53 protein-coding genes and 1 pseudogene are annotated in these 47,243 nt (G+C 41.1%); 21 read left to right on the top strand and 33 right to left on the bottom strand.

What is annotated here, in order from left to right; all coding sequences use genetic code 11:
• Nucleotides 1–103: 103 nt before the first annotated feature.
• From HX743_RS12740 to hemW, 3 genes are all read right to left on the bottom strand, one after another.
• Nucleotides 104–1,111: an HpaII family restriction endonuclease gene (locus HX743_RS12740; RefSeq protein WP_178319403.1), complete on the bottom strand. Its 1,008-nt coding sequence runs from the start codon at nucleotides 1,109–1,111 to the stop codon at nucleotides 104–106.
• Entirely contained in the window at nucleotides 1,095–2,204 is a 1,110-nt protein-coding gene (locus tag HX743_RS12735) for a DNA cytosine methyltransferase (protein WP_004974609.1), read from the bottom strand. Before HX743_RS12735 ends, HX743_RS12740 begins: the two co-directional genes overlap by 17 nt.
• A gap of 141 nt (nucleotides 2,205–2,345) precedes the next feature.
• A complete protein-coding gene (hemW, locus tag HX743_RS12730; RefSeq protein WP_131260602.1) occupies nucleotides 2,346–3,500 on the bottom strand; it encodes a radical SAM family heme chaperone HemW in 1,155 nt (384 codons plus the stop codon).
• 122 nt (nucleotides 3,501–3,622) lie between these two features.
• Here hemW and HX743_RS12725 point away from each other — a divergent pair, with 122 nt between their 5' ends.
• From HX743_RS12725 to HX743_RS12715, 3 genes are all read left to right on the top strand, one after another.
• Nucleotides 3,623–4,084 (top strand): DMT family transporter, encoded by a 462-nt coding sequence (locus HX743_RS12725; protein ID WP_070153402.1) that lies wholly within the window; start codon nucleotides 3,623–3,625, stop codon nucleotides 4,082–4,084.
• 38 nt (nucleotides 4,085–4,122) lie between these two features.
• Complete coding sequence (locus HX743_RS12720) at nucleotides 4,123–5,487, top strand: MATE family efflux transporter (RefSeq protein ID WP_004974603.1); 1,365 nt, start codon at nucleotides 4,123–4,125, stop codon at nucleotides 5,485–5,487.
• 145 nt (nucleotides 5,488–5,632) lie between these two features.
• Complete coding sequence (locus HX743_RS12715; protein WP_004974602.1) at nucleotides 5,633–6,931, top strand: AarF/ABC1/UbiB kinase family protein; 1,299 nt, start codon at nucleotides 5,633–5,635, stop codon at nucleotides 6,929–6,931.
• Nucleotides 6,932–7,089: 158 nt separating this feature from the next.
• Here the strand turns inward: HX743_RS12715 and HX743_RS12710 are convergent, their stop codons facing one another.
• Both HX743_RS12710 and HX743_RS12705 read right to left on the bottom strand, forming a co-directional pair.
• Nucleotides 7,090–7,410, bottom strand: coding sequence for a type II toxin-antitoxin system PemK/MazF family toxin (locus HX743_RS12710; RefSeq protein ID WP_131260605.1), 321 nt, complete (start codon nucleotides 7,408–7,410; stop codon nucleotides 7,090–7,092).
• Nucleotides 7,410–7,691 (bottom strand): type II toxin-antitoxin system RelB/DinJ family antitoxin, encoded by a 282-nt coding sequence (locus tag HX743_RS12705; protein ID WP_004974600.1) that lies wholly within the window; start codon nucleotides 7,689–7,691, stop codon nucleotides 7,410–7,412. Before HX743_RS12705 ends, HX743_RS12710 begins: the two co-directional genes overlap by 1 nt.
• Before the next feature lie 278 nt (nucleotides 7,692–7,969).
• Between HX743_RS12705 and HX743_RS12700 the strand changes: the two genes are divergently transcribed.
• Complete coding sequence (locus HX743_RS12700) at nucleotides 7,970–8,224, top strand: type B 50S ribosomal protein L31 (RefSeq protein WP_136144462.1); 255 nt, start codon at nucleotides 7,970–7,972, stop codon at nucleotides 8,222–8,224.
• A 144-nt stretch (nucleotides 8,225–8,368) separates the two neighbouring features.
• Here HX743_RS12700 and crcB read toward each other — a convergent pair whose 3' ends face one another.
• Entirely contained in the window at nucleotides 8,369–8,746 is a 378-nt protein-coding gene (crcB, locus tag HX743_RS12695) for a fluoride efflux transporter CrcB (protein WP_104852609.1), read from the bottom strand.
• Nucleotides 8,747–8,979: 233 nt separating this feature from the next.
• Between crcB and HX743_RS12690 the strand changes: the two genes are divergently transcribed.
• Nucleotides 8,980–9,312 (top strand): HopJ type III effector protein, encoded by a 333-nt coding sequence (locus HX743_RS12690; protein WP_136144461.1) that lies wholly within the window; start codon nucleotides 8,980–8,982, stop codon nucleotides 9,310–9,312.
• Between the two features lie 166 nt (nucleotides 9,313–9,478).
• On the opposite strand, the gene HX743_RS12685 is transcribed toward HX743_RS12690, so the two are convergent.
• The gene (locus HX743_RS12685) at nucleotides 9,479–10,045 is read right to left on the bottom strand and encodes a hypothetical protein (protein ID WP_171287417.1); all 567 of its coding nucleotides are present in this window, start codon (nucleotides 10,043–10,045) and stop codon (nucleotides 9,479–9,481) included.
• 175 nt (nucleotides 10,046–10,220) lie between these two features.
• Between HX743_RS12685 and HX743_RS12680 the strand changes: the two genes are divergently transcribed.
• Complete coding sequence (locus HX743_RS12680) at nucleotides 10,221–10,847, top strand: class I SAM-dependent methyltransferase (protein WP_168418499.1); 627 nt, start codon at nucleotides 10,221–10,223, stop codon at nucleotides 10,845–10,847.
• Nucleotides 10,848–10,980: 133 nt separating this feature from the next.
• Here HX743_RS12680 and HX743_RS12675 read toward each other — a convergent pair whose 3' ends face one another.
• Nucleotides 10,981–11,454: a Holliday junction resolvase-like protein gene (locus tag HX743_RS12675; RefSeq protein WP_178319402.1), complete on the bottom strand. Its 474-nt coding sequence runs from the start codon at nucleotides 11,452–11,454 to the stop codon at nucleotides 10,981–10,983.
• A 115-nt stretch (nucleotides 11,455–11,569) separates the two neighbouring features.
• Here HX743_RS12675 and HX743_RS12670 point away from each other — a divergent pair, with 115 nt between their 5' ends.
• The 4 genes from HX743_RS12670 to HX743_RS12655 all read left to right on the top strand — a co-directional run bounded on the left by HX743_RS12670 (nucleotide 11,570) and on the right by HX743_RS12655 (nucleotide 14,802).
• A complete protein-coding gene (locus HX743_RS12670) occupies nucleotides 11,570–12,214 on the top strand; it encodes a ParA family protein (RefSeq protein ID WP_004974554.1) in 645 nt (214 codons plus the stop codon).
• 117 nt (nucleotides 12,215–12,331) lie between these two features.
• Nucleotides 12,332–13,462, top strand: a complete 1,131-nt coding sequence (locus tag HX743_RS12665; protein WP_372238850.1) for an AI-2E family transporter — start codon at nucleotides 12,332–12,334, stop codon at nucleotides 13,460–13,462.
• Nucleotides 13,463–13,679: 217 nt separating this feature from the next.
• Nucleotides 13,680–14,168, top strand: a complete 489-nt coding sequence (gene sodC, locus HX743_RS12660; RefSeq protein WP_250316244.1) for a superoxide dismutase [Cu-Zn] SodC — start codon at nucleotides 13,680–13,682, stop codon at nucleotides 14,166–14,168.
• Nucleotides 14,169–14,505: 337 nt separating this feature from the next.
• Nucleotides 14,506–14,802, top strand: a complete 297-nt coding sequence (locus HX743_RS12655; RefSeq protein ID WP_178319400.1) for a DUF3817 domain-containing protein — start codon at nucleotides 14,506–14,508, stop codon at nucleotides 14,800–14,802.
• Nucleotides 14,803–14,925: 123 nt separating this feature from the next.
• Here the strand turns inward: HX743_RS12655 and HX743_RS12650 are convergent, their stop codons facing one another.
• The 4 genes and pseudogenes from HX743_RS12650 to HX743_RS12635 form a co-directional block, all read right to left on the bottom strand.
• Nucleotides 14,926–16,155 carry an MFS transporter gene (locus tag HX743_RS12650; RefSeq protein WP_178319399.1) on the bottom strand — a complete coding sequence of 410 codons (1,230 nt, stop codon included), beginning with the start codon at nucleotides 16,153–16,155 and terminating at the stop codon, nucleotides 14,926–14,928.
• Nucleotides 16,156–16,336: 181 nt separating this feature from the next.
• Nucleotides 16,337–16,446, bottom strand: a pseudogene (locus HX743_RS12645) (pirin family protein); the annotation flags it as partial.
• Between the two features lie 138 nt (nucleotides 16,447–16,584).
• The gene (locus HX743_RS12640; protein WP_004974545.1) at nucleotides 16,585–16,956 is read right to left on the bottom strand and encodes a hypothetical protein; all 372 of its coding nucleotides are present in this window, start codon (nucleotides 16,954–16,956) and stop codon (nucleotides 16,585–16,587) included.
• Between the two features lie 198 nt (nucleotides 16,957–17,154).
• Nucleotides 17,155–18,564 (bottom strand): FAD-binding oxidoreductase, encoded by a 1,410-nt coding sequence (locus HX743_RS12635; protein WP_178319398.1) that lies wholly within the window; start codon nucleotides 18,562–18,564, stop codon nucleotides 17,155–17,157.
• A gap of 341 nt (nucleotides 18,565–18,905) precedes the next feature.
• Here HX743_RS12635 and serA point away from each other — a divergent pair, with 341 nt between their 5' ends.
• Both serA and HX743_RS12625 read left to right on the top strand, forming a co-directional pair.
• Nucleotides 18,906–20,138: a phosphoglycerate dehydrogenase gene (gene serA, locus HX743_RS12630; protein ID WP_178319397.1), complete on the top strand. Its 1,233-nt coding sequence runs from the start codon at nucleotides 18,906–18,908 to the stop codon at nucleotides 20,136–20,138.
• A 160-nt stretch (nucleotides 20,139–20,298) separates the two neighbouring features.
• Nucleotides 20,299–21,177: a DMT family transporter gene (locus HX743_RS12625; RefSeq protein ID WP_178319396.1), complete on the top strand. Its 879-nt coding sequence runs from the start codon at nucleotides 20,299–20,301 to the stop codon at nucleotides 21,175–21,177.
• Here the strand turns inward: HX743_RS12625 and HX743_RS12620 are convergent.
• Nucleotides 21,174–21,632 (bottom strand): hemerythrin domain-containing protein, encoded by a 459-nt coding sequence (locus tag HX743_RS12620; RefSeq protein ID WP_178319395.1) that lies wholly within the window; start codon nucleotides 21,630–21,632, stop codon nucleotides 21,174–21,176. The two genes, HX743_RS12625 and HX743_RS12620, sit on opposite strands and share 4 nt — an antisense overlap.
• Nucleotides 21,633–21,840: 208 nt before the next feature.
• Nucleotides 21,841–22,746: a tRNA pseudouridine(55) synthase TruB gene (gene truB, locus HX743_RS12615; RefSeq protein ID WP_178319394.1), complete on the bottom strand. Its 906-nt coding sequence runs from the start codon at nucleotides 22,744–22,746 to the stop codon at nucleotides 21,841–21,843.
• Between the two features lie 143 nt (nucleotides 22,747–22,889).
• On the opposite strand from truB, the gene HX743_RS12610 reads away from it, so the two are divergent.
• From HX743_RS12610 to HX743_RS12600, 3 genes are all read left to right on the top strand, one after another.
• The gene (locus tag HX743_RS12610; protein ID WP_178319393.1) at nucleotides 22,890–23,918 is read left to right on the top strand and encodes a lipase secretion chaperone; all 1,029 of its coding nucleotides are present in this window, start codon (nucleotides 22,890–22,892) and stop codon (nucleotides 23,916–23,918) included.
• A gap of 413 nt (nucleotides 23,919–24,331) precedes the next feature.
• Entirely contained in the window at nucleotides 24,332–25,249 is a 918-nt protein-coding gene (locus HX743_RS12605) for a triacylglycerol lipase (RefSeq protein WP_250316243.1), read from the top strand.
• A gap of 176 nt (nucleotides 25,250–25,425) precedes the next feature.
• On the top strand, nucleotides 25,426–26,394 hold the full coding sequence (locus tag HX743_RS12600; RefSeq protein WP_178319391.1) for a triacylglycerol lipase: 969 nt from the start codon (nucleotides 25,426–25,428) through the stop codon (nucleotides 26,392–26,394).
• Nucleotides 26,395–26,461: 67 nt separating this feature from the next.
• Here the strand turns inward: HX743_RS12600 and rplS are convergent, their stop codons facing one another.
• The 12 genes from rplS to ispH form a co-directional block, all read right to left on the bottom strand.
• Entirely contained in the window at nucleotides 26,462–26,833 is a 372-nt protein-coding gene (gene rplS, locus HX743_RS12595) for a 50S ribosomal protein L19 (protein ID WP_004974529.1), read from the bottom strand.
• 176 nt (nucleotides 26,834–27,009) lie between these two features.
• The gene (gene trmD, locus HX743_RS12590; protein WP_178319390.1) at nucleotides 27,010–27,756 is read right to left on the bottom strand and encodes a tRNA (guanosine(37)-N1)-methyltransferase TrmD; all 747 of its coding nucleotides are present in this window, start codon (nucleotides 27,754–27,756) and stop codon (nucleotides 27,010–27,012) included.
• Between the two features lie 42 nt (nucleotides 27,757–27,798).
• A complete protein-coding gene (gene rimM / locus HX743_RS12585; protein WP_178319389.1) occupies nucleotides 27,799–28,347 on the bottom strand; it encodes a ribosome maturation factor RimM in 549 nt (182 codons plus the stop codon).
• A gap of 30 nt (nucleotides 28,348–28,377) precedes the next feature.
• Nucleotides 28,378–28,635 (bottom strand): 30S ribosomal protein S16, encoded by a 258-nt coding sequence (gene rpsP, locus HX743_RS12580; RefSeq protein ID WP_178319388.1) that lies wholly within the window; start codon nucleotides 28,633–28,635, stop codon nucleotides 28,378–28,380.
• Between the two features lie 174 nt (nucleotides 28,636–28,809).
• On the bottom strand, nucleotides 28,810–29,253 hold the full coding sequence (locus HX743_RS12575) for a type IV pilin protein (RefSeq protein WP_178319387.1): 444 nt from the start codon (nucleotides 29,251–29,253) through the stop codon (nucleotides 28,810–28,812).
• Complete coding sequence (locus HX743_RS12570) at nucleotides 29,247–29,708, bottom strand: type IV pilin protein (protein WP_178319386.1); 462 nt, start codon at nucleotides 29,706–29,708, stop codon at nucleotides 29,247–29,249. Before HX743_RS12570 ends, HX743_RS12575 begins: the two co-directional genes overlap by 7 nt.
• A gap of 9 nt (nucleotides 29,709–29,717) precedes the next feature.
• Nucleotides 29,718–33,341: a PilC/PilY family type IV pilus protein gene (locus HX743_RS12565; protein ID WP_178319385.1), complete on the bottom strand. Its 3,624-nt coding sequence runs from the start codon at nucleotides 33,339–33,341 to the stop codon at nucleotides 29,718–29,720.
• 15 nt (nucleotides 33,342–33,356) lie between these two features.
• Nucleotides 33,357–34,151: a PilX N-terminal domain-containing pilus assembly protein gene (locus HX743_RS12560; RefSeq protein WP_250316241.1), complete on the bottom strand. Its 795-nt coding sequence runs from the start codon at nucleotides 34,149–34,151 to the stop codon at nucleotides 33,357–33,359.
• Complete coding sequence (locus HX743_RS12555; RefSeq protein ID WP_256732318.1) at nucleotides 34,151–35,350, bottom strand: PilW family protein; 1,200 nt, start codon at nucleotides 35,348–35,350, stop codon at nucleotides 34,151–34,153. The genes HX743_RS12560 and HX743_RS12555 overlap by 1 nt, the downstream gene beginning before the upstream one ends.
• Before the next feature lies 1 nt (nucleotide 35,351).
• Nucleotides 35,352–35,867 carry a type IV pilus modification protein PilV gene (pilV, locus tag HX743_RS12550; RefSeq protein WP_178319384.1) on the bottom strand — a complete coding sequence of 172 codons (516 nt, stop codon included), beginning with the start codon at nucleotides 35,865–35,867 and terminating at the stop codon, nucleotides 35,352–35,354.
• Complete coding sequence (locus HX743_RS12545) at nucleotides 35,861–36,316, bottom strand: GspH/FimT family pseudopilin (protein WP_178319383.1); 456 nt, start codon at nucleotides 36,314–36,316, stop codon at nucleotides 35,861–35,863. The genes pilV and HX743_RS12545 overlap by 7 nt, the downstream gene beginning before the upstream one ends.
• Before the next feature lie 103 nt (nucleotides 36,317–36,419).
• Entirely contained in the window at nucleotides 36,420–37,373 is a 954-nt protein-coding gene (gene ispH / locus HX743_RS12540) for a 4-hydroxy-3-methylbut-2-enyl diphosphate reductase (RefSeq protein WP_178319382.1), read from the bottom strand.
• Between the two features lie 133 nt (nucleotides 37,374–37,506).
• Here ispH and gmk point away from each other — a divergent pair, with 133 nt between their 5' ends.
• The 6 genes from gmk (at nucleotide 37,507) to bfr (ending at nucleotide 42,693) form a co-directional block, all read left to right on the top strand.
• Nucleotides 37,507–38,130 (top strand): guanylate kinase, encoded by a 624-nt coding sequence (gene gmk / locus HX743_RS12535; RefSeq protein ID WP_178319381.1) that lies wholly within the window; start codon nucleotides 37,507–37,509, stop codon nucleotides 38,128–38,130.
• Between the two features lie 76 nt (nucleotides 38,131–38,206).
• Nucleotides 38,207–38,488 (top strand): DNA-directed RNA polymerase subunit omega, encoded by a 282-nt coding sequence (rpoZ, locus tag HX743_RS12530; protein ID WP_004896248.1) that lies wholly within the window; start codon nucleotides 38,207–38,209, stop codon nucleotides 38,486–38,488.
• Between the two features lie 222 nt (nucleotides 38,489–38,710).
• Nucleotides 38,711–40,813 carry a bifunctional (p)ppGpp synthetase/guanosine-3',5'-bis(diphosphate) 3'-pyrophosphohydrolase gene (locus tag HX743_RS12525; protein ID WP_178319380.1) on the top strand — a complete coding sequence of 701 codons (2,103 nt, stop codon included), beginning with the start codon at nucleotides 38,711–38,713 and terminating at the stop codon, nucleotides 40,811–40,813.
• Nucleotides 40,814–40,935: 122 nt separating this feature from the next.
• A complete protein-coding gene (locus HX743_RS12520; protein WP_004809961.1) occupies nucleotides 40,936–41,319 on the top strand; it encodes a RidA family protein in 384 nt (127 codons plus the stop codon).
• 171 nt (nucleotides 41,320–41,490) lie between these two features.
• Nucleotides 41,491–41,685, top strand: a complete 195-nt coding sequence (locus HX743_RS12515; RefSeq protein ID WP_004974511.1) for a bacterioferritin-associated ferredoxin — start codon at nucleotides 41,491–41,493, stop codon at nucleotides 41,683–41,685.
• Nucleotides 41,686–42,228: 543 nt separating this feature from the next.
• Nucleotides 42,229–42,693 carry a bacterioferritin gene (bfr, locus tag HX743_RS12510; protein WP_004974510.1) on the top strand — a complete coding sequence of 155 codons (465 nt, stop codon included), beginning with the start codon at nucleotides 42,229–42,231 and terminating at the stop codon, nucleotides 42,691–42,693.
• Nucleotides 42,694–42,858: 165 nt separating this feature from the next.
• Here bfr and HX743_RS12505 read toward each other — a convergent pair whose 3' ends face one another.
• The 7 genes from HX743_RS12505 to HX743_RS12480 all read right to left on the bottom strand — a co-directional run bounded on the left by HX743_RS12505 (nucleotide 42,859) and on the right by HX743_RS12480 (nucleotide 47,125).
• Entirely contained in the window at nucleotides 42,859–43,152 is a 294-nt protein-coding gene (locus HX743_RS12505; protein ID WP_178319379.1) for a type II toxin-antitoxin system RelE/ParE family toxin, read from the bottom strand.
• Nucleotides 43,145–43,387 carry a type II toxin-antitoxin system ParD family antitoxin gene (locus HX743_RS12500; RefSeq protein WP_004974509.1) on the bottom strand — a complete coding sequence of 81 codons (243 nt, stop codon included), beginning with the start codon at nucleotides 43,385–43,387 and terminating at the stop codon, nucleotides 43,145–43,147. The genes HX743_RS12505 and HX743_RS12500 overlap by 8 nt, the downstream gene beginning before the upstream one ends.
• A 218-nt stretch (nucleotides 43,388–43,605) precedes the next feature.
• Nucleotides 43,606–45,237 (bottom strand): PglL family O-oligosaccharyltransferase, encoded by a 1,632-nt coding sequence (locus HX743_RS12495; protein WP_178319378.1) that lies wholly within the window; start codon nucleotides 45,235–45,237, stop codon nucleotides 43,606–43,608.
• A 152-nt stretch (nucleotides 45,238–45,389) separates the two neighbouring features.
• Entirely contained in the window at nucleotides 45,390–46,130 is a 741-nt protein-coding gene (gene tfpZ / locus HX743_RS12490) for a TfpX/TfpZ family type IV pilin accessory protein (protein WP_178319377.1), read from the bottom strand.
• A 44-nt stretch (nucleotides 46,131–46,174) separates the two neighbouring features.
• Nucleotides 46,175–46,315 (bottom strand): hypothetical protein, encoded by a 141-nt coding sequence (locus HX743_RS16590; RefSeq protein ID WP_372238849.1) that lies wholly within the window; start codon nucleotides 46,313–46,315, stop codon nucleotides 46,175–46,177.
• A gap of 28 nt (nucleotides 46,316–46,343) precedes the next feature.
• Nucleotides 46,344–46,481 carry a hypothetical protein gene (locus HX743_RS12485; RefSeq protein ID WP_178319376.1) on the bottom strand — a complete coding sequence of 46 codons (138 nt, stop codon included), beginning with the start codon at nucleotides 46,479–46,481 and terminating at the stop codon, nucleotides 46,344–46,346.
• A 182-nt stretch (nucleotides 46,482–46,663) separates the two neighbouring features.
• Nucleotides 46,664–47,125 carry a pilin gene (locus HX743_RS12480; RefSeq protein WP_178319375.1) on the bottom strand — a complete coding sequence of 154 codons (462 nt, stop codon included), beginning with the start codon at nucleotides 47,123–47,125 and terminating at the stop codon, nucleotides 46,664–46,666.
• Between the last annotated feature and the right edge of the window lie 118 nt (nucleotides 47,126–47,243).

Below are 47,243 nucleotides of genomic sequence, written 5' to 3'. Positions count from 1 at the left end.
TGTTCAAATGGCTATTCTACGTTTGATTGGTTTTGGAAAAAAAGAAGAATTTAAGAAAGTGCTAGCAATTTTAAGAAAGAAAAAGCCTGATAGGACAAGGATCCTATGAAATTTGTCGTGTACAGAGATTATTGTATAAATACTCTTCAAATTCATGGCGATGATACAGATGATAGCAAATGATCTCGCCATCTTCTTTAATTACTAAATATCCACCTGTAGAATCAATTTCGTTACCTGTCCAAACTGTACCAGGCATCATTCCAATTGCTATTTCACACAATAATTTTTTAATTTTAAACTGATAAAAAGGATGCTGATGTTCAAAAGAATATTTCATTGGATTTTCATAAGAAATTTCATTAAAAATATCTTTAACTGAATTAAGAGTTGATGTGTAATATTTAAATATAGCTTCTGCCATAATTTTTGGTAGTAAACTATCCAACAAAATTAAATTATTCTCAAATACAGCATTATTTAAATGGGAAAATTTAATATCGGCTCCCAACATTTTTAAATGTGCTATACGAGATTTAATAATTGGTTGTGGCAATGCAAGCTGATTAAAATCTTCAATCTCTTTTTCGGTTAGGCAAATATTTTTTATTTCAAAAATAAAATTTGTTGTCTTTCCTGCATTTAACAATGTGGATGGTTTACCTAATTTTGACTTTATGCTAAATCCCAATTCAGGCATTGTTCCAATTTTTGCATCATAAATTACGATTCTAATATCACTTTTCGCACTAGATTTTGCTTTAATCTTATTTGATTGGTATCTGGATATAAAGTTTTCCACATCTAGAATAGTAAATGATGCCGTTTGCTTTTTCTGTAATTCTGCCAGCAAAAACTGAGTAATATCTCTGAGTTCCTGTAATGGTATCTGAAAAACATCTTCACCCCGCAAAATCTCTACTATACCCTCTGATTTATGCGGTACATAAGTGAATAAATGATAATGTTCTTGACGTAAAATTCTAATTACAGGATAAATTAAATTATTTATTTTATTTAAGTTTTCATCACCCGCACTTAACTCCCCATCACATAGTAATTTAAAAAGGGCATAGAGTTCACTCCATTCCCCCTTATTTGCTGTAATCATACTCACCAATCTTCAATGCTTTTAATATTTCTTTTGCAGTTGCCTGTATCGCTGGAATAGCAACAGAATTTCCAAATTGTTTATAGGCTGAGGCATCTGAAACCACGATTTTGAAATGATCTGGAAACCCCTGCAACCGTGCCCATTCTCTTGGCGTCATTTTCCGAATACCTTTCCGATTTACCTCTCCTTTAATTCTAGTAGTTGGAGTAAAGTCTGTAATTCTATGATCTATAACTAAATTACGCTCTCTCCCCATTCCACCTACAACTATGGCATTGGCAATTGCGTGATCTGGAATAATAGCGTAACCAAAACCATTTCCTTTATTTTCATGTCGAGCTTTATGCTTTTCCAAGGTATCTAAATACTGTGTAGATAAGTAATATTTAGTAGGTACAACCTGAGTTTCCTTTATATCGGCAAAACAGGTTTTTTTATTTAATGGTTGTGGATAAGAGAAATTTTGAATTCCAGTATCTTTATGGAAGCCTACAATAAAAATTCGCTCTCTATTTTGGGGAACACCAAAATCTTTAGCATTTATAATTTGAGGCTCAGCAACGTAGTAACCTAAATCATCTCTTAATGTTTTTAAAATAGTTTTAAGTGTATTTCCCTTATCATGACTAATTAAGCCTTTAACATTTTCTAAAAAGAAAGCTTTAGGTTGTTTCCGTTTTATAATATCCGCAACGTCAAAAAATAGCGTACCGCGTGTATCTTCAAATCCAGATCTTTTACCTGCAATTGAAAAAGCCTGACAAGGGAAGCCTCCACATAAAATATCGAAATGATCAGGTATCGCATTTTTAGTAGACTCTAAAGTGATATCACCATAAGGCGTTTCACCAAAATTGACGGAATATGTTTTTTGGGCATATAGGTCTATTTCTGATGAAAATACGCACTCGCCACCAAGATTTTGTAACGCTAGCCGAAATCCACCAATTCCTGCGAATAGGTCAATAAATTTAAATTTACTTGGGTATTCTGGATAAAAAGGGATTGATTCAAAGAGGGAAAGGTTTTCCTCTTTGTTTACCACTAATTCACCATGAGCCTTTAAAACTTTTGGACTAGTAGAGTTCATCTCAAACCTTCAAGGCGATACAATAACAAAGCCATTACAATAACAAAATTTACCTTAAATAGCATGCAGTGCAAGACACAAGCTGTCGCTCTAGCACAATATTCGATAAGCGTTAGGACAGATGCCTGAGCTGAACTCAAATCACAAAAACGCTTCCAACACCGAATTTAAAAACACATGCCCTTGCGCAGTACATGCCAATCGCTTCGGATCATCCTGCAACAATTGCCGCTGACGCAATGTATTTAAAATATCCTGCAAATCATCCAAGTTTAAACCTGTGCGGGCAGTATACAAGTTTGCCTCAACCCCATCATTCAGGCGCAGTGCATTCATCATAAATTCAAATGGCAACTCATCGGCTGCAATTGCTTTAAACTGCAAGTTTTCCGCAGGTACTTTGGCTAAGTAATCTTTCGGCAAACGGGTTTTTTGGAAGCGATACACACCATCATGCAAAGTCACTTTGCCATGCGCCCCCGCACCTATCGCCAAATAATCGCCAAACTGCCAATAATTTAAATTATGTGCAGACGGCAACTCTTTACGCCATGCAGACACTTCATAATTCACAAAACCTTGCGCAGTTAAATAGGCTTCACCCTGCGCTTGAATTTCTTCCAAGACATCATCTACAGGTAAAATTGGCTGAGTGCGGAAAAAAACAGTATTAGGCTCAATAGTCAATTGATACCATGAAATATGCGTTGCACCATGTTCCACTGCCAGTTTTAAATCCTGCAGTGCTTGCTGCAAAGTCTGTTCAGGCAAGCCATGCATTAAATCGACATTAATTCGCTGAAAGCCCGCTTCACGCGCCAAGCCAATTGCGGCAATCGCATCATCATTAGAATGAATACGCCCTAATTTTTTTAAATGCTCAGTATTAAAACTCTGCACGCCAATCGACAAACGGTTAATGCCTGCAGCCAAATAATCTGCAAAGGGATCATGCTCCACTGTTCCCGGATTAGCTTCCAACGTAATTTCGCAGTCATCTTCAAAAGCTAGCACGGCTTTCAGCTGTGTAAATAACCATTGATACCCCTGTGCTGAAATTAGCGAAGGTGTGCCACCGCCAATAAAAACACTGTGAATTTTCCGCCCCTGCGCAAACTGAGTCTGGGTTTTAAAATCTTCCAGCAAAGCCTGTAGATATTCCTGTTCTAAATCTAAACTCAACTTACCGTCAGGCACAGCATGTGAATTAAAATCACAATACGGACACTTACGCACGCACCACGGCATGTGAATATATAAAGATAAAGGAATATCAATGGGTTGAAGTGGATTCAAAGACAGACTCAATGCAAAATCAAAACAGTGATACAGATTTTAACATGACTACAGCAAGACACCGATGTATTGCCTAGAATTTGCTTTAGACTAGGGTGGATTGAATAAGAAAAAATGTGAAAATGATGAAGATATCCAGCCAATTACTCTTAATTTTGCCACTGGCGATGGGCATCGGGATTGCAATGGCATTTCAAACTGCAATCAACAGCCAATTGCGTGAATATTTATATTCTCCGCTACAAGCTGCCCTTTTCTCTTTTTTGGTTGGTACAATAGTTTTAGCCATACTGGTATTTTTTCAACAAGTCGAGAAACCCAACCTCAGCACCTTGCTCAACATTCCTTGGTATTTATGGATTGGCGGATGTTTAGGGGTTTATGCCATCAGCATGAGTATTTATAGTGCTCCCAAACTAAGTTTGCTTACTTTGTCTGGGGTGATTATTTTTGGACAAATGGTCACCTCAATGCTGATTGATCATTTTGGGTTCCTGGGCACTGAAAAAGTTGCTATCAACTGGCAACGTCTTTTAGGTAGCGTGGTGATTTTTATTGGTGTGCTTCTCACTTTACAACGCTAATACCCAAACGCTAAGCACCTCAGGCATTGAGATTTTTTGTGTCAAATATACATTCTGTGACCACGACCCGTTTTGAATTAAAACAGCTTTTTCAACTGATGATTCCAATTTTGGTCACACAATTTGCGCAAGCAGGTTTAGGTCTGATTGATACCATTATGGCAGGTCACATGTCTGCCACCGACTTAGCTGCTATTGCCGTTGGGGTTGGTTTATGGATGCCCATTATGCTGCTGTTCAGTGGCATTATGATTGCCACCACACCCTTAGTCGCCGAAGCCAAAGGCGCACGTACCCCAGAAAAAATTGCCACCATCGCCCGTCAATCTTTATGGATTGCATTTATTTTAGGCGTGATTGCAGGACTGATTTTACAGCTCATGCCTGCACTATTGCCATTATTTGGTGTGCCTGAAAATTTACAGCCCAAAGCAGGCTTATTTTTACATGCCATCGGTTTTGGGATGCCTGCCGTGACCATGTATGCCGCTTTGCGCGGTTATTCAGAAGCACTGGGCTATCCACGCCCTGTGACCGTAATTAGTCTGTTGGCATTGGCTTTATTGGTTCCACTGAACTTTATGTTTATGTATGGTTGGGGGCCTCTGCCTGAACTGGGCAGTGCGGGTTGTGGTTTTGCCACTGCTATTTTGCAATGGTTAATGTTTATAACTTTGGCATTTTATATTTTTAAAAGTCGCGCCTATCAAAGCACACAGGTATTTAGCCAATGGGAAGCGATTGATGCGGTCTGGATTAAACGCATTTTGCTATTAGGACTACCAATTGGTTTAGCCATTTTCTTTGAAGTGAGTATTTTTAGTACTGCCGCCATTGTAATCAGTCCTTTGGGAGAAACCAAACTGGCAGCCCATCAAATTGCCATGTCAGTCACATCTCAGTTATTTATGATTCCCATGTCTTTGGCAATTGCCCTGACCATTCGTATTGGCACATATTATGGCGAACAAAATATTCACGCCATGCGTAAAGTACAAGGCTTAGGCTTTGCAACTGCAACTGTATTTGCCTTTTCTACAATGACGCTGATGTGGTTTTTCCGTCCTGAAATCATTTCAATTTACACCCGCGACCCGCAAGTGGCGCAAGTGACGATGTCTCTATTATTATTTGCGATTGCCTATCAACTCATGGATGCATGGCAAATTAGCGCAGCAGGTTGTTTGCGTGGCATGCAAGACACTCAGGGCCCAATGTGGATTACCATGCTTGCTTATTGGGTTGTGGCTTTCCCCATTGGCGTGTATTTAACTCGTTACAGCAGTATGGGCGCTGCAGGGGTTTGGGTCGGGCTGATTGTCGGTTTAAGCATTGCCTGTGTGTTACTTCTGACCCGTTTATATTTCAACAATCAACGACTGGAACGCCAATTTACAGCATAAACCTCAGCCTACTCACCTACATGCCAAAATACGTTTTGGCACGTGGGTCTTGTGATCAAAAAATACTTTAACAATTAAAAGTAGGCATTTTGCTCACGAACACTTATGATCAAAAGATAGTAAAGATGATCTTGAGGAACATCGCATGGCAAAAACGGCGCGTACACCTGGTCGTCGCTTTATGAAACTTGCGAGCATGACAGCAAGTATTGCAACCAAAACGGTATCGAACTCGATTAAAAACCTCACCGCAGATGAAGAACAAAAAAATGCGGCACGCAGCCAATTGTTTCAGGATATTGGTATCCAAATTGCTGATACCTTAGGCGAAATGAAAGGTGCGGTGATGAAAGTCGGGCAAATTGCCTCGCAATATAAAGATATTTTTCCGCCTGAAGTTGCCAAAGCCATCAGTAAATTACAGCGCCAAGCACCTGCCATGCCTTTTGCTGAAATTAAGGCACAAGTTGAAAAAGAACTCGGTAAACCGCTCGACAAAATTTTTAAACACTTTGATGAAACTCCGTTTGCAGCCGCATCTATTGGGCAAGTGCATAAAGCCATTTTACCCAATGGCGAGCAAGTGGTGGTCAAAGTGCAATATCCTGGGGTCGATGAAGCCTGCGAAAGTGACCTGAAACAAGTCCGTTTGGCACTGCGTTTAATGGGTGTACTTAAAATAGACCGTAAATTACAAGACCGTCTATTTCAGGAAATTCAGGAAAGTTTAGACAATGAGCTGAACTACCAGATTGAGGCACAAAACCTAGAAGTAGCGCGTACCTTTCACGCGGCTTTGGATGATAAAATTATTATCCCACAAGTGTTTAAAGACTATTCTTCGCGGCATATTCTCACCTTAAGTTTGGAACAAGGTGAAAATATAGAAACGGCAAGCACATGGTCACAGCGTACCCGCAACACTTTGGGACGACGTTTATTGCGTGCCATGGGTCAAGAAATCTTTTATTTAAAACGCTTTCATTGCGACCCGCATCCGGGCAACTTTGCGTTCCGCCAAGATGGTTCTGTGGTGATTTATGATTACGGCGGCGTCAAAACTCTATCGAATGATGTAGTGCATCATTTTCGACAACTGATTCATGCTGCGCGTGCGCAAGATATTGCCGAAATTGAACAGCATCTAGATGCACTGCAGGCAATTTCTGCATTGGGTAAATTCCCTGAAGATTTATATTTGCAATGGTTAGAAGTGCTGATGCGTCCGCTAACCACACATTATGATTTTGCTGAAAATTCTGCCCATCATGATGGCGTTGAGTTGGTCAAAAGTTCATTGAAATATTGGGATGTGTTTAAGCCTTCTCCCGATACCTTAATGGTGAATCGAACTGTTTCAGGGCATTATTGGAATTTAATTCATTTAAAAGTGCATGATAATTTAAATGATATTTTTGAGGAGTTGGTTCCACCGCGAGCTTAGACTCAACTTTGGACTCAGCAAAGGATGCTGAAAATAAAGCCCAATCTGTTTTATGCTCCGTAACTAAAATTATAATCCAGACAAAAAATCCTCCCAAATGTAGGAGGATTTTTTGTTATCTAAACCGATTCATTCAAGTTGAAACGATGAAATTCAAATTATTGAATTTCAAGGTGTTTGATTAAGCATTCCAGATCATCGGCAGACAGTTGTCCAATATAAGTGAGTTGTGTTTTTTGGATAGGCAGCTGATATGTTTGTACTGTATCAATCCACGATGGCTTTTTTAAACCAGCCTGTTGCCAGTTTTTAATTTCCACATATTTGCTTTTAATAAAAGCAGACTTATTTTCGTACTGACTACTTAAACGAAATACAACATAGTCGGTGTCCGTTTGGCGAATATACAACACAGGTCTGGTCTTACCCTCGGCAATATCTGTAAAGCCAACATAAGCCCAATAGAGTTGTTGGGTCATTAGTAGCCGCCATCATCTTCTAAAAAAGCAGCAGCATCAGCAGCGCTAGACACTTTTACACTAGGAACATTATGGCTCATCGCGATTAATCTTGCTGTATTCAAATCCTCGTCACTCACTTGAGTCGTGACAGGTATTTTTCCAGTTCGTGCAATTTCAGCGTAAACCATGCTCATTACAGTGGCAGGCGTCAGACCAACTTTTGTCATAATGTATTCTGCCGATTCCATAATTGCCTGATCAACCGTGTATTGAACCCGTTTTTTTACCAATGTTGTCATCATCTACTCCATACATACCACTGAATACCATTTTATGCCTTAAAATGGCATGGGTCAAACTTGTTCTTACGATGCCTTTTCACTTCCAATAGAAAAAATTATTTAATCTGTGCAGACACTATTCCCTCAATGACAGCCCTTATACAACAGGTTTAAAAAGGGATTGGATAATTTTTGATGTAAAACTCACTAGAAAGAATGCATGTGGGTTTTATTTGCCAAATTAATTGTTATGTTATAACATTTCACAAATTACACACTTAGTTTGGAGAAATCTCATGCGTCCGAATATCCACCCAGAATATCGTGAAGTTTTATTCCACGACACCAACGCCAATGCCTATTTTGTGATTGGCAGCACCTTGCAAAGCAGCCAAAGTAAAGAATATGAAGGCAAGGTATATCCTTATGTGACTTTGGATATTTCTAGTGCTTCACATCCGTTCTATACAGGTGAGCAACGTCAAACCAGTAACGAAGGTCGTGTGGCGAGTTTCAATAAACGTTTTGCACGTTTCAAACGCTCACAATAACTTCATATTCAGTTAAGTTTTCTATTTTATAGTTTAATCATAGCCCAATTGCTTAGCGCCAAGCTGAGCAGTTCTCTATCTTCAAAGCCCAGGCACTCTCCTCCAGCTTGGGCTTCTTTTTATCTGAAAAGCAAATATAGGCAGTTAATGTTTTAACACTTGTTGAATACTATAAAAACCTACAGCCAGAAAAATTACGCCCAAAACCACGCTCGACATGGCATAGCCAAAAGCCAAACCGTGCTGTCCCTGTCGCAACAATTGCCAAGTTTCCAACCCAAAACTAGAAAATGTGGTAAAACCACCTAAAATTCCAACCATCAGCAATAAGCGGGCTTCCTGCTGCAACACAGGATATTTCTGACTCAATGCAAAAAATACACCCGCCAAAAAGCAGCCAAACAGATTGACCGACCACGTTGCCCATGGAAAATGCTGTGCCGATTTAAATAAATACAGGCTTGCGGCATAACGTAAACTTGCCCCCAATGCACCGCCAATTGCCACCAATAGCCAATTCATCTGTTCTGCTGTCCTTTTTGCGGCTATGTCGTGTATTTCTCACAGCCATAATTTTTAGTCACACGTGATCTCACTCTGTATTTCAAGATATCTTGCCCGAAGCATCCATATCTTTGCTCAGATTTTACATCTTCCTAAATCACATAAGTTAAATACACGAAAAAGTTTTCCACTCAAAACCAAATTGCGCTAGTCTGCATATTATTTCAATTTAGGCACATGTGGAGGATGTCATGGCAAAAGAATTATTGGCTCAACTTGAGGCAGGCAGTGCAACATTTGCCGATGTGATTGCATTCATTGAAGCACACTATAACCACACCCCAACCGCATTTAAAAATGGACAACAAAACAATGCTGCCACTGAAAATCAGGGCAGCGCTAAAGTATTTTCTTTTGCTCAGTTAAAAGGTTTAGATCAGGCACAAACCCTCAGTTTGTTTGCAGAACACTATGCCTCGGTACGTGCAAACCTGACAGGCAGTGACCACCAAAACATTCGCCAGTTTATGCAACATGGTTGGGATGGTATTCAGTTTGAAACGCTAGCCCTTAGCGCCAAATAAAAACAACTTTAACCAAGCAAAAACCGCATGAAAGTTAAACCTAATCATGCGGTTTTTTATTAGGGATGTGTACGTTTCACGTGGAGCAATACTGAAGCTATTTACCGTGTATAAGATGCGGTTTCGGCAACTATCTACAATTCAAACTCTAAACTAAACATCACACTCAGCTTTTGACTTTTTCAATCCACTGAATTGAACTAACGCGAAATACCTCACAAGCACCATCCCCCGTATCGGTAGGAGTAAGCGATGATGTCCAGACCAAATCCTGATCTTTGACTTCCACCAACTCCCCTTTTAAACGTACCAAATCGCCACGTTTGACCTTCTTAATTTCTTTGGCAATTTGTGGGTTGGCAGGAATGATGTGCATATTGGAGACCATTTGCATGGCTTGTTCCGCAGGTACGGGCAAACGATCTATTTTCCAGTTTAAATAGCGGTCATATTGATTGACCGTGATATGACGGGCAATTTCAGGCTCAGCAAATAAGCCCCAACTTACCGCATAATCAATGGGGGAAAATTTGGCTTGGGCATCATGTTGATAGGTTTTAGAACCCAAAATCCGAAAATCACCTTTAAAGGGTTGCAAGACTTCAATCGACTGACCTTTCACGACAGGTGGTAAGCCTTTGGCAATATTACGCTCAACCGAAGCATAGCCAGAACATGGCAAAGCCAAAGTCAACAATAATGCGGTCAGTTTGAGTGAAATATGCTTTTTCATCATGGTCATCAGCCCATCAAATTCATGTATTCAGCTTTTTATCTTAGCGCTAGATCATGAATACAATAGTTGAAATTAGTAACAAAATGCAGTCTTTGGCATGTACTGACATAGCAAAAGCACAGACTTTTCAGCTAAGCTCAAAGGCAATAAAAAGGAATGATCAGATTAAAATATGCTGTACCGACTTTATCAAAAACATATTTTTCCGCACCTGCTCAATCAAGTCATGCAAACCCCATCGCTCATGGATTTGCGCCGTGAACTTTTATTGGGCGTGTCAGGTGAAGTGTTGGAAATAGGCTTTGGTACAGGGATCAATTTAGCTTTTTATCAAAATATCGATACGGTTTATGCCTTAGAGCCCAATGCAGCCGTCTTTCAACTGGCACAGGAACGAATTGACGCAGCACCCTTTTTAGTTGAGCACATTGCTGCAAGTGCAGAACAACTCCCTTTTGCCGATGAACAACTACAGCATGTGGTGTCTACTTGGACGCTGTGCAGCATTGCAGATTTGGCACAAAGTTTGCGGGAAATTTATCGTGTACTACAACCCGGCGGTACTTTGCATGTGGTGGAGCATGTGCTGAACCGACAAAGCCTAAATATTCAGCGTTTACAGCACCTGCTTACCCCTATTCAAAAGAAAGTTGCAGATGGCTGCCATCTAAATCGTGATATTGAAGTCGCCCTACTCGAGACGGGTTTTGAATTGGGCGAAGTTCGCTATATCGATGTTGCAGGCATTCCAAGCCTTGCGCAGCGTATGTTATTGGCGCGGGTGCATAAACCCAAATGATAAGTTAAAGTCATCACTTTAAAATCTAAATGCAAAGACTTTGCTTCAATAGCTAAAACCAACTATGCCTCTTACATTGCCATGCAACCCACAAAGATGACGTCATGTCGCGTTGTTACAGCGTGAGATATGTTTAATCATCATCTTGAAAATCAATACGGATAGTTTCAAAACGAATTTTACCCTGCTGAATTGCCTGCGCAATTGCTTGCTGACCTTTGGTCAAACGTGCGCCACCACTCTTAATATCAATCAGGACAATTGTAATATCTTCGGCACGCCCATTGCCATCCCGATAATCGGTATAACCATCAAACACGATATAATCAACAGGATCACCTAAAAATTTGGCATCGCTCGGTAAATACTGAAATTCGGGCATAATCGGTGCTAATTGCTCTGCCATTTTGCCTTTCAACACCGCACGACTGGTATTTACACTGCGCTTTTGTGCCTGCAATAACGCCTGCTGATGTGCCAATTCAATTTCTGCAATATATTGTTCATACTCGGCTTTAATCCGTCCATTGCGGCTATTGCTTAAAATTAAGGTGGTCAGCACCACGCCTATACAGGCACCTATCAGCATCGCCATCCAGATTGACATAAAACCTTCCTAAACCTTTTTTGCAGAACTCGATACGACTTTTGTCAACTGTCATATTCCGAGCACAAAACAATGATAAGCTAGAGATGAGCAGATTAAAATCGATTCGAGGGTCATGAAAACTATATTAATTGCCAACCAAAAAGGTGGCTGTGGAAAAACCATTACGGCTATTAGTTTAGCATCTGCGCTTGCACAAAAAGGCTATAAAGTTGCTTTGGCGGATGCCGACAATCAAAAATCTGCGCTGCAATGGTTAAAACAACGACCAGAAACAGCCGCTCCAATTCAAAGTTTAGATTGGCGTCATGAAAAGTCGATTGGCGATGCACCCAAAAACATTGAATATTTAATTATTGATGCACCTGGCGCATTATCGGGCGAACATGCCGAGCAATTGATTAGTGAAGCGCATGCGATTATTACTCCGCTGCAACCTTCTTTTTTCGATATTGACTCAACCCGCCGCTTCTTAAAACACTTACAAGACATTAAGCGGATTCGTAAAGGTAAAGTCCAAATTTTGCTGCTGGCCAATCGGGTCAAACCCAACTCTGCCAGCTCTAAAGATATTCAGGATTTTTTCCAGAAAATCGAGCAACAGCCTGTGGCATGGATTTCAGAACGTGCAGCCTATGGACAATTGGCAATGCAAGGTTTAAGTATTTTTGATAAAACCCAAAAAACTTATCTGCAAATGCAAGATCAATGGCAGCCTGTACTGAATGCCATTGTAGATGACCCTGCTCAATGGTTTTAAAGCCTAGAATCGCCACCGTTTAGAACTTATTCACCAGAACTTACCAAGCTCTCGTTTTCGGGAGCTTTTTTTTCAGTTAATATGGCACATGACCTTAGGAATGTTTCAGTGAATTCAGTGCAACAGTACGCGCCAACATTACAAAAAATTTTATTGTTTGGACTGTTTTTTGTCCTGATATTTTTGGGTTTTCACATACTCAAATATTTTATTGTTCCTGTTGTTTGGGCAGCAATCATTGCCTATATGAGCTGGCCACTATATCAGTCGGTGCTACGTTTATGCGGTCATCGTCCTACGCTTAGCGCAGCCTTAATGATGCTGATGGTCACGTTGGTGGTCGGCATTCCACTCACTTTTGCCATTTTTATCCTGCAACATGAAGGTCGCAACTTATATTACGAATTACAAAAACAGGTGTTTTCTGGACACTTAAATGTCCCTGATTTCATTCGCAATTTACCTATTATTGGTAAAGAAGTCACCCGCACCCTTAAAGAAATTAATCACGATCCGAACAGCATTGTGCAATCCATTTCCTTATGGATTCAAGGGCATTTAAATTACGGCAAAGTGGTGATTAATGAAGTCAGCAAAAACCTAATCAAACTTGGTTTTGCCCTGCTATCGTTATTCTTTTTCTACCGCGATGGTCACACCATTTTGCATCAAGTCAGCAAAGCTTTGGAAATGGTGATTGGGCCACGTATTCATCACTATTTAGATACTATTTCTGAAACCACACGTGCTGTGGTCTATGGCGTTGGACTCACCGCAATTGCGCAAGCCTTACTCGCAGGCGTGAGCTATTTTGTCGCTGGGGTACCTAATCCGATGGTACTGACCATTGTGACTTTCTTATTTGCCTTAATTCCGTTTGGCCCACCGTTAGCTTATGGTTCGGTGTCGCTGTGGTTATTTAGCCAAGGGCATACCATGGAAGCCATTGGCGTTATGGCTTGGGGCGTGTGTGTAGTCAGCACGGCAGATAACGTCATCCGACCTTTGGTGATTTCAGGTGCGACCCAAATTCCATTCTTATTGATTATGTTTGGTGTACTGGGTGGTATTGCTAGCTTTGGCTTAATTGGTCTGTTTATTGGCCCTGTTATTTTGGCCGTGTTACTGGCTATTTGGCGTGAATGGTTGCATGAAAATAATCAACCCGAAGCTTTAATGATGCCGAAAGCCACACTTGCACACGACCTACCCGAAGACGATTCATCTTCCAATTCAAAGCTTGATTAAGCTTTCTTTCTGATCATATTGCTCACATGGCTGTGTTGATCTGAACAAATCAGCTCAACACAGTACATACATTCCACTACGCAAATGTTGTATTGTAACGTGGCTAACTTTGTTTCAATCAAGACATCCCTAAATATTATGCACAACAAACAGGATGTCTTTTATGCGCTCAATACTCCAATTTGCCAGTCTTGCTGCTTTTAGTGGTCTAGTACTCATGGGTTGCAGCACCACCGCAACCACACAAGAAAAATCAAAATTAGTGAAAATGCATGCTGTTTCAGCACAAGGTATTGGCAAAGAATTAGGTACGGTCGAACTGCGTGACAGTGCAGCAGGCTTAGTCATTCACACCCAACTCCAGCAACTCCCTGCAGGTGAACGAGGTTTTCATATCCATGAAAAAGGTTCATGTGCAGCAGCAGAAAAAGAAGGAAAAATGGTTGCTGCTTTGGCAGCGGGCGGTCATTTTAATCCGAAAAATGTCCCGCATCATGGCACACCACTGACAGGACATTTAGGTGATTTACCTGCTTTAAGTGTTGCAAGCGATGGAACAGCCAAAGTAACCGTGATTGCACCACGTTTAACATTGGCACAAGTTGAAGGATTGGCTTTAATGATTCATGCAGGCGGCGATAACTATGCCGACCATCCAAAACCATTGGGCGGTGGTGGTGAGCGAATCGCCTGTGGGGTCATTTAAACCCGCTTTATACATTTTCAATAAAACATTTAAAATCAATTGTGGATAAGTTAAGGGTTATACACATGCCTTTCGACTTATCCGCAAAAAAGTAAAATCATCTTGTTGTGGATTATTCTAAAAATAAGCTCAATGCAGCTCGTCTCGCTTTATATCAGTCGTGTTTCATATCCACACTCACTAATTTTTGAAAAACTTGCTACGAACTAGCAGAAAATAGCTCAATTTTGCAAACATCGTGTCTAACTTATAAATGTGCAGAGATCACAACCGCTCATCTTTGCGAATGTCTAAATTTCAGCTACACTGCATTTTTATCCACTTTAAAAAGATTGGCATGAACATTAAAACATTACGTCTAGTTGGTTTACTCGAAGGTATTTCATTCTTATTGTTGTTATTTATTGCCATGCCCATGAAATATATGTTCGATAACCCAATTTTAGTGAAATATGTAGGTATGGGACACGGCGTATTGTTTATCGCATTTTTAGTGGTGCTTTTTGTGGTTTGTGAAAAACAAAAATGGTCTCTTAAAATGTTTATTTTGGGCTTAATTGCTTCAATTTTACCTTTTGGCCCATTTGTTTTTGATGCTAAATTGAAAAAGATGGAACAACCAGTACAAGCTTAATCTGCAAGTCCTTTTCAGCTTTCATCATATTACACATTTTCTCAACTTTAATTTATAAATCAAATGTTTGCAAGGTGATGCCACATCACCTTGTTTTATGATGCAGCTGAAAAATTTAACCCCTTAAAACTGCCCTGCAGCAACTCGCTCCTGCATCACCTGTTTAAGCATCATGCGTGGCAAACTAAACCAGAGCGTTATCAGCACCAAACAAGCCAAACTATACGCCCAAATATCAAACCGCATATATAAAACACGCACCAGTTCAATCACAATAAAAAAGCACAGCATCAATATCATTGAAACACTAGCAGCAACAGTACCTTTAGACACTTCCGATGACATTAAGGCGAAACGGTATAAGACTGAGAAGCTCATTCCCTCACCAAAACTAATCAAGCTCATACCAATCACCAAACACCAAACAAAATAGCTTTGCCAAATTGCCCCCAATACGATCAGCACACTACCCAACAACATTAAAGGTAAACCAATCAAGACTGTTTTTCCTAAAGGTAAACGGTCAATGACTTTCATCAGTACCAGATTGCCTAAAATCAAACCACCCAAAACAGGAAACTGCGCCAAACCGTATTGCAGACTACTAAAGCCTAACTCTTCCACCAACATCACAGGAGATAACGCAATCCACAACATTAAAGGCATGCTCAATAAGGGCAGCGCCAATGTCAAACCTAAGAATCTGGTATTTTGAAAAACTTGTTTAAAATCATCCCATACATCTCGAAATGGAGGTTTGGGAATACGCTGCTGATTTTCAGGCATTTTGGCTTTCAGTCCAAACCAACTCAAAAATGCCAACAGTGCTATGCCGATAAAACCCCAATGCCAAGAAACATGCTCAATCATAAATGCACCTAAGACTGGGCCGAGCAAGGGAGCAAGTAAAGAGACGTTCGCCATGAGCGCCATGACTTTAATTGCATCACGTTCTGCAAAGTTTTCCTGAATAGCCGCATAACCGACTGCACTAATGACTGACAAACCAAAACCTTGAAAAAAACGAAGAACAAGGAAGCTTTCAATGTTCTGAGTCAATAAAATCAATAAACAGGTTAGGGTAAAAAATGCCACGCCGCCCAATAATACTTTTTTGCGTCCCAAACGGTCAGAGAGTGGCCCCAATAACCACGCCACACAAGCACCCCCCAGCAAATAAAATGACATGGACGAAGCTGCCCATGCACTACTGACACCAAAATCTTGTGTGATGGCCAACATTGCGGGTTGAACCAAGTCATTGCCAATATAAACCGCGAACTCAAACAAGACCAAAGCCAAGGGAAACATGAGTGTGGCACGTTGAATGGTATTTTTTTGCTGCTGTGGCATGAGTTATAAAGGACAAAACGATGCAAGTCAGCCGCGTTTAGCCCATAAAAATAGAAAATTGAGCTGCAGTTTAACAGAGTTGAATGGCAAATTTATGGCGCATTTTTTAAGTCCGTTAAATAAATTGCGGCACTTGATGTGACATCAGACCAAGTTAGGCATCACCTCCTTCAGCGGGTTAAGGCGATACGGTATTGCCCAATTCATAATATGAAAATACCGAAAGTACAGGATAAAACTACCCACGGCAATGAGGCGATCATTACAGTGTAGAAATGCTAGCGTTTTGATGGACATGCTGCGCTCACACGTTTTTGAATCGAATGAAGTCATCCTAAATAAAAGCTGTGGATAACACGAGTATTATCCACAGACGCTTTGTTGCATTTTTAGAACATCATGCAAGATTTACCTAAGCCCTACAGCAATTTAAGGACATTTTTTGCTTTGGAAAGTCTTGGTATTTTTACCACGTGCGCATAAGTAAGCGGTTTGCACATCACCCTGCTGCCATTGTCCATTAATATTTTTAAAGTGATAAATACTACGAATTGAACGTACCGAATCATCCATTAAGCCTGTTTCGGTAATTTTTACTTCTGCCGCAGTTGGTGCTTCGACACGGTTAAAGTATTGACGAATTTCAACGGTAGCCAATTCTTTACGCAAATCTGGACGTTGTTTGAGTACCTGCGCCAAAGGTGTTTCTGCAGGCGTAACTTGTGAAATAATATTCTGTGTAGTCGCACAGCCTGACAATAACGCAACACCCAATGCGGAAACCGTGATTAAACGCAACATAACTCCTCCAAAATGTTGATTATTATTTATGCTTCTATGATGCCTTGTTCGAGCAGAAACGCTAGAACAGAAATGTAAAATTAAAACAGCTGCATAAAAAACGCATCTCAAGGATGCGTTTTTCAATTCACTACAATTAATTTGCTACATCTCATTCACGAAAATCTGACCACGCGAATAAATGAAAGGCGCAATGAATTACAAATCAAATAATTTGCCTGGATTCATAATGCCTTGAGGATCAAACACTTTTTTCAGCGCTTTCATATATTCAATTTCTTCAGCCGAACGTGAATATTCCAAATATGTTTTTTTGGTCATGCCTACACCGTGTTCTGCAGAAATAGAACCATCATATTTCTTCACAGTATCAAATACATACTTATTTACCACCTGACATTTGGCAAAGAATTCGTCTTTGCTTAAATCGGCAGGTTTAAGAATGTTCAGGTGCAAGTTACCATCACCAATATGGCCGAACCAGCAAATTTCAAAGTCAGGATAGTTTTCTGCCACAATTGCATCAATTTCCTGAATAAATGCAGGAACATGAGTAATCAATACTGAAATATCGTTTTTATATGGAATAAACGGTGCAATCGACTCAGAAATGTCTTCACGCAAACGCCATAAACTTTCAACTTGGTCTAGGCTTTGGCTCAATACGCCATCCATCACCCAGCCTTGTTCCATACAGTGTTCAAAAATTTCCATCGCCTTGTCCATAATTGGCTCAAATGGCGCTTCAAATTCAAGTAACACGTAAAATGGACATTGGGTTTCAAATGGACGTTGCACATGACCATGATCCAAGACTTTTTGCATCGCCAATTCACCAAAGAATTCAAATGCAGTCAGATCAATTTTAGCTTGGAAAGCATGTAATACAGGCATCACCGAATTAAAATCAGGTACGCCCAACACCATCACTTGCAAATCTTGCGGTTGGCGTTCTAGCTTAATTTCAGCTTCGGTCACTAAGCCAAGTGTGCCTTCACCGCCAATAAATAAATGTTGCAGCGCATAACCTGTTGCGTTTTTGATCATGCCTTTGTTCAGACGCAGGATATCTCCTTTGCCTGTTACCACAGTCAGACCCAACACCCAGTTACGGGTCATGCCGTATTTAATGACTTTAATACCGCCCGCATTGGTACCAATATTACCGCCAATTTGTGAAGAACCTGAAGATGCAAAATCGACTGGATAATACATGCCTTGTTCTTCGGCATAGTTTTGTAGTTGCTCAGTCACCACACCCGCTTGCACACGTACCATACGGTCTGCAGGGAAAAATTCCAAGATTTGGTTCATCTTGTCCATGCTGACTACAATTTCACCATTGGCTGCCACCGCACCCGCAGATAAACCTGTACGTCCGCCCGATGGAGTAATGGCCACATTAAACTGATTCGCCAGTTTTACAATGGCTTGTACTTGCTCTGTGCTTGATGGGAAAACGATGACCGATGGGTTCGGATCAAAATGCTTTGTATGGTCACGACCCCAGTTTTGGAGGCTATCGGCATCCGTTTTAATACGGTTTTCACCGACTATTGCCGTTAATTGGGTCAATAACTCAGGGGTTAAAGCGACTGGAGCATTCATCGTTTGCAGACCTAGCAAGAATTAAACAGGAAGAAAAGCGACTGTCTGCATATCTTGATCAATTTGAAGATACTGCAGACTAAATATGTGCATCAAAGCAACAGCGTGGGTTGGCTTTCATGTGTGCCGCTTATTATAAGCGATTTTTTTGAAAAACCTGTGAATATTGGCAATTCCGATAATATAACGTGGTAAGAACAGGGTAATTTTGGGCAATATTTCTGAAAGAGATTATATCTGACAAAAAATACCTGCACTCTTGGTCATAAAGGAAATGTATATCGACCCATCTCCTATGTTATCATACCGCCACTAAATTTGGCCTTTGTAGCGGAGCCGTAATGAGCCAACATCTTTCACTACCTAAAGATAAAATTCGTTTCTTGTTGTTAGAAGGCGTACACCAGAACGCAATCGACGTGTTAAATGCAGCGGGTTATACCAACATCGATTATCGTAAAACGGCGCTTGAGGGCGATGCGTTAAAAGAAGCGATTAAAGATGCGCATTTCATTGGAATTCGTTCACGTACACAGCTAACTGAAGAAGTTTTTGAAGCTGCGAACAAACTGATTGCGGTAGGTTGTTTCTGTATTGGTACCAACCAAGTGAACTTAACTGCAGCAATGCAACGTGGTATTCCAGTTTTCAATGCCCCTTATTCAAACACCCGTTCGGTTGCAGAATTGGTATTGGCTGAAGCAATTTTATTGCTACGTCGCGTACCTGAAAAATCAACCGATACACATGCAGGTGGCTGGAACAAGTCTGCTGTAGGTTCATTTGAAACACGTGGTAAAACTTTAGGTATCGTGGGTTACGGTTCAATCGGTTCTCAACTTTCAGTATTGGCTGAAAGCTTGGGTATGCAGGTCATTTATTATGATGCTGTGACCAAGTTACCGTTAGGTAATGCACGTCAAGTTGGCTCTATGGGCGAATTATTGGCAAATGCTGACGTGGTTTCTTTACACGTTCCAGATGTACCCTCTACCCGCAATTTCATGGCAAAAGAACAATTTGCACAAATGAAAGAAGGCGCAATTTTCATTAACGCGGCACGTGGTACTTGTGTGGTGATTGAAGATTTGGCAGATGCCATCAAGTCTGGTCATATTGCAGGTGCTGCAGTTGACGTATTCCCGAAAGAACCAAAAGCCAATGGTGAAGAATTTGTTTCCCCACTACGTAACCTACCAAACGTGATTTTAACACCGCACGTGGGTGGTTCGACCATGGAAGCGCAAGCGAACATTGGTTTGGAAGTGGCAGAGAAATTTGTTGCATATTCAGATAAAGGTATGACTTTGTCTGCAGTGAACTTCCCTGAAATTGCACTGCCATTGACTGAAGGCAAGCACCGTTTATTGCATATTCACCAAAACATTCCAGGTGTATTGTCTAAAATCAACAACTTGTTTGCTGAACACGGCATCAACATCTCTGGTCAGTCACTTATGACCAAAGGTGATGTCGGTTATTTAGTGATGGATGTTGATGCGACTGCATCTAAAGAAGCACTAGATACTTTACACGAAGTTGAAGGCACAATTCGCGTACGTGTCTTGTTCTAAGACCACACGCTGATGCTACAAAAAACCACAGTCTTAGCACTGTGGTTTTTTATGTCTGATCTATGGGCATGAATTTGAGTTGCCACAGCTCTGTATTTTTAAACTTGCTATAATCTGCCTGACTTTCTCATTTTCACACTGTTGAGTATTTTTCTGCCCCATGCCAAACGCCCAACTCACTGCGGTGTTGTTCATGGTTTTATCCATGATCTCCTATCAAATCAGTGCTTCTTTTGCCAAACAACTCTTTCAGGTACTCGACCCGCTTAGCGTGACAATTTTACGGCTGTGCTTTGCCAGCGTGATTGTGGCAATCATGTTTCGCTCATGGCAAATTCTGTCACGGCTCGCACACTTAAAATGGCGTGACTTATTGTGCTATAGCGCCGCCTTGGGCTTAATGAATATTCTGTTTTATCTGTCGTTGGGCAAATTGCCACAAGGTATTGCGGTGGGTTTAGAGTTTGTCGGGCCTTTGGGGCTGGCTTTATTGTCCATTCAAAACCGTAAAGATTATGTCTGGGTATTGTTGGCAATTTTAGGCATTATTCTTATGGTGCCTTGGGGGCAAGCGCAAGGTGATCATTTTAGTCTGTTTGGTGCAGCGTGTGCCTTAGGTGCAGGATTGTGCTGGGCTTTTTATATTTATTTTGGGCAAAAAGTGGTGCAACAAAATATTGGCATGCACGCGCTGACCATCGCCATCAGTATTTCGGCTTTGGCTTTGATTCCATTCGGACTGTATAACAATGCCCCCGCACTGTTTGAAACCCAGTATTGGGGCAAGGCGCTTGCCATTGCAGTGCTTGCCACGGCCATTCCTTATGCGCTGGATTTACAGGCCTTAAAACAACTCAGCAAAATGAGTTATGGCACACTTTCCAGTTTATCGCCTGCTTTGGCTGCACTGACAGGCTTGGTATTGTTGGGTGAGAAAATTACTTCACTGCAATGGCTCGCGTTATGCTGCATTATGTTAGCTTCGGTGGGCGTTACTTTTAGAGCAGTAAAAAAATCCAAACAGCCGCAGAATGTTTAAACCAAACTGTCTTTAGACATCTGTTGGTATTTTTCATACTCTGCCAAATATTGCTTGGCTAGACTTTGTTTTTGCTGTTCAGACAAAATTTTGCCTGCCTGCTGAAAAAAGCCATGTTCTTCTTCTTTTAAATGATGATGCACTTTATCTGACAGTTGCTTTGCAATGGCCAACCAACCTGTGTTGCTCATTTCAGTTTCGGTTAATTGTTCGAGTAATTCATCCATTTGATGATGCTCTGCCAAAGCATGGCGAGTGATATTTAAACCTGCGTCAGTCATCATTAAGGGAATATAAAAATAGCGATCTTCTGCCACTGCATGCGCAAATAATTCATTTTTAAGTTGTTCAAATATCGCTCTACGTTCAGGGCTATCACCTGAAGTTTGCGTCAGTTGGTGGGCTAAATTTCGTTGAATGTCGTGACTTTGGCGTAAAGCTTCAAAAATATTCATGTGCAGACCTCTGTTTTTTACCCATGCGCGGCGAACAGATTGATAAAAATCTACTCGCACATCCACATCGGTTTTGGAGTCAGTTTTTTAATTTAGTTTTAATCCTCTAAGTACTGTATAGAGGATCAATCCAAAATCCTGCAACTATTTGTATAAAAAGCTTTAATTCACTTACTCACTTTATTCAAGTTATGTATCTGAACAAAGCTTAGAGATTTAAAACCCGTTTCGGTACCAAGCGCTTTTTATCTGTAACTTCAGCCAAACCTAGACACTTCTCACCATCAAAGACCAACACTTGCGCTGCTGCAGGATGGTCAATATTACTTTCCATGCCACGACTAAAATATTCAGCGCGTCCTTCAGGAACTTGAATGTGTAGAAAATGCTGTACAGGTGCATACGCAGGCAGCAATAAAGCCTCACGTTCTGCTTCACTTAAACTTTCCAAATATTCAATGCTATAACTCGGAATCAAGTCAAAATGCCCCGTTTTAATCCGATGCAAATAGGTCAAATGTCCATAAGTACCCAAGGCTTTGGCAATGTCTTCACCTAAAACACGAATATACGTGCCTTTAGAACAAGTTACATCCAAAGTGATGCTCTGTTCTGTAAAAGACAGCAATTCAATGGCATAAATTGTGACTGGACGCGCTTCACGTTCAATTTCAATGCCTTGTCGCGCTAATTCATATAACGGACGACCTTCTTTTTTTAAGGCAGAATACATGGGCGGAACTTGCATAATATCGCCCTGAAATTGTGCCAATACCTGTTCAATGCGCTCTTGGCTCAATGCAGGTACAGCCTGCTGCAACAGCACTTCACCCTCAACATCTCCTGTGGTGGTGCTGTGTCCCAATTGAATGGTAGTTTGGTAGCGTTTCACCGAATCGAGTAAGTAGTGCGAAAACTTGGTCGCTTCACCCAAACAAATCGGCAGCAAACCCGAAGCCAATGGATCTAATGCTCCTGTATGCCCTGCTTTTTGCGCCCGATATAGCCAACGCACTTTTTGCAATGCTGCATTGGAACTGATGCCCAAAGGTTTATTCAATAAAAATACACCACTAATGGCACGACGCTGGATTTTAGCCGCAGATGATTTCATAGCACACATAGGTCAAAGCAAAACTGCGTCATGGTAACAATCTGCCGCGATAAATGACAACATTTCTAGAACAGCGATTTACTTTTATGGCATATTTGGGGCTTAGGATTAAAAAAATAAAATGGATATACAGGTGCATTGGAATGCAGAAACATAAAATATGGATTGTTTTAGGCGTAGTGATACTGCTCATTTCAACTTTGGTGTATTGGCTGATGCCACAATCAAACTCCCCCGATACATCACCCCAGCAAAGCTCAAATGATGAAACATCTCAAGCTTTGAGCATGCAGCAAGCCATGCAAAATAACCCTGCTGCAAATTTTTTAAGCCCAAGTCAGCAGGACACCGAAGTCAATTGTCAGCTTAAACTGGATGCAAGTAATCGTCTGATTGTGAATGAGCAAACCCGTAACTGTTTTGAATATTTTATTACCCAATATGGCGAAAAAAGCATTGAACAGATTCGTGGTGATTTTAAAAGCTATATTCAACAAGGGCATAAAGAGCCTGCCTTATCGCAAATTTTAGATTTATGGCAGCGTTATTTGGACTATCGCAATGCGCTTGGACAACTGCAAGCACCGAATTTAAATCAGGAAGATCCGCAATATTACCGCAGCATTTTTAGCAGCATGCAAAATCTGCGTAAACAATATTTTTCTGATTATGAAATTGAAGGTTTATTTGGTACGGAAGATGCCTATCACGAATATACCCTAAAGCGCATGGCAGTCATGGATGATAAAAAATTATCTGAAGCTGAAAAAGCACGACAATTGCAGGAATTATTTAAACAATTACCTCAAGATTGGCAAGAAAATTTAGAACAGCTGAACACCTTGCAAGATTTACGCAGCTTGACTGCGGCAATTAAAGCACGTGGTGGTTCTGCTGCTGAAATCCGCCAAATGCGTTTAAATCTGGTTGGTCCAGAAGCAACCCAACGTTTAGAACAATTAGATGGGCAACGCAGTCAGTGGAAATCACGAGTAGAGGATTATTTAAGTGCGCGTGATCAAATCATGCAAAGTGGAATGAATGATCAAGCCAGGCAACAAGCCGTGAAACAATTACGCGGACAGCATTTTCAAAATCCACAAGAGCAATTGCGTTTAGAAACCTTTGAACAGGTACATGATCAAGGTGGAAAATTACCTTTTGCTGACTAACATATTGCATAGAACAACTGGGGCATGCAACATGCCCCATTTTATGCCTGAAAAGCTGTTTTAGTACAAACTCACCACAACGATTTAATATACAAATGTCTATAAATATTAAATAGATATCAAGATGCATGTAGATTTACAAATCTCTGGGACAATGCGCAATAACTGTCCCCAAATGATATGTTTTTTCTAAATTACGCATGAAAAAATACCTGAGCGTACAAAAAATAGTCGAGGATGACTCACAATAATGTGCCGCAAGCAACGGCAATTTGCATATCTGAGCTTTCAGGAGGGAAGCGAAGCCACCACTTCACTTGTAATAAAAATAAAGAACACAGGATTGTTTTATGACCATCATCTCTAACATACGGGCAATTACATTGGCTGTCACTGGCTGCTTGTTCGGCTCAATGAGTGCGGCTCAAGCGGCTCCAAGCGTGTTGCCTATTCAGGAACAGGCCAAATCTGACTATGCCAAAACCAAATATCCATTGCTCATGGTACACGGCTGGCTCGGATGGTCACGCATTGGCAATGAAACCTTTAATATGGATTATTGGTATCAAATTTTGCCAGATATGGCACGTAATGGCGCAACCGTATTTGCCGCACAACTCTCCCCTGCACACCGTACTGAATTTCGAGGTGAGCAACTGATTGCCCAAGTCGAAGAAGTCATGGCAATCACTGGCAAATCCAAAGTCAATTTAATTGGTCACTCACATGGTGGCCCAACAGTACGTTATGTAGCTGCGACCAAACCTGAATATGTGGCATCAATTACGGGCGTTGCAGGTACATTCCGTGGCTCCAAAGTTGCCGATGATATTCAAAATAATCGTTTATCACGCACCGCGTTTAATATTTTAGGCGACTATATGGTGGCGCCTCTCATTACTTGGGCGCAGCAACAGCCAGACATGCCTGTCGATTTTGATGCATCGATGGCTTCTTTAACCGAAACAGCGTCTGCAGATTTTAACCGTCGTTTTCCAACCACAGCCTTGGCCGCAAATTGCAGCAGCAGCGGTGCCAAAGTAGATCGCGGGATTCATTACTATTCATGGACAGGTGTAGCACAAGCCACCAATTTACTGGATATTGACACTGTTTTAATGCAACTCGGCCCACTGTCTTATGGCAATTTAGACAACGATGGCATGGTCGCACGTTGTAGTACCCACATTGGACACGTCATTCGTGACAACTACCGACTAAATCATACCGACCTTGCCAACATGATGTTTGGCTTAACGGGCTTGTTTGCACCTGACCCAGTTGCACTGTATCGACAACATGCCAACCGATTGAAATTACAAGGTTTGTAATAATAAAGCTCATTTCAATCTTGGCAAAACCATCTTCCTGTGCTTGAAACTCAAGTGCAAGAAGTTCAATAACCATGAATCATTCAGAACTTGCAATCTAGCAAATTTCCTGAATAATGATATTTGACAATAGATATTGTCATGCTAGGAAAGCACAATAAAATAGAGGATGTTATATGAAATATGGATTATTCATTGCAGGCTTAATTGCGGCTAGTACCTTCAGTACCGCGCACGCATCCAATGCAGAACAGGTCAAATCTAACTTCGTGATCTCCAGTTATGCCAAAACCAAATATCCGATTGTGTTTACTCACGGTATGGCAGGCTTTATCAATATTGGTGGAGATCAGTTAGGTGTCGATTATTGGTACCAAATTTTACCCAATTTAGCACGTAACGGTGCTAACGCTTGGGCAACCCGCGTATCTCCATTTAACTCATCAGAAGTTCGTGGCGAACAACTGGCACAACAGGTCGATGAAATTCTTGCAATTACAGGTGCAAGCAAAGTCAACTTAATTGGTCACTCACATGGTGGGCCCACTATTCGTTATGTTGCAGGCGTGATGCCGTCTAAAGTCGCATCGCTGACTGCGGTCGGTTCACCGAATAAAGGCTCGCCTGTAGCTGACTTTATTTTAAAAGTACAAGGCACACCACTTGAAAAGCCATTAATCGACATAGTCAATTTAGTTTCCAAAACCATCACTTGGGCACAAGGTTTAGATCCAAACAGCTATCCACATGACTCATTGGCAGGTGCCAACAGTTTGAGCACCACAGGTTCAGCACAATTTAACAGCAAATTCCCAATGGGTATGCCAACGACAAGTTGTGGTGAGGGCGCTTATCAAGAAAAAGGCATCCAGTTCTATTCATTTACGGGCAATACGGCTGTCACTAATTTACTTGATCCAGACTCAGCCATGTTGGCGACCAGTTTGTTGATTGATAATGGTCGTGATAATGATGGTTTGGTATCACGCTGCAGCGCCAAATTTGGTAAAACCATTCGTGATAACTACTATTGGAACCACTTAGATGAAGTCAATCAACTCTTGGGCATGAAAGATATTTTTGCACCAGATCCTGTTGATGTATATCGTCAACATGCCAATCGCTTAAAAATGCAAGGTTTATAAACTCAAATACTAGACATAAAAAATGCGCCTAAACGGCGCATTTTTTAGCTGTAACGCAAGGTTAAAATTAACCTTGTTTACGTGCTGGCAACTTTTCACGAATACGTGCAGCTTTACCAGACAATTCGCGTAGGTAGTAAAGTTTAGCACGACGAACGTCACCACGACGTTTCACTTCGATTTTCGCAACGATTGGAGAGTGAGTTTGGAAAACGCGCTCAACACCAACACCGCTAGAAATTTTACGTACTGTGAACGCAGAGTTCAAACCACGGTTTTTCTTCGCAATTACCACACCTTCAAATGCTTGAAGACGCTCACGATCACCTTCTTTTACTTTTACTTGAACGATAACTGTATCGCCTGGTGCAAAAGCTGGGATGTCTTGCTTAAGCTGTGCATTTTCAACAGCTTGTACTAAAGGATGCTTACCACTCATGGGGTATCTCCAATATGTGTGGGTCAGAAGAGGTCTGATTTCCACTGGGTATAGAGGCTAAAGCGCATAGACCCGATTGACTTTCCCTTTATGCCTGACCGCTTCAATGCATAAAGAGCCTATTTAAAAACTACAAACACACTGTCTGTAGCAATTTTGCTTAGACAAACCGATTACTAGGTCTGTCCTTGCGAATCTTTTAGCCATTTTTTTTGCTGCTTGCTCAACTCAACTTTTTCAATAAACTCAGGTCGACGCTCTAAAGTCCGTTGATAACGCTGCAAAAACCGCCATTTTTCAATATTGGCATGGTGTCCCGACTTTAGTACTTCAGGGACATCCAAACCTTCAAAATGGTCTGGCTTGGTATATTGTGGGCAATCTAAAAGACCATCCACAAATGAGTCTTGCACATGAGATTGCTCATCAGACATAGCACCTGGAAGTCTCCGAATAATACTGTCCAACAACACCATTGCAGGTAGCTCCCCACCCGATAAAACGTAATCTCCAATTGACCATTCCTGATCAACATAGTTTTGGATTAAACGCTCATCGACCCCTTCATAACGACCACACAATACAATTAATCCATCATATTCAACGAATTGTTGTACTGCAGTTTCGTTTAAGGTTTTACCTTGTGGCGACATATACACCACAGGTACATGAACTGCTCCTGCTTGCTGTGCAAGCTGTTTGGCATGCTGGATTGCTTGCGCTAAAGGCTCTGCCATCATCACCATACCTGGACCACCACCAAATGGACGTTCGTCCACCCGTTTGTAGTTGCCCTGTGCATAATCACGTGGATTAATGCAATGAATTTGCATCAAGTCACGTTTTGCTGCACGTCCGCTAATACCGTAAGCTGTAATCGCTTCAAACATTTCAGGAAAAAGCGTAATGACTGCAAAAAACACCGCAGACTCCTCTATTTTCCTGCTCTGCGAATCCTGAAAGGATTAATAATCTACGCCCCAATTGACGTAGATGCGACCCGCTTCGAGATCAACGCGTTGTACCACATCTTTATGCCATGGAATCATGCGCTCTTCGCTATCGACACTGGCAGCGGTTGCGCGAACCACCATCACATCGTTAGCACCTGTTTCAAACAATTCATGGATTTGACCGAGGTTTACTTCTTGTTCATCATCGTCCAGACCTAACACCGTTAGACCTTTTAAATCAGACCAGTAATACTCATCCACACCCGCTTGAGGCAGTTGCGATTTTGAAATCCAGATATTTGCGCCAACCAAGTTGTCTGCTGCGGTACGATCACTCACACCTTTTAAGCTGACCACCAAGCCTTTGCCATGTGGTTTCCAACGTTTTACATCTGCGACTTGCCAACCTGCTTTGGTTTCGATGTACCAAGGCAGGTAGTCAAATATATTGCTCATTGGTTCTGTATTGGAATAGACCCAGAGCCACCCATTTAATCCATAAGCTGAACGTAGCTGTCCAATCTGAATACGATCTTCGGGCACATTCTGTGTTGGTGTCATGGGCTACCTACTACTACTTAATTCATTTAATTATGCAGCAGCTGCAGCTTTCTTCGCTTGAGCAGCTAAAGAAGCAACACGTTCAGAAGGTTGAGCACCTTGTGCAACCCAGTGAGCAAAACGGTCAGCATCTAAACGAAGTTTTTCTGCTTTACCTTGAGCTGTTGGGTTAAAGAAACCGATACGTTCGATGAAACGACCGTCACGCGCATTGCGGCTGTCAGTTACAACGATTTGATAGAATGGACGTTTTTTTGCACCACCACGAGCTAGACGAATAACAACCATGATAAACACCTTATAATTCTTACGGATTATCCCTGTACCGACCATCGGCAACACTTCAAACCCCTTTCATAGAGCGGCGTATTTTACGTTATTTTTAGAATAAAGAAAAGTAAAATAAAAAGGCTTAAATCGAAATTTAAGCCTTTGCTATCATATAAGACAATTGGTAGGGTGTTATTTGCCATCCCAGTTAGAAGTGGCAGATGGTGTACAGCTACTACCTTTAGTCCAGCAACGCTGACCTCTATGATTTAAAACAAGATTTCCATCACCTGCCTGTGAAGAAGTTGCCACAGGTGTAGCGGTCATTGTCCATTTACTGCCGTCTATATCAGACAACGCCACAGTATATAAAGCTGTTCCCGAACTTGGAATATTGCCATTACTACCAATATCATTCAAAGTGACGGCTGTACCATTTGGCTTAAAACTAAAATTGGCAATTTTAAAACGTTGTAAATTGTTTGCCAGTGCCATCATATCCGCCTGTGCATCAGCACGTTTGGTTCTACGTACAGATTCTTGATATGATGGATAAGCAACCGCTGCCAAAATACCGACAATAGCAACCACAATCATCAATTCTATGAGGGTAAAGCCCTTATTTCGCATTACCATGTTTCCGTCCCTACACCACAACCAGCATTCGTTGCACTGGTCACCGTAATATTTGCTTTAGTTTTATTTTTGCACTGTATGCCTGCACTGGTCATCAGAAAACTAAAATTTTTACCATCGCTATTTTCAGCTCTAATCACCCAACTTTGCCCCGCAACATTGGCTACAGTCAGTGCTTTAGTTGGCTCTACGCCATCTCTGACAGTAAAGCTATATCCATTGATGGTATTTGCTGCCAAATTATAGCCGATATAGTTAAAGTTGCGTGATTTCCAACGTTCCAGTTCACTAGCAATACGCTGTACTTCCTGTTGTGCCTGCGAGGCTCGAGCCTTTCGTACCTGATTCTGATAGCTTGGAATGGCAATTGCAGCAAAAACAGCAATCACCATCACCACGACCATCAACTCGATGAGTGTAAAGCCACGTTGTGGTAATACTCCATATTTTAGCATATTACCTCCTTATTGTAACCTTTCGTACCAGCGTTGTGGAATCAGGCAGATTTGGGTTTGTTCGCCCGAACCACCACCGAGAGGTGTATATGCTGTACGACCACCTGTACTTAGACAATAGTTACCTGCACTTGTTCCATCATTTTTGACTTTCGGGTCATTTGGGTTTGGTGTAGTTGGTGGTGTATCATCACCTCTCACCACAGCGGTATGAATCCCTGCACCTAATGAAATTTTGTCACACTTTGTTCCCACACAATTTGCGGCATTGCTACCTGCATTTTCTGTTTTACATTGTCCATATGGCATACAGAAACGGTTCAGGAAACTTTCCCCTTTAACCCCTGCACCACAGTCACCCGAGATACCATCTTTACTACCATCAAAGGTTGAAGCATATAATTGATAGTTCAACGCAAGTGGTGTACCAAAGACTTTTTCGCTTTGTAGCTTGCTAGACTGGAACTTATAGTACCAACCTTTTCCAGAATAAGGTGCAACCAATGTGGTTTGGCTATTACGATTACTATTGGTGACTTCACCCATTTCCGCTTTGGTGACACTACTGGTTTTTAATGCGGTTGCTCCTGTTGTAGGCAAGGTATTATATAAATCCTTGCGTGCTACATCTTTATCATAGACATTATAGATTGCATCATGGTCGTAGCCTGTTGTACCAGTTGCATAGTCTTTCAATGGCGAACTACGATTACCACTACCAATGGATACGACTGCAAAGGTTGAGCCGTTTTCACTATATAATGAGAATGCAGGCATATCGTAGAAGCGTGGGCGTTTATCTACTGCTGCGGCTGTATTTAAGTCGATGATACGTTGTACTCTTTTGGCAAAATCTCCAATTGTTGCCGCTTTGTTATTTAAATCGATACGGAACAGTTGACCACCCAAATCACCAAAATATAAATGGTCAATTAAGTCATCACCATCTCTATCCACAGTACGAATTTCACTGACCACACTGTATTTTAAATTGGCATCATTTGTGCCGACCCTATTGCCAGTGAGACCATTGGTTGCATTGGCATTTGCCCACCACAACAAGTCACCAGCTTTTCCTGTTCCACCACCTGTTTCATCTTCGACACGGAACATGAATACACCTGCACCTTTTTTGCTGTCGGTTTGGTTGTAAGTATCACTTTCATAGCCTGCATCATAACCACCTCCGACAAACATCACCAAAGTACGTTTGCCCCCCCAATTTACATAGCCAAGGTTGGGTTTAGACCAACTTTGTCCCATACACGCCAGTGGATTGCTATTACTACATGATGTAGATGCGTCTGTTGGATTGATATTGAATTTTAGGGCAGGGCTGTCGATGTTAGATAAATCTAAACCATAATAGCCACGTCCGCCCATACGCAGACCACCAACTGCCAGTTGTTTACCCTTTATTGAAGAGCTAGTACGTTCACCAACAGTAAGATTTCCAGAATCATCAAGCACATATTCGGTATGTAATGTCCATGCACCATCTACGCCATAGAAAAGATTGTTCATTCCACCACTGGTTGCAGTCGAAGTTAAAAATGCCTCTTTTTGTCGTTCGACCATTTCATTCGGCACAAAGGCAAATTTTTCTTGTCCTGTTTCCGCATCAACCACATGCAACAAGCCTTGTGTTGTACCAAACAGCACAAAGTCCTTACGATTGGTTGAGGTTATCTTTTTGTTGGTTGTGTCGTAGCTGATTTTACCTTGATTTGTGACTAGCACAGGGGTTGAGTGCATGACTGCACCGATTTGGCGTAACTCTGATGCTGATGTCAAAGAGGTCGATGTAATAGATGCAGGATTAGCAGCATCAACACTATAACCCAATAGACTAATCAGATAACCACGATTTGGGTCATTCTTATAATTATTATCAGTAAGGTAGTCTAAATTCACAGTGCGTAAACTTGTACCATCACCAAATACGGAACTTACTCCCGAACCACTCTTATATACACGATTGGTCAGTAATTTACGCTGTATTGTACCATCAGTGGCTGTACGCAATTTTAACTGCGACCATGCACCGCCCCGTAGTGCATATTTGATACTACCGTAGGTATTTTCATCGGCATCTTTCACCGAAGCATCAACAGCAGGCGACCAGTAGTCGTAGTTGTCAATAATCCTACCTTTGCTATCAATAATATTATTACTGTTTTTATCCTTTAACGCACCTGTACTACTCACCAGATATTTTTTTAGATTACCAAGCCACAGTTGAGCAGCTTTGTCCGGTGTAGGTTGAAATTGTGGGTAATAGGCATCATTCTGTAAAGTCGATGGATTGAGCGCATCTCGTGGAATGGCTGGTGAACCTGTGGTGACTGCTGGGATTTCTGTACCCAAATCACCTAAAAATTTATTTACACTATCAACAACAGATTGAGAGCTTGAACCTGCGTACCAACCACCATCACCCACAATGCCCCAATAGGCTGCCTGTTTAGCATCACCAGTACACCCAGTTGATGTACAACCACCAAGGTTTGCAATATTTTGTGTTTGTCCTAGTTTTTTATCATACTTTGTACTAGCACTCAGTGTTTCAAAAACATCACCAAAACCAATAACAGCCGTACGCACTTCTAAATTTAGAGGGTTTTGTTTATCAAGTAAAGCTCTTGCCGCTTTGTGTTGGCAATCCCAGTTATTATTTGTATTACAAGAAAACGTATTATACAAACCCGTTTGCATATTCGTTTGGGTTAATGAATGTTTAGAGTTTGGTACACCATCAGTCAGTACATAAATACCTTGTCCACTACATTTTGCAGTATCAGTTGTTTGACTGGTTAAAGATGCAGGTGATTCATATCTTGTACTATTTCCTGTACCTGTCTTTGTTGTTGCATCAGAATTATTAAAACCACGAGTATGATTGCTACTATCAGTTGTTGATGGGCGTTTTCCCATTAAATAGTTAATGACTTCTGCATAACCATAAGCTGTTGGTGTATATGTTTTCGCTTTGATGTCTTGAACTTTTTCTGTTAGTATTTGACGTTGCGTTTTACCATTATAAACGGCACTTAACGCACGAGCAGGTACTAAAATTGCACCTTCGGCATAATCACTATTTGTTTTTACACCAAAAGTAGATAAACCAATAATAATATGATCGCCTACTTTGACAATACCTTTAGTTGTACTGCCATTTAACAATTCGTACATTGCATCTTTCATACGTGCAGTACGGTCACCACAATGATAGTCGCCATTGGATTGGATATTACAACCTGTTTCAATTTTTACAGCTTTTTCTTTAGCCGCAGCATTTCCAGTTGAAAGTGTATTAAAGGTTGCCTTTGTGACAACACAGTATGTACGCTTGTAGCCATAATCAGGGGAAGTCGTAGCATTATTATCACTTGAACAATCACTTGAACTCAATCCAAAATCTGTTCGAGCTGTCCCTGCACCATTCATACTGGTTGAAATATCCAACATCATCATCAGGGTAATATCACCGGACTTGGCTTGTTGATAAATATCAATATCACTGGCTTGGGTTACACTGCTGGCAATCATCACTGTACAGACTGCTGCAATACTGGTTGCAAGCAAGTTTGGACGATAGGATTTTTTCATCATTGGTTTTGCTATCTTTTTCATCTTGTTTACTCCCAGTTATACAAAGTCTTGTGCAATCACATATTCAGTCACATGCGATACAAAAGGGACATTGAGGTTGGATAGACATTGGGTCACGCTTTGAGTTGCACCTGCGGCAGGACTTGTTACGCTATCAGGCTTGGACACTTCATTCATTCTGCTATTAAAGCAAGTATTAATTTGTGCTGCGGTCGCATTAGATGATAGAGTCGGCATAACCGATACCGCAAACACTTTTACAGGTTTGCTGCGTTGTAGTTTGATGTTTTCATCATCTGTACCACGAATTGAACCATAAAACGGGTCATTATTGACTTGGGTTGAAAACTTAACTGCAACCTGTGTCATTACCGCTTTACGACCACTGGTAAAAAAGTTAGTCGTACCTGGGGTGGCATTACAATAGCCAGCCGTACCTAGACTGTTATTCGCTGGGGCGGTTGCTGGGGCGACCCATTCCATCAAACTGGCTTTGGTAATATCAAAGAAATTTGTCTGGTCGCCACGGAAACAGAATATCAGTTCTTTATCTTTGTTGGCTGCACCATCAATATAACCAAACATACCACTAGCACTTAGGCTTTGAATCAGATTGCTTTCTTTTTCTACATTAAAAAAGGCTGCATCGGAGTTTTGCATCAGCAGTTGTTGTGCCTGACTGTTGGTCGCTACCCCTAAAGATACCAAACCTTGTCGAACTGCCATTGTGCCAATAATAGTCACAGCAAGCAGTAGAATCATCACCACAATGAGAGCCGCACCTTGCTGCTGCTGTGGAGAACTATGTTTTTGCTGAATTTTTATCATCATTATAGCCCTCTCTCACCAAAGGTATTCCGTAAGGCAACCGTTTGTGAAACCACTTGACGGACATATTTTGAATTACCCGCAGTTGGGGTTTTGACCGTCACTTCTTTATCTAAAACCTGAAATTTTTGCGTATCTTTAATCATGCTGTCACTACCAACGGATTGTGCTGAGCGAATTAATGCTCCAAGCTGTACCGATAAAATACGAGGGCGTGTTCCTGTCAGTGTCATATAGTTATCAATCGAGATATAACGGAAATTTGTGCCGTTTTGTACACCTAACAGAACATGAAAATAATCTACTCGTTTCAGAATAATCTGCCCATCATCGCCATAATTGCTAATAGTTGTAGGGCTACCTGTATCCGAGTAAAAACCTGCATCACACGCTAGAGCCAATGATGCATTCGGCTCATTGCCGATTTTGGTATCGGTACGCAAGAAATAACGCTGGACGATGATATTTAAAGGTTGTGGCGTTCCAGCAGCAACTTTGGTCACAGTGATTCGATTACCTTCACAGTCAAAACCACCAAAAAGTTTGGTTGCATCATCAGGGTCTGTCACATATTGTGGTTTGTACTGAATAACAAGCTGGTCGCTTTTTTCGGTATTAACGTTGGATAAACCTGTATTACCTTGTGATAACATACCCACAGCCACAGTTGTCCCTGTAAGACTTGCAGGTAAATTATAGTAATCAGTAGTAACAGGTGGCGTACCAGATGTTATTGACTTCTTATTTGATATTGACCTGAATACAATCCCCCCACCAGCAGTTTCATCACTGATACCTGAGGTCATTGTATTAAGATTACTTAGGCGAATATCCTTGACAATATAATTTAGCCCAAAATTGGCATTATCCTGTAAATCTGCTGTACCCTGTTGTAAAGAGTAACTTTTTTGCCCTGTTAAAAACAGCATGATTGCCGCAGCAGAAATGACCAAACCTAATGCAAGGGCAATCATCAGTTCTATTAATGTAAAACCTGATTGAGAATTAGAAAATCCCCCCCAGCCATGAGAAATATTGTTTCGCAAAGTCAAATGTGGTGTATCAAGTTCTATTTTAAAAATCCCCTCCAACTCCCCTTTTTCAAAGGGGAGAGCGTTGCGAATCATATGCTGTGTATGATTCGGGGTAAGTCCCCCTTTGGAAAAGGGGGATTTAGGGGGATTTTGTTGAAGTTTATTCATTTTAATAGACCTCCATAATCAAACAGGTCGAGGTCGGATTGTATGATGCACCATTGGTACAATCATCAGTATCAGTACCATCAGTCGGTGCAGTATCACCCCATGCGACATAGATGCAACTACGGCTATCGCTATTGCCTTGGCAAGTGATACGATTCATTACCATGCCTGTACTTTGTGCTTTTTTGGACACTTGGGATACATCGTATTCAGCCAATTCCGCAGCAGTACAATTTTCTGTGGCACAGTCTTTACTTGAGGTAATTTGGTTTGCTTGTGTTTCAGATAGCTTGTTTTCATAAGCTGCTATCGCTCCACGATTGACCCGAATCCGCTCCGCCATATCTCGCGCGAGATTGATCGCTTGTACTCGATAGCCACTTTCTGATGTGGCTTCAACTGCACGATACTGCAAGGCGATAAAACCAAGTACACCGATCGCAAGTACCAAGAGTGCAACCAAAATTTCCATTAATCCGACACCACGCTGATGTGTTCTCATTGTGTTCATTAGCATGTCCCCTCATCGATGTTTATTGTTCCCATGAGTGAAACATTGATTGCTTTGGATTTGACTTTAGTCGGTTCACTGTTTCCATCACATATAACAAACGGTTTAGTATCAATATTGGCAGCATGGTCTTTAACCGCACCACTCAACTGAAAGGTAATGCTGGTTGGCGAACCTGATTTTAAAACCGCCTCACCTTTGGGTAACCAATAGCGTGTTTCTGCGGTATCTGCGGTCTGGTCGGTTTTGCTTAAATCGACAGTCACTTCTCTACGTTCTAGTACCGCAGTGGAACGAGCTGCATTCAAGGTAGATACTAAATCTTGCGTACTACGATTGAGGTTTTGCTTGAGTAGCATATTGCCAAAAGACGGAGCTGCCATCATGGCGATAATCGCCAAAACCGCTATCGTCACCATCAGCTCAACTAGAGTAAAACCCTGAGACCGTTTCATCTTCATAACCAACAATCCTTTTTCTTATATACAAAGATAATACATTTAGCTGACAAATAAATGCAGTAGGCGATTAATGGTTTTTTTACAGGATAAGGGGTAGTTAGTTAACCTCTACCGCCTTTATCCTTAACTCTTTGGGCAAACTAAAGGTAATATTTTCTTCGCGGCCTGCCAGCTCTTCAGGGGAAGTTGCACCCCAGTCTTGCAAGCGCTGAATCACTTGTTTGATTAAAATTTCTGGTGCAGAGGCGCCTGCAGTTACACCAATTTTTGTATTCGGTTGAAACCATGCTTGTTCCAACTCGTCTGCATTATCCACCAAATAGGCACGTTTCCCCATACGTTCAGCCAACTCACGCAAACGGTTAGAGTTAGATGAGTTTGGAGAACCGACCACCAACACCACATCACACTGGTTGGCTAAGTCACGCACCGCATCCTGACGGTTTTGAGTGGCATAGCAAATATCGTCCTTACGTGGCCCTTGAATATTCGGATATTTTTGGCGCAAGGCATCAATTACTTTGGCCGTATCATCAATCGACAAGGTGGTTTGTGTTACAAAAGCCACTTTATCTGGATGCTGAACCGCAAGTGCAGCCACATCATCCTCATCTTCCACTAAATAAATGTCGCCGCCATTTTTCTTGTCGTACTGCCCCATGGTTCCTTCAACTTCGGGGTGTCCTTCGTGACCAATTAAAATCGCCTCTGTGCCTTCACGCGCGTACTTGGTAACTTCAATATGTACTTTGGTCACCAACGGACAAGTCGCATCAAATACTTTTAAGCCGCGACGCTCCGCCTCTTGTTGCACTGCTTTAGATACGCCATGCGCACTAAAAATCACGATATTGTCATCGGGCACTTCATCTAGCTCATCGACAAAAATTGCACCACGCTGACGCAAGTCGTCCACCACAAATTTATTGTGTACCACTTCGTGACGTACATATATAGGTGGGTTAAAACACTCAAGGGCACGATTTACAATCGCAATTGCTCGGTCTACACCTGCACAAAAACCACGTGGATTCGCCAATACAATTTCCATAGAACCCTCTATGTTGAAGTTAAATAGGTGGGATGTTTAAAATTTATGCCAACAAAAGCCATCTTGGCTATTTTGTTTAAGGGGCGTCTACTCTAAAATAGAGAAGATATTTTATCATATCAGGAAAAATATCATGTCGGGTCTATTGTTTGTCGTTTCTGCCGCTTCAGGAACAGGCAAAACATCCCTCGTTAAAGCCCTGCTTGAGCGTGTGAATAATTTACACGTTTCAGTTTCTCACACAACACGTGGTCAACGTCCCGGCGAACTCGATGGTGTGCATTATCACTTCACGCAAAAACAAGATTTTATTGACTTAGTAGAACAAGGCGGTTTTATTGAATATGCAGAAGTGTTTGGCAACTATTATGGTACCGCGCAAGCGACGGTTAAAGAGCAGTTAGCCAAAGGTCACGATGTGTTACTTGAAATTGACTGGCAAGGCGCTCAGCAAGTACGCAATCTTTTTCCTGAATCGAAGCAAATTTTTATTCTTCCACCAAGTCAGTTTGATTTACGCGAGCGTTTGTCTAACCGTGGCACCGATGCAGTCGATGTAATTGAGCATCGTTTGGGCTGCGCAGTTGAAGATATGCAACAATATGTCAATTTTGACTATGTGATTATTAATGATGACTTTAATAAGGCTCTGCACGATTTAGAATCGGTGATTACGGCTAATCGTTTGGTGATGGCGCAGCAGGCGCATCGTCATCAAGCCTTGATTCGAAAGTTAATTAGCCCGCCAAGCGCGTGATTAAAACTTGAGTCTATAGGCAAAGCACCTTATACTGCACAGTCTGTTTAAATTTATTATTCGAACGAGAATTCTTATGGCACGCGTTACCGTTGAAGATTGTTTAGACCATGTAGACAACCGCTTTGAGCTTGTACTAGTGGCAAGCAAGCGCGCGCGTCAATTGGCACGTCAAGGCATTGAGCCAACTGTAGAGTGGGACAATGACAAGCCAACTGTAGTGGCATTACGTGAAATTGCTGTGGGTCATGTGTCTAAAGACATTTTGAAACAACGTGATCAAGATTATCAAACTTCGAGTCTTGACCTCGCACTTTCAGCAAATAACTTGAATTTAGATGGTTTTTCTTTCCAATAAGAACGACTTTCTGAAAAAGCCTAGTTTTTTACTAGGCTTTTTTGTTGTCTGAACTTTAATCTTGCGCTAAAAACCGTTATAACATAAGGATTAAGACCTGATTTTAAATGGTCTAATGACCTTATGTTTTGGTACAAAAAAAATTGACAAGTCATGCAACATGCTTTTCATTATAAGGTCTAACTGTAGATTCGTTATCACTTGTATTTTAAAGGGTGTTATATGCCAGGCACGATGGTCAGCCAAGCCAAACAACAGCTTCAAGCCATGATCGAACCTTACCTTAGCGTAAGTGAAGTCGAACAGGTGCTTACGGCTTGCGATTATGCCGAGCATGCGCATGATGGCGTTACCCGTAAAAGTGGTGAACCGTATGTGTTACACCCGATTGCGGTCAGTTGTATTTTGGCGCACATGCGTTTGGATGCCGACACGCTCATTGCTGCCCTATTGCATGACGTCATTGAAGATACTGACTACAGCAAAGATGACATCACAGAAAAATTTGGACGCACCGTTGCCGAACTGGTCGATGGTGTGACCAAACTTAGCCATTCTAGCGACAAGGAATACAACAAAGCCGCTTCGTTCCGTAAAATTCTGCAAGCCACCTTACAGGACCCACGTGTCATTATTGTGAAACTAGCAGATCGTTATCACAACATGACCACATTAGATGCACTGCGACCAGACAAACGCGCACGCATTGCCCAAGAAACCTTTGATGTGTTTGTACCTATGGCACGTATCGTGGGTATGAATGAAATGGCGGATAACCTTGAACATCTGTGTTATCAAAATCTTGATTTAGATATGTATAACGATGTGCAAGCCGCCCTTTTGCACACCAAGCCAAAACGCTGTGAATACCAGTCCAAATGGGAACAAAACCTTGCCGACCTACTCCAAGACAATCAAATTACCGGTCGGATTAAAAAGAAAAATAACAATATTGAATTACTGCGCCACTTTGTTAAAAACGATATTGATCTACAAGAACTGACCCACAGCCACGCCTTTGAAATTATTTTACAAAGCATTGCCGACTGTGACCGTTTGGCCGATATTTTACGTGACAGCTTTCAGGTCTTGCATTATGAAGATCATATCCGTCGCCCTCTGCCAGGCGGTAACCAATCACTCATGATGCGTCTAAAAGGTGAACAAACCACCTTATCACTCACCATTCAAACTGAATTGATGCGTAAAGCTGCACGTTTTGGCGTAGTCTTGGGTGAAAATGCACCACAAGCCTGCCGTTCTGCCATCCAAGCCTCTATGCAAAGCTTGAACGTGTTGATTGATGGTGAGTGTGCCAAAACCACATTTAGCGATTTACTAGATTATCTACATCAAGAGAAAATTCATGTTTATACCCCGCACGGACATTTACATGAATTGCCGCAAGGTGCCACCGCAGTAGATTTTGCTTATGCAGCCAGTTTGTTCTTAGGGAACCACGCTGTTGGCACAAAAATTAATGGTGAAAGCAAACCACTTTCGACGCCACTCATCAGCGGGCAAGTGGTCGAAATCATTACCGATGTTTTAGCCACGCCAAACCCAGACTGGCTAAGTTTTATTAATACCCAAAAGGCCCGTCGTGCCTTACAAAATATTCTGCGTGATCAGGATATTGAAGAACAGCGTTTGGTAGGTCAGCAAGCCCTGAACCGTGCGCTGAAATTGTTTAATCACTCGATTCAAGACCTAACCGAAGCAGATTGGTTAAATGTGTTGCAATGGCGTCATATCGACTCTAAAGACCGTTTATTTGAGCAAATTGCAGTCGGTGATTTATTACCGCAGTTGGTGGCAAACCACATTTACGCTCTCGATCAGGACAGCAGCGAACATTCTGACCGTCTGATTCAGGGCACAGAAGGCATTGACGTGAAATATGCACACTGTTGCAATCCTGTGCTGGGCGACCCGATTCAGGGCAACTTGTCACGTCGCGGTTTGATTGTGCATCGTGCGCGCTGCAACAACTTACTGCATGAGCAACATCAACATCCTGAAAATATCATGCCGCTACAATGGACTTCAGAAGATGTGGATGACGTGAGTTTTACCGCTTACCTCAGCATTGATATGGATATGAATGACGAACAAATTTCCGATTTGATCTATCAATGTCGTAAGGCCAAAACGGGTGTAGAAATGGTGCGCAGCCATGATGGTAAAACTCACGTGAATATTGTGGTGAATAACCGTAAGCAAATTGCCAAAATTATTCGTGATTTGCGTATGCACTTCGGTTTTCCACGGATTAGCCGTTTAGCACGTCCAATTAGCATTGCCGAAGAAGCCAAAGCTTGTTAATTAATGTGGCTGCATGGTTTGACCGTGCCGTACATTCACCCATTTTGCATTATAGACTCATCAGGCTACTGAAATACAGTCGGATGGTCTATGATGTTCGTACATTATTTTAGGAGAAATCAATGTCTCGCCAAGTCATCCATACTGAAAATGCACCTGCAGCAATTGGTACTTACTCTCAAGCCATTTTAGTGGGCAATACTGTTTATTTATCAGGTCAAATTGGTTTAGACCCATACAGCATGGAATTGGTAGAAGGCATTGAAGCGCAAATTCGCCGCGTATTTGATAACTTAAAGGCCGTTTGCGAAGCGGCAGGTGGCTCTTTGGCCGATATTGCCAAACTCAATATTTTCCTGACCGATTTATCTCACTTCCAATTGGTCAATCAGATTATGGGTGAATATTTTGCACAACCTTACCCTGCGCGTGCAGCCTTAGGTGTGGCCAGCTTACCTAAAGGTGCTTTAGTTGAAATGGATGGCGTTGTGATTATCAATTCATAAGTCATTATTATTCAAATGCTTAAAAACAAATAAACGATGCCACCTATTAAGTGGCATTTTTTAATTCAAAAACCCAATTACAATAAATGACTTTTCAAATGATTTTTATTGACAAACGATAATAATTATCAATAATAACACTTATCTTATTTCATTATTGTGGTTGCATTCATGTACGTTTGCTTATGCCGTGGTATTACAGATCAAGACATTAAAGAAGCCGTTGCCAATGGTGCAGACAGCTATCGTGAAATTCGCGATATGTTTGACTTGGGCACCTGTTGCGGTCGCTGTGCGCCTGAAACTCGCGCCATCATTAGCGATGAAATTGCACAAATTGCGTCTCGTCTTGCCGTTGCTGCCTAAAGCTGACGTTTTATTGCTCTCCCGCATTTAAATATTATAATTTATACTCAGTGTTTCCTCTCCCGCTTTCGACTACAGCGGGTTTTTCTTGGCTTACATTTCTTCACACCACCTAGCTAATTGTTTTCGATTGCGATTTTCATTTGCGGTCTGGGGTCTATTTATACTTCATCTATGTTTGCGACTACGCATATTTTTTAGCTGATATAAGGCATGGGACAGGAAATTTAGTCATTCTAAATGACTGGCACATAACGCAATAGCAGCAAAAAATATGCTTGTCCCCTTGCGCAGCAAACAAAGCAGTGCTTTGTTCTTGCTCATGTGGCTAAAACTTTCTCAGATTGCGTTATGAAACTTGGCAATAGTCTCGCTATTCCCTTCGTTTCATGCCTGATCTGCTCAGTTTTAGCCGACAGCGCAAACCATTTGTGAAGTATAAATAGCCCCTAAATCACTCGCCATTTTGCCCAGTCTTGTTTAAGATAGAAATATAGATTGCCTTAAGCGGTTTAAGGCAGAAATTGTTGATGGAGTGCTGCAATGAAAGGCAATCGTGATGTGATTAATCAACTCAACCAAGTTTTGTATCATCACCTGACTGCAATTAACCAATATTTTTTACATTCACGTATGTTTAATGATTGGGGCATTGAACAACTCGGCTCGGCTGAATATAAAGAGTCGATTCGTCAAATGAAACATGCTGACAAAATTATTGAACGTATTTTATTTTTAGAAGGTCTGCCAAATTTACAACATTTGGGTAAATTGTATATTGGTCAGCACACTGCTGAAGTGCTGAATTGCGATGTACGAAAAGTCCAAGAAAATATTGAAGCGATTCAAAAAGCGGTGGTTTTGGCAGAGCAACAACTGGACTATGTAACCCGTGATTTGGTTCAGGAAATTCTAGAGAAAGAAGAAGAGTACTTAGACTGGGCAACGACACAGCTTGATTTGGTTGAAACGGTAGGCATTGAAAACTATATTCAAAGTCAACTCTAAAACTCATCTAGTTTAGATAACTCAAAAGACTGGTTTTCCAGTCTTTTGTTTTTTGGGGCACTTTACCTAAAATTCAGTATCTTGCCTATCTCTAATGAAGAAGCTCTCAATATCAATATATTTTACTTATGCGCATTTTAAATTCTTGGATTTATAAAAAAGTATTTATAACGCAAAAAAATGTTTCATGGTTTGCATCTGTTGATGCAATATCCGAATAATAAAAATTCCATAATCCTGTTTTTTATAAAAAATAGCATGTTGATGATGATCGTGACGGCGTATTCCCTCGCCAATATCTACACATGCATAACCAATCAGCGGTGAACTCACTAACAAATGAAAGGTATTTTCCAAATGTTGCGTGTATTGGTCAGCTTGAGCTACACCAAAATTAAGTAAGGTGTATTCATAAATAGCAGTGAAGTCGTCGACAGCTAAATTTGATAGCTTATACACGATGCTTCTGCTTCACTTGAGCCGCAATATCTTTTAGGCTAAGTGTACTTTCTCCACTGTTCTCACCTGCTTCAATCGCTTGCTTTAAAGCTGCAGTTTGATTTTCTTGCTGCTCCAATAATCTTAGTGCAGATCGCATCACTTCACTGGTTGAACCATAACGTCCAGATTCAATCAGTTTGCTCACAAAGTTATCGAGTTGTGGGCCAATTGTTACACTTGTAGTTCTCGCCATCAGCATGCCTTATTGTGTGAATAGATCATACAATTCTAACACAACTCCCTTTATCTGAACAAAAGTTCAGCATCTCTTTAAATTTTCGCACATGAAATCAATTTTATAATGAATACCCCCTCTCTTTTTAAAGAGAAGTTGGGAGAGATTTTCAACATTGAAAATTTTCACCATATTTGGCTCACTATTTTCAAATCCCCCTCCTTGCGCTACACAAATCAGCGCGGCTTTGCCTCATCCAATAAAGTCGCATAATCTACATTGACCTGCCACAAAGTGCTTAACAACCATAATTGCTTTTTGGCTTCTGCTTCATAACCGTTAAATGCTAATACGCGTGCGTATTTCAATAAATCGTAGCGGGTTGGATAATTCAACACAATTTCATGGATATCCTGCAATTGTTCAGGCGTTTGTAGGCTATACGGATTTAATCGAATCCACGCAATACGGCGGTTAAATTCTTCGAGTACCAAAATACGGTCTTGATGGGTGATTTTTTCAGGTGTCTGTTCATAGCGTACCGACTGATTCAATTTAGGCACCATCACCTCATAATCACGATAAATCAGCATCAACAACAATGCACCAATCACAAAAGTCGTGCGTAAATAAATTGGAGATAAAGTTAAGCCTTTTAACACACGTTGTGATTGAACCATGCCGATAATAAAACCTACAGGCAGCAGGAAGTAGGCATAGTTTTGTGGAAATTCCAGCATGGCATGCACACTAAATGCACCGACCATCAAAATCCCCACAACCGATTCCACCGACTGGGTATATTTATGCAACTGGTAACCCCAATAGCCCAGATACGCCAAAAATGGCACGCCGAGTATCACACCATTCCAAAGTAAAAAGTCCAAAATGAAATTGTGTGCGCTACGAATCCACACAGGGCCTTGCACAAATTCACTAATCGTGACATACGCCACGCTGGTTTGATGCCAACCATAGCCCCACCAGGGTTGATGTTCAATCGCAGCGAGCATTTGTTGCCAAATCGCCAAACGTGACATATCACCTGTGGCGCGTTGTACCACATCGCGAGATTGCACCGAAAGTTCAGCACTTTGCGAGAGTAATTGACTGAAAGCAGGTGCAATAAAAATCAGCCCGATAAATGCGGCAAACCACAGTAAGCTATAGCGCCATTTAATCCGCATCACGCCACGGTATTGTTGATAGCTCAAATAGGTCAAGAGACACAGCGATGCCAACCATGAAGTACGCGACTGACTCAGTACCACACCAACCAAAATCATGGCAGCTGCAATCACAATCCACACAGTTTTGAGTTTTTGTTTTTCGTATAAATATAGGCATGCCATAAGCGACATCACCAAAAAGGTCGCCATGTTATTGGGTTGAGCAAAATTGGCATAAGGACGCTGTCCAATTTTAATATCCACCATAATAGGCAGGTATTGGTCGAGTGTGAGCCACTGGCAAATTGCCATGAATGCGGTCACACTTCCTACTCCGAGTAGCACATAACTAAAGCCTGCGAAGATGCGTTCACGTTCAATACTATTTTGAGTAAGGTTATAGCCAAAAATAATTGCCAACCAAAAACTGAAGATATACACGCTGCTGAGCAAGGCTTTGTCAAAGAAGTAGACTAAGCCAAGGCCCCACTGAATGAGTGGAACACTGCACAATGCTAGCAAGGGCAGGCTGATTTTGGGTATTTGTAATTTTGCTTTAAAAAGGCAGGCTGCAAGGGCAAACAGGGCAAAAAATGCGTAAAGTTCACCTGTATAGGTCACCCACGGACGGTAGTGAATGGGCAAAATCCATGCAAGGGAGATGAGGATGGCAGCCAAAAGTAGCAATGCAGATTTCATAAGAAAACTAGACTAAAAAACTGGCTCTATCTTATATTTTTTTTGGCAAGATAATAGTGCTTTGTGTAGCAAGTTTGATTGGAATTCTGCCACTTTTAAAATGGAATGATCGCATGGGGAATACTTAAATTCCCCATTTTTAACTTAAGAAATTATTTCCACGGTCTTAAATCTACTATTTTGATGATAGATGCGGATTCTTTATTGACTAAGACCACCATATCTACGGTATTGGCTTTCAAAGGTAACCACGCATCTGCTTTTGGATATTTTGCTAAAGTTTTTTCAACTTCAGTTTTTGAATTGTATTGTTCCAATTCTATAAGCGGTAATGCACGTTGTTGAATTTGGTTTTTTGCTTGAGTCAGTTCTACATAACGTTCTGGACGCTGTGAAATTGAAATACCGCTAAATACTTCTGCAAACATTTCATCATTGCGTTGTTGTGTATCTTTGGCAAATTCAGTAGCCACATATTGCGGTTTAAACCATGAAGGTTGTTGGAATTGTTGCTGTGCTTGCTGAATATTCGTATCAACTAATTCATTTTTTCTAACCAATTCAAAACGATCTACATTATAAACCAACCATGCAGGGCGACCTTGTTCGATACTAAACACCCCATAACACAAAGCCACAATTTGAATGAAAATAATGACACCTAGGTCAAATTTGAGTGTTTTTTTACCTTCTTTATAGACCAATAGACCTAAAAGTGGTCCTAAAATGACGTCGATGACCAACAACATTAAAAAGATATGCGTTACGCCAACAGCTGTGGCAAGTGGCGACGGATACCAAATAAAAAAGATCAATCCAATCACAAGCAAAGCCAAACTAATGGAAATGATCAGATGAGATAAAAAAAACTTTGTTCGTTTTGTTTTTGCCATTTTTGATACCTCAATTTCACTACACATCTAAAAACTGCAATATATTAATGGCAATTTAAAGGTAAGTAACGAATATTTATTGTTGAGCTACTGCATGACCATTCTATTTGTTTAGTTGTACTATTCAAACTTGGTGTAAAAACTAAAGGACCCGTAGCACTCGGTAAATTTGTCGTTACAGTAATGACACCTGTGTGATCTTCTATGATTAAATTACTTATATTTATGTGAGTTGTTTGAAAATTGATAGCCTATATTTGAGGCAGTTACTGCAGTTAAATCTTTTTCACTTATCGCTGCTTCTATAACAGCAAGTTGGACAATTCTTGTCGCACCAATCACTTTTAGCATTTATGTTTTAGTCATATGTCGATTATATTGAACCAATGCAAATAGAATAAGAATGCCAATAATTGCAACAACAATCAGAATTTCAATTAAAGCAAACTCTTTGATTTTATGCATATTATAATCTCTTATATTAATAATTAAATAAAAAAAGCAGCCGAAGCTGCTTTTTCTAATATTAAAGATTAACGGCAGTTAGAAGGAGCAAGTTTTGCTTCTAAAGTACCTGCAACAGCTGGAGCTGCTGCACCAGCAGCACCACAAGCCCAGTTGATTTGAGTTGCTGGCGGAGTGTAAGCTGCTGTTGAAGCTGGTAATGCTACTGGTGCTGCTGCAGTACCAGTATATGGACGTAAAATAATTGTACCATTATCCTGAACTGGAGCAGCATAAGTGATGGTAATCTGCCCATTAGCATTATTAATCACTACTGACTTTACATCTTTAGTAGCTGTTGGCGTTGAATAGCCTAAATCATATCGAGCTGCACTTGCAGCATTCTCAACAACTGTGGTCTTTGCACCAGCAGCCAAAGCAATACCTTCTGTTACCTTTGCACGCTTGGTATAGTCTTGATACGCAGGAATTGCCACTGCAGCCAAAATACCAATGATCGCTACAACGATCATTAATTGTAAACATTCCATAAGTCACTTTATATAGACACGCTCCAAACTCTTGAATTCTATTCATTTACTCTATTTTATATTTTGTCCATATAGACATGCTTTTATAACGACAAATTTTTCAAGTTTGTCCATATCC

This window comes from Acinetobacter sp. Swhac1 (assembly GCF_013390985.1).
Lineage (GTDB): Bacteria > Pseudomonadota > Gammaproteobacteria > Pseudomonadales > Moraxellaceae > Acinetobacter > Acinetobacter towneri.
The sequence above is the reverse complement of the archived record's forward strand: the minus strand, read 5'-3'. Positions and strand labels throughout refer to the sequence as shown.

Excerpts from the sequence above, each read along its gene's own strand:
- HX743_RS12525 (WP_178319380.1), top strand. The coding sequence starts at position 38,711 with ATGCCAGGCACGATGGTCAGCCAAGCCAAACAACAGCTTCAAGCCATG.
- tfpZ (WP_178319377.1), bottom strand. The coding sequence starts at position 46,130 with ATGGCAAAAACAAAACGAACAAAGTTTTTTTTATCTCATCTGATCATT.
- HX743_RS12610 (WP_178319393.1), top strand. The coding sequence starts at position 22,890 with ATGCAGAAACATAAAATATGGATTGTTTTAGGCGTAGTGATACTGCTC.
- HX743_RS12680 (WP_168418499.1), top strand. The coding sequence starts at position 10,221 with ATGCTGTACCGACTTTATCAAAAACATATTTTTCCGCACCTGCTCAAT.
- HX743_RS12620 (WP_178319395.1), bottom strand. The coding sequence starts at position 21,632 with ATGAATATTTTTGAAGCTTTACGCCAAAGTCACGACATTCAACGAAAT.
- HX743_RS12560 (WP_250316241.1), bottom strand. The coding sequence starts at position 34,151 with ATGATGATAAAAATTCAGCAAAAACATAGTTCTCCACAGCAGCAGCAA.
- HX743_RS12575 (WP_178319387.1), bottom strand. The coding sequence starts at position 29,253 with ATGGTAATGCGAAATAAGGGCTTTACCCTCATAGAATTGATGATTGTG.
- HX743_RS12700 (WP_136144462.1), top strand. The coding sequence starts at position 7,970 with ATGCGTCCGAATATCCACCCAGAATATCGTGAAGTTTTATTCCACGAC.
- rplS (WP_004974529.1), bottom strand. The coding sequence starts at position 26,833 with ATGAGTGGTAAGCATCCTTTAGTACAAGCTGTTGAAAATGCACAGCTT.
- HX743_RS12625 (WP_178319396.1), top strand. The coding sequence starts at position 20,299 with ATGCCAAACGCCCAACTCACTGCGGTGTTGTTCATGGTTTTATCCATG.
- crcB (WP_104852609.1), bottom strand. The coding sequence starts at position 8,746 with ATGAATTGGCTATTGGTGGCAATTGGCGGTGCATTGGGGGCAAGTTTA.
- gmk (WP_178319381.1), top strand. The coding sequence starts at position 37,507 with ATGTCGGGTCTATTGTTTGTCGTTTCTGCCGCTTCAGGAACAGGCAAA.
- HX743_RS12650 (WP_178319399.1), bottom strand. The coding sequence starts at position 16,155 with ATGCCACAGCAGCAAAAAAATACCATTCAACGTGCCACACTCATGTTT.
- truB (WP_178319394.1), bottom strand. The coding sequence starts at position 22,746 with ATGAAATCATCTGCGGCTAAAATCCAGCGTCGTGCCATTAGTGGTGTA.
- HX743_RS12655 (WP_178319400.1), top strand. The coding sequence starts at position 14,506 with ATGAACATTAAAACATTACGTCTAGTTGGTTTACTCGAAGGTATTTCA.
- serA (WP_178319397.1), top strand. The coding sequence starts at position 18,906 with ATGAGCCAACATCTTTCACTACCTAAAGATAAAATTCGTTTCTTGTTG.
- HX743_RS12690 (WP_136144461.1), top strand. The coding sequence starts at position 8,980 with ATGGCAAAAGAATTATTGGCTCAACTTGAGGCAGGCAGTGCAACATTT.
- sodC (WP_250316244.1), top strand. The coding sequence starts at position 13,680 with ATGGGTTGCAGCACCACCGCAACCACACAAGAAAAATCAAAATTAGTG.
- HX743_RS12670 (WP_004974554.1), top strand. The coding sequence starts at position 11,570 with ATGAAAACTATATTAATTGCCAACCAAAAAGGTGGCTGTGGAAAAACC.
- HX743_RS12600 (WP_178319391.1), top strand. The coding sequence starts at position 25,426 with ATGAAATATGGATTATTCATTGCAGGCTTAATTGCGGCTAGTACCTTC.
- HX743_RS12485 (WP_178319376.1), bottom strand. The coding sequence starts at position 46,481 with ATGCTAAAAGTGATTGGTGCGACAAGAATTGTCCAACTTGCTGTTATA.
- HX743_RS12705 (WP_004974600.1), bottom strand. The coding sequence starts at position 7,691 with ATGACAACATTGGTAAAAAAACGGGTTCAATACACGGTTGATCAGGCA.
- HX743_RS12605 (WP_250316243.1), top strand. The coding sequence starts at position 24,332 with ATGAGTGCGGCTCAAGCGGCTCCAAGCGTGTTGCCTATTCAGGAACAG.
- HX743_RS12515 (WP_004974511.1), top strand. The coding sequence starts at position 41,491 with ATGTACGTTTGCTTATGCCGTGGTATTACAGATCAAGACATTAAAGAA.
- HX743_RS12500 (WP_004974509.1), bottom strand. The coding sequence starts at position 43,387 with ATGGCGAGAACTACAAGTGTAACAATTGGCCCACAACTCGATAACTTT.
- HX743_RS12640 (WP_004974545.1), bottom strand. The coding sequence starts at position 16,956 with ATGTTGCGTTTAATCACGGTTTCCGCATTGGGTGTTGCGTTATTGTCA.
- HX743_RS12495 (WP_178319378.1), bottom strand. The coding sequence starts at position 45,237 with ATGAAATCTGCATTGCTACTTTTGGCTGCCATCCTCATCTCCCTTGCA.
- HX743_RS12675 (WP_178319402.1), bottom strand. The coding sequence starts at position 11,454 with ATGTCAATCTGGATGGCGATGCTGATAGGTGCCTGTATAGGCGTGGTG.
- ispH (WP_178319382.1), bottom strand. The coding sequence starts at position 37,373 with ATGGAAATTGTATTGGCGAATCCACGTGGTTTTTGTGCAGGTGTAGAC.
- HX743_RS12635 (WP_178319398.1), bottom strand. The coding sequence starts at position 18,564 with ATGAATGCTCCAGTCGCTTTAACCCCTGAGTTATTGACCCAATTAACG.
- HX743_RS12520 (WP_004809961.1), top strand. The coding sequence starts at position 40,936 with ATGTCTCGCCAAGTCATCCATACTGAAAATGCACCTGCAGCAATTGGT.
- HX743_RS12740 (WP_178319403.1), bottom strand. The coding sequence starts at position 1,111 with ATGATTACAGCAAATAAGGGGGAATGGAGTGAACTCTATGCCCTTTTT.
- bfr (WP_004974510.1), top strand. The coding sequence starts at position 42,229 with ATGAAAGGCAATCGTGATGTGATTAATCAACTCAACCAAGTTTTGTAT.
- HX743_RS12715 (WP_004974602.1), top strand. The coding sequence starts at position 5,633 with ATGGCAAAAACGGCGCGTACACCTGGTCGTCGCTTTATGAAACTTGCG.
- HX743_RS12725 (WP_070153402.1), top strand. The coding sequence starts at position 3,623 with ATGATGAAGATATCCAGCCAATTACTCTTAATTTTGCCACTGGCGATG.
- pilV (WP_178319384.1), bottom strand. The coding sequence starts at position 35,867 with ATGCTAATGAACACAATGAGAACACATCAGCGTGGTGTCGGATTAATG.
- HX743_RS12570 (WP_178319386.1), bottom strand. The coding sequence starts at position 29,708 with ATGCTAAAATATGGAGTATTACCACAACGTGGCTTTACACTCATCGAG.
- rimM (WP_178319389.1), bottom strand. The coding sequence starts at position 28,347 with ATGACACCAACACAGAATGTGCCCGAAGATCGTATTCAGATTGGACAG.
- HX743_RS12735 (WP_004974609.1), bottom strand. The coding sequence starts at position 2,204 with ATGAACTCTACTAGTCCAAAAGTTTTAAAGGCTCATGGTGAATTAGTG.
- rpsP (WP_178319388.1), bottom strand. The coding sequence starts at position 28,635 with ATGGTTGTTATTCGTCTAGCTCGTGGTGGTGCAAAAAAACGTCCATTC.
- HX743_RS12555 (WP_256732318.1), bottom strand. The coding sequence starts at position 35,350 with ATGAATAAACTTCAACAAAATCCCCCTAAATCCCCCTTTTCCAAAGGG.
- HX743_RS12545 (WP_178319383.1), bottom strand. The coding sequence starts at position 36,316 with ATGAAACGGTCTCAGGGTTTTACTCTAGTTGAGCTGATGGTGACGATA.
- HX743_RS12565 (WP_178319385.1), bottom strand. The coding sequence starts at position 33,341 with ATGAAAAAGATAGCAAAACCAATGATGAAAAAATCCTATCGTCCAAAC.
- HX743_RS12685 (WP_171287417.1), bottom strand. The coding sequence starts at position 10,045 with ATGAAAAAGCATATTTCACTCAAACTGACCGCATTATTGTTGACTTTG.
- rpoZ (WP_004896248.1), top strand. The coding sequence starts at position 38,207 with ATGGCACGCGTTACCGTTGAAGATTGTTTAGACCATGTAGACAACCGC.
- HX743_RS12710 (WP_131260605.1), bottom strand. The coding sequence starts at position 7,410 with ATGACCCAACAACTCTATTGGGCTTATGTTGGCTTTACAGATATTGCC.
- HX743_RS12480 (WP_178319375.1), bottom strand. The coding sequence starts at position 47,125 with ATGGAATGTTTACAATTAATGATCGTTGTAGCGATCATTGGTATTTTG.